Source organism: Variovorax sp. P2_H12, from assembly GCF_056403395.1.
The window spans coordinates 142,501-200,171 of sequence record NZ_JBFUFO010000022.1; the positions used below are offsets into that span (position 1 = coordinate 142,501).

General features: G+C 67.3%; 45 protein-coding genes and 2 rRNA genes (1 of these 47 running past the window's edge). 20 read left to right on the forward strand and 27 right to left on the reverse strand.

What is annotated here, in order from left to right; genetic code table 11:
• Positions 1-305: 305 nt before the first annotated feature.
• The 3 genes from AC1DYK_RS17410 (at position 306) to AC1DYK_RS17420 (ending at position 4,443) form a co-directional block, all read left to right on the forward strand.
• Positions 306-3,180: ribosomal RNA gene (locus tag AC1DYK_RS17410) — 23S ribosomal RNA — on the forward strand.
• Positions 3,181-3,311: 131 nt separating this feature from the next.
• Positions 3,312-3,424 (forward strand): 5S ribosomal RNA (gene rrf, locus AC1DYK_RS17415).
• 71 nt (positions 3,425-3,495) lie between these two features.
• Entirely contained in the window at positions 3,496-4,443 is a 948-nt protein-coding gene (locus AC1DYK_RS17420; protein ID WP_478167454.1) for a purine-nucleoside phosphorylase, read from the forward strand.
• Here the strand turns inward: AC1DYK_RS17420 and AC1DYK_RS17425 are convergent.
• Positions 4,440-5,729, reverse strand: coding sequence for a Y-family DNA polymerase (locus AC1DYK_RS17425; RefSeq protein ID WP_478167455.1), 1,290 nt, complete (start codon positions 5,727-5,729; stop codon positions 4,440-4,442). The genes AC1DYK_RS17420 and AC1DYK_RS17425 overlap by 4 nt on opposite strands.
• A 75-nt stretch (positions 5,730-5,804) precedes the next feature.
• On the opposite strand from AC1DYK_RS17425, the gene AC1DYK_RS17430 reads away from it, so the two are divergent.
• Positions 5,805-6,365 carry a putative glycolipid-binding domain-containing protein gene (locus tag AC1DYK_RS17430; RefSeq protein ID WP_478091105.1) on the forward strand — a complete coding sequence of 187 codons (561 nt, stop codon included), beginning with the start codon at positions 5,805-5,807 and terminating at the stop codon, positions 6,363-6,365.
• A gap of 27 nt (positions 6,366-6,392) precedes the next feature.
• Here AC1DYK_RS17430 and AC1DYK_RS17435 read toward each other — a convergent pair whose 3' ends face one another.
• The 9 genes from AC1DYK_RS17435 to AC1DYK_RS17475 all read right to left on the reverse strand — a co-directional run bounded on the left by AC1DYK_RS17435 (position 6,393) and on the right by AC1DYK_RS17475 (position 18,709).
• The gene (locus tag AC1DYK_RS17435; RefSeq protein WP_478167456.1) at positions 6,393-7,550 is read right to left on the reverse strand and encodes an alpha-hydroxy acid oxidase; all 1,158 of its coding nucleotides are present in this window, start codon (positions 7,548-7,550) and stop codon (positions 6,393-6,395) included.
• Between the two features lie 464 nt (positions 7,551-8,014).
• Positions 8,015-10,165: a penicillin-binding protein 1C gene (pbpC, locus tag AC1DYK_RS17440; protein ID WP_478167457.1), complete on the reverse strand. Its 2,151-nt coding sequence runs from the start codon at positions 10,163-10,165 to the stop codon at positions 8,015-8,017.
• A 38-nt stretch (positions 10,166-10,203) separates the two neighbouring features.
• On the reverse strand, positions 10,204-10,830 hold the full coding sequence (locus AC1DYK_RS17445; protein ID WP_478167458.1) for a LysE family translocator: 627 nt from the start codon (positions 10,828-10,830) through the stop codon (positions 10,204-10,206).
• A gap of 50 nt (positions 10,831-10,880) precedes the next feature.
• Positions 10,881-11,030, reverse strand: coding sequence for a hypothetical protein (locus AC1DYK_RS17450; protein ID WP_478167459.1), 150 nt, complete (start codon positions 11,028-11,030; stop codon positions 10,881-10,883).
• Positions 11,014-11,610, reverse strand: a complete 597-nt coding sequence (locus AC1DYK_RS17455; protein ID WP_478167460.1) for a class I SAM-dependent methyltransferase — start codon at positions 11,608-11,610, stop codon at positions 11,014-11,016. The genes AC1DYK_RS17450 and AC1DYK_RS17455 overlap by 17 nt, the downstream gene beginning before the upstream one ends.
• A complete protein-coding gene (locus tag AC1DYK_RS17460) occupies positions 11,607-11,972 on the reverse strand; it encodes a TfoX/Sxy family protein (protein WP_478167461.1) in 366 nt (121 codons plus the stop codon). Before AC1DYK_RS17460 ends, AC1DYK_RS17455 begins: the two co-directional genes overlap by 4 nt.
• Positions 11,965-12,369 (reverse strand): PaaI family thioesterase, encoded by a 405-nt coding sequence (locus tag AC1DYK_RS17465; protein WP_478167462.1) that lies wholly within the window; start codon positions 12,367-12,369, stop codon positions 11,965-11,967. The genes AC1DYK_RS17460 and AC1DYK_RS17465 overlap by 8 nt, the downstream gene beginning before the upstream one ends.
• 18 nt (positions 12,370-12,387) lie before the next feature.
• Positions 12,388-12,663: a DUF2277 domain-containing protein gene (locus AC1DYK_RS17470; protein ID WP_478167463.1), complete on the reverse strand. Its 276-nt coding sequence runs from the start codon at positions 12,661-12,663 to the stop codon at positions 12,388-12,390.
• Positions 12,664-12,733: 70 nt separating this feature from the next.
• On the reverse strand, positions 12,734-18,709 hold the full coding sequence (locus AC1DYK_RS17475) for an alpha-2-macroglobulin family protein (protein WP_478167464.1): 5,976 nt from the start codon (positions 18,707-18,709) through the stop codon (positions 12,734-12,736).
• 134 nt (positions 18,710-18,843) lie between these two features.
• Between AC1DYK_RS17475 and opgC the strand changes: the two genes are divergently transcribed.
• A complete protein-coding gene (gene opgC, locus AC1DYK_RS17480; protein WP_478167465.1) occupies positions 18,844-19,992 on the forward strand; it encodes an OpgC domain-containing protein in 1,149 nt (382 codons plus the stop codon).
• Here opgC and AC1DYK_RS17485 read toward each other — a convergent pair.
• The 5 genes from AC1DYK_RS17485 to argH form a co-directional block, all read right to left on the reverse strand.
• Positions 19,969-20,739 carry an SGNH/GDSL hydrolase family protein gene (locus AC1DYK_RS17485; RefSeq protein ID WP_478167466.1) on the reverse strand — a complete coding sequence of 257 codons (771 nt, stop codon included), beginning with the start codon at positions 20,737-20,739 and terminating at the stop codon, positions 19,969-19,971. The genes opgC and AC1DYK_RS17485 overlap by 24 nt on opposite strands.
• A 231-nt stretch (positions 20,740-20,970) precedes the next feature.
• A complete protein-coding gene (locus tag AC1DYK_RS17490; protein ID WP_478167467.1) occupies positions 20,971-22,341 on the reverse strand; it encodes a UDP-glucose dehydrogenase family protein in 1,371 nt (456 codons plus the stop codon).
• A 4-nt stretch (positions 22,342-22,345) separates the two neighbouring features.
• Positions 22,346-23,320: a UDP-glucuronic acid decarboxylase family protein gene (locus AC1DYK_RS17495; protein ID WP_478167468.1), complete on the reverse strand. Its 975-nt coding sequence runs from the start codon at positions 23,318-23,320 to the stop codon at positions 22,346-22,348.
• Between the two features lie 21 nt (positions 23,321-23,341).
• Positions 23,342-24,184 (reverse strand): glycosyltransferase family 2 protein, encoded by an 843-nt coding sequence (locus AC1DYK_RS17500; RefSeq protein WP_478167469.1) that lies wholly within the window; start codon positions 24,182-24,184, stop codon positions 23,342-23,344.
• 189 nt (positions 24,185-24,373) lie between these two features.
• Positions 24,374-25,771 carry an argininosuccinate lyase gene (gene argH / locus AC1DYK_RS17505; protein WP_478157344.1) on the reverse strand — a complete coding sequence of 466 codons (1,398 nt, stop codon included), beginning with the start codon at positions 25,769-25,771 and terminating at the stop codon, positions 24,374-24,376.
• A gap of 24 nt (positions 25,772-25,795) precedes the next feature.
• Between argH and AC1DYK_RS17510 the strand changes: the two genes are divergently transcribed.
• The 3 genes from AC1DYK_RS17510 to AC1DYK_RS17520 are packed head-to-tail and all read left to right on the forward strand — an operon-like array spanning position 25,796 to position 28,823.
• Positions 25,796-26,911, forward strand: a complete 1,116-nt coding sequence (locus AC1DYK_RS17510) for a sensor histidine kinase (protein WP_478167470.1) — start codon at positions 25,796-25,798, stop codon at positions 26,909-26,911.
• Between the two features lie 2 nt (positions 26,912-26,913).
• The gene (locus tag AC1DYK_RS17515) at positions 26,914-27,660 is read left to right on the forward strand and encodes a LytR/AlgR family response regulator transcription factor (protein ID WP_478167471.1); all 747 of its coding nucleotides are present in this window, start codon (positions 26,914-26,916) and stop codon (positions 27,658-27,660) included.
• On the forward strand, positions 27,657-28,823 hold the full coding sequence (locus tag AC1DYK_RS17520) for an AI-2E family transporter (RefSeq protein WP_478167472.1): 1,167 nt from the start codon (positions 27,657-27,659) through the stop codon (positions 28,821-28,823). The genes AC1DYK_RS17515 and AC1DYK_RS17520 overlap by 4 nt, the downstream gene beginning before the upstream one ends.
• Positions 28,824-28,864: 41 nt before the next feature.
• Here AC1DYK_RS17520 and ppc read toward each other — a convergent pair whose 3' ends face one another.
• Positions 28,865-31,711, reverse strand: a complete 2,847-nt coding sequence (ppc, locus tag AC1DYK_RS17525; protein ID WP_478167473.1) for a phosphoenolpyruvate carboxylase — start codon at positions 31,709-31,711, stop codon at positions 28,865-28,867.
• 95 nt (positions 31,712-31,806) lie between these two features.
• On the opposite strand from ppc, the gene hemC reads away from it, so the two are divergent.
• From hemC to AC1DYK_RS17560, 7 genes are all read left to right on the forward strand, one after another.
• Positions 31,807-32,700, forward strand: coding sequence for a hydroxymethylbilane synthase (gene hemC / locus AC1DYK_RS17530; protein WP_478091718.1), 894 nt, complete (start codon positions 31,807-31,809; stop codon positions 32,698-32,700).
• A gap of 19 nt (positions 32,701-32,719) precedes the next feature.
• Positions 32,720-33,478 carry a uroporphyrinogen-III synthase gene (locus AC1DYK_RS17535; protein WP_478167474.1) on the forward strand — a complete coding sequence of 253 codons (759 nt, stop codon included), beginning with the start codon at positions 32,720-32,722 and terminating at the stop codon, positions 33,476-33,478.
• Positions 33,475-34,554, forward strand: a complete 1,080-nt coding sequence (locus AC1DYK_RS17540) for a uroporphyrinogen-III C-methyltransferase (protein ID WP_478167475.1) — start codon at positions 33,475-33,477, stop codon at positions 34,552-34,554. The genes AC1DYK_RS17535 and AC1DYK_RS17540 overlap by 4 nt, the downstream gene beginning before the upstream one ends.
• Before the next feature lie 17 nt (positions 34,555-34,571).
• The gene (locus AC1DYK_RS17545; protein ID WP_478167476.1) at positions 34,572-35,855 is read left to right on the forward strand and encodes a heme biosynthesis HemY N-terminal domain-containing protein; all 1,284 of its coding nucleotides are present in this window, start codon (positions 34,572-34,574) and stop codon (positions 35,853-35,855) included.
• 203 nt (positions 35,856-36,058) lie between these two features.
• Positions 36,059-37,252, forward strand: a complete 1,194-nt coding sequence (locus tag AC1DYK_RS17550) for a polysaccharide biosynthesis/export family protein (RefSeq protein ID WP_478167477.1) — start codon at positions 36,059-36,061, stop codon at positions 37,250-37,252.
• Positions 37,253-37,269: 17 nt separating this feature from the next.
• Positions 37,270-37,710, forward strand: a complete 441-nt coding sequence (locus tag AC1DYK_RS17555; protein ID WP_478167532.1) for a low molecular weight protein-tyrosine-phosphatase — start codon at positions 37,270-37,272, stop codon at positions 37,708-37,710.
• Positions 37,707-39,959 (forward strand): polysaccharide biosynthesis tyrosine autokinase, encoded by a 2,253-nt coding sequence (locus AC1DYK_RS17560; RefSeq protein WP_478167478.1) that lies wholly within the window; start codon positions 37,707-37,709, stop codon positions 39,957-39,959. Before AC1DYK_RS17555 ends, AC1DYK_RS17560 begins: the two co-directional genes overlap by 4 nt.
• Positions 39,960-40,088: 129 nt before the next feature.
• Here AC1DYK_RS17560 and AC1DYK_RS17565 read toward each other — a convergent pair whose 3' ends face one another.
• From AC1DYK_RS17565 to AC1DYK_RS17610, 10 genes are all read right to left on the reverse strand, one after another.
• On the reverse strand, positions 40,089-41,312 hold the full coding sequence (locus AC1DYK_RS17565) for a WcaI family glycosyltransferase (RefSeq protein ID WP_478167479.1): 1,224 nt from the start codon (positions 41,310-41,312) through the stop codon (positions 40,089-40,091).
• On the reverse strand, positions 41,309-42,532 hold the full coding sequence (locus AC1DYK_RS17570; RefSeq protein ID WP_478167480.1) for a glycosyltransferase: 1,224 nt from the start codon (positions 42,530-42,532) through the stop codon (positions 41,309-41,311). The genes AC1DYK_RS17565 and AC1DYK_RS17570 overlap by 4 nt, the downstream gene beginning before the upstream one ends.
• A complete protein-coding gene (locus tag AC1DYK_RS17575) occupies positions 42,529-43,872 on the reverse strand; it encodes a hypothetical protein (RefSeq protein ID WP_478167481.1) in 1,344 nt (447 codons plus the stop codon). Before AC1DYK_RS17575 ends, AC1DYK_RS17570 begins: the two co-directional genes overlap by 4 nt.
• Positions 43,869-45,053, reverse strand: a complete 1,185-nt coding sequence (locus AC1DYK_RS17580; protein WP_478167482.1) for a glycosyltransferase — start codon at positions 45,051-45,053, stop codon at positions 43,869-43,871. Before AC1DYK_RS17580 ends, AC1DYK_RS17575 begins: the two co-directional genes overlap by 4 nt.
• The gene (locus AC1DYK_RS17585) at positions 45,050-45,703 is read right to left on the reverse strand and encodes an acyltransferase (RefSeq protein ID WP_478167483.1); all 654 of its coding nucleotides are present in this window, start codon (positions 45,701-45,703) and stop codon (positions 45,050-45,052) included. Before AC1DYK_RS17585 ends, AC1DYK_RS17580 begins: the two co-directional genes overlap by 4 nt.
• Positions 45,700-46,668, reverse strand: a complete 969-nt coding sequence (locus AC1DYK_RS17590; RefSeq protein WP_478167484.1) for a hypothetical protein — start codon at positions 46,666-46,668, stop codon at positions 45,700-45,702. Before AC1DYK_RS17590 ends, AC1DYK_RS17585 begins: the two co-directional genes overlap by 4 nt.
• A gap of 25 nt (positions 46,669-46,693) precedes the next feature.
• Positions 46,694-47,659 carry a GDP-L-fucose synthase gene (fcl, locus tag AC1DYK_RS17595; RefSeq protein WP_478167485.1) on the reverse strand — a complete coding sequence of 322 codons (966 nt, stop codon included), beginning with the start codon at positions 47,657-47,659 and terminating at the stop codon, positions 46,694-46,696.
• Between the two features lie 31 nt (positions 47,660-47,690).
• Positions 47,691-49,127, reverse strand: a complete 1,437-nt coding sequence (locus tag AC1DYK_RS17600; protein WP_478167486.1) for a mannose-1-phosphate guanylyltransferase/mannose-6-phosphate isomerase — start codon at positions 49,125-49,127, stop codon at positions 47,691-47,693.
• Complete coding sequence (locus AC1DYK_RS17605) at positions 49,124-49,846, reverse strand: sugar transferase (protein ID WP_478167487.1); 723 nt, start codon at positions 49,844-49,846, stop codon at positions 49,124-49,126. Before AC1DYK_RS17605 ends, AC1DYK_RS17600 begins: the two co-directional genes overlap by 4 nt.
• Before the next feature lie 529 nt (positions 49,847-50,375).
• Positions 50,376-53,435, reverse strand: a complete 3,060-nt coding sequence (locus tag AC1DYK_RS17610; RefSeq protein ID WP_478167488.1) for an Rne/Rng family ribonuclease — start codon at positions 53,433-53,435, stop codon at positions 50,376-50,378.
• A 201-nt stretch (positions 53,436-53,636) separates the two neighbouring features.
• Between AC1DYK_RS17610 and AC1DYK_RS17615 the strand changes: the two genes are divergently transcribed.
• The 5 genes from AC1DYK_RS17615 to AC1DYK_RS17635 are packed head-to-tail and all read left to right on the forward strand — an operon-like array spanning position 53,637 to position 57,091.
• On the forward strand, positions 53,637-53,978 hold the full coding sequence (locus AC1DYK_RS17615) for a hypothetical protein (RefSeq protein ID WP_478157322.1): 342 nt from the start codon (positions 53,637-53,639) through the stop codon (positions 53,976-53,978).
• Entirely contained in the window at positions 53,975-55,024 is a 1,050-nt protein-coding gene (locus AC1DYK_RS17620; RefSeq protein ID WP_478167489.1) for an RluA family pseudouridine synthase, read from the forward strand. Before AC1DYK_RS17615 ends, AC1DYK_RS17620 begins: the two co-directional genes overlap by 4 nt.
• Complete coding sequence (locus tag AC1DYK_RS17625; protein ID WP_478167490.1) at positions 55,017-55,685, forward strand: HAD-IA family hydrolase; 669 nt, start codon at positions 55,017-55,019, stop codon at positions 55,683-55,685. The genes AC1DYK_RS17620 and AC1DYK_RS17625 overlap by 8 nt, the downstream gene beginning before the upstream one ends.
• Positions 55,686-55,695: 10 nt before the next feature.
• Positions 55,696-56,061 carry a Rieske (2Fe-2S) protein gene (locus AC1DYK_RS17630; protein ID WP_478167491.1) on the forward strand — a complete coding sequence of 122 codons (366 nt, stop codon included), beginning with the start codon at positions 55,696-55,698 and terminating at the stop codon, positions 56,059-56,061.
• 1 nt (position 56,062) lies between these two features.
• On the forward strand, positions 56,063-57,091 hold the full coding sequence (locus tag AC1DYK_RS17635; RefSeq protein WP_478167492.1) for a S49 family peptidase: 1,029 nt from the start codon (positions 56,063-56,065) through the stop codon (positions 57,089-57,091).
• 9 nt (positions 57,092-57,100) lie between these two features.
• On the opposite strand, the gene AC1DYK_RS17640 is transcribed toward AC1DYK_RS17635, so the two are convergent.
• Positions 57,101-57,671 carry the 3' portion of an MFS transporter gene (locus AC1DYK_RS17640; protein WP_478167493.1) on the reverse strand. It continues 566 nt past the right edge of the window, so the window shows 571 of its 1,137 coding nt (coding positions 567-1,137); its start codon lies off the right edge, out of view — the gene reads right to left on this strand; its stop codon occupies positions 57,101-57,103.

Genomic DNA, 57,671 nt, shown 5'->3' on the forward strand with positions numbered 1-57,671 from the left:
GAAAAAACATTCAACACCAAAGCTGCTTCGCAAGAGGCATCTTTGTTGTTGATCAAGATCTCTTGATCAATCGGCTGTTCTTTAAAAATTCATAGAGTCGAATTAGCGTCGCTGATGGAAACTGCACATTCGTAAAGGTTTAGTGCAGACCGTGCCATCAGCGACATGAATTTTTGATTGCGTCAATTATGAACTTCAATTTCGAATCAAATCGAAAGTATGAAGTACGGCATAACGCGCCAGGTGAAAGACCTGGCAATTCCTTGATTAATTTTGGTTTCTGTGAAGAAACGTCAAAGTTATAGGGTCAAGTGAATAAGAGCACGTGGTGGATGCCTTGGCGATGATAGGCGACGAAGGACGTGATAGCCTGCGATAAGCTTCGGGGAGCTGGCAAATTAGCTTTGATCCGGAGATTTCCGAATGGGGAAACCCACCTGAAAGGGTATCGCATGATGAATACATAGTCATGCGAGGCGAACCGGGTGAACTGAAACATCTCAGTAGCTCGAGGAAAAGACATCAACCGAGATTCCGAAAGTAGTGGCGAGCGAAATCGGAAGAGCCTGTTAGTGATAGCACAAGACTTAACGGAACAGTTTGGAAAGACTGGCCATAGCGGGTGATAGCCCCGTACGTGAAAAGACCTGTGTGGTACTGAGCTAACGAAAAGTAGGGCGGGACACGAGAAATCCTGTCTGAATATGGGGGGACCATCCTCCAAGGCTAAATACTCATCATCGACCGATAGTGAACTAGTACCGTGAGGGAAAGGCGAAAAGAACCCCGGGAGGGGAGTGAAATAGATCCTGAAACCGCGTGCTTACAAAAAGTAGGAGCCTCGTAAGGGGTGACTGCGTACCTTTTGTATAATGGGTCAGCGACTTACATTCAGTGGCAAGGTTAACCGAATAGGGAAGCCGTAGAGAAATCGAGTCCGAATAGGGCGATCAGTCGCTGGGTGTAGACCCGAAACCAAGTGATCTATCCATGGCCAGGATGAAGGTGCCGTAACAGGTACTGGAGGTCCGAACCGACTAGTGTTGCAAAACTAGCGGATGAGCTGTGGATAGGGGTGAAAGGCTAAACAAACTTGGAAATAGCTGGTTCTCTCCGAAAACTATTTAGGTAGTGCCTCAAGTATTACCGTCGGGGGTAGAGCACTGTTTTGGCTAGGGGGTCATGGCGACTTACCAAACCAAGGCAAACTCCGAATACCGACGAGTACAGCTTGGGAGACAGAGCACCGGGTGCTAACGTCCGGACTCAAGAGGGAAACAACCCAGACCGCCAGCTAAGGTCCCTAAAATTGGCTAAGTGGGAAACGAAGTGGGAAGGCTAAAACAGTCAGGATGTTGGCTTAGAAGCAGCCATCATTTAAAGAAAGCGTAATAGCTCACTGATCGAGTCGTCCTGCGCGGAAGATGTAACGGGGCTAAGCCAGTTACCGAAGCTGCGGATTTGCAATTTATTGCAAGTGGTAGGAGAGCGTTCTGTAAGCCTGTGAAGGTGCGTTGTAAAGCGTGCTGGAGGTATCAGAAGTGCGAATGCTGACATGAGTAGCGTTAAAGGGGGTGAAAAGCCCCCTCGCCGTAAGCGCAAGGTTTTCTACGCAACGTTCATCGGCGTAGAGTGAGTCGGCCCCTAAGGCGAGGCAGAGATGCGTAGCTGATGGGAAACAGGTCAATATTCCTGTACCGATGTGTAGTGCGATGTGGGGACGGATCTTAATAGGTCATCCGGGTGTTGGATATCCCGGTTTAGTGGGAAGTAGGCGATGGGTAGGCAAATCCGCCCGTCATATACCGAGGCCCATGATCGAGCCAGCTTGCTGGTGAAGTGACTGAACGAGGTTCCAGGAAAAGCCACTAAGCTTCAGCTACACACGACCGTACCGCAAACCGACACTGGTGCGCGAGATGAGTATTCTAAGGCGCTTGAGAGAACTCAGGAGAAGGAACTCGGCAAATTGACACCGTAACTTCGGAAGAAGGTGTGCCCTATTAGTGTGAAGTGAACAACGGAGCATGAATGGGTTGCAAAAAATCGGTGGCTGCGACTGTTTATTAAAAACACAGCACTCTGCAAACACGAAAGTGGACGTATAGGGTGTGACGCCTGCCCGGTGCTGGAAGATTAAATGATGGGGTGCAAGCTCTTGATTGAAGTCCCAGTAAACGGCGGCCGTAACTATAACGGTCCTAAGGTAGCGAAATTCCTTGTCGGGTAAGTTCCGACCTGCACGAATGGCGTAACGATGGCCACACTGTCTCCTCCTGAGACTCAGCGAAGTTGAAATGTTTGTGATGATGCAATCTCCCCGCGGAAAGACGGAAAGACCCCATGAACCTTTACTGTAGCTTTGTATTGGACTTTGAACAGATCTGTGTAGGATAGGTGGGAGGCTTTGAAGCAGGGTCGCTAGATCTTGTGGAGCCAACGTTGAAATACCACCCTGGTGTGTTTGAGGTTCTAACCTAGGTCCATTATCTGGATCGGGGACAGTGCATGGTAGGCAGTTTGACTGGGGCGGTCTCCTCCCAAAGCGTAACGGAGGAGTTCGAAGGTACGCTAGTTACGGTCGGACATCGTGACGATAGTGCAATGGCATAAGCGTGCTTAACTGCGAGACTGACAAGTCGAGCAGATGCGAAAGCAGGACATAGTGATCCGGTGGTTCTGTATGGAAGGGCCATCGCTCAACGGATAAAAGGTACTCTGGGGATAACAGGCTGATACCGCCCAAGAGTTCATATCGACGGCGGTGTTTGGCACCTCGATGTCGGCTCATCTCATCCTGGGGCTGTAGCCGGTCCCAAGGGTATGGCTGTTCGCCATTTAAAGAGGTACGTGAGCTGGGTTTAAAACGTCGTGAGACAGTTTGGTCCCTATCTTCCGTGGGCGCTGCAGATTTGAGGAAGCCTGCTCCTAGTACGAGAGGACCGGAGTGGACACACCTCTGGTGTATCGGTTGTCACGCCAGTGGCATTGCCGAGTAGCTAAGTGTGGAAGAGATAACCGCTGAAAGCATCTAAGCGGGAAACTCGTTTCAAGATGAGATCTGCCGGGGCCTTGAGCCCCCTAAAGAGTCGTTCAAGACCAGGACGTTGATAGGTCAGGTGTGGAAGCGCAGTAATGCGTTAAGCTAACTGATACTAATTGCTCGTGCGGCTTGACCCTATAACTTTGATCTATACGATCAAGGCTGTTATGCCAAGTTGACGCATTCAAAATAATTCTAGCCAAAAGCTAATTCCAGACTCTATGAATTCGTTGTGCTGACTTCAAAACCAGCACGACAACCCTTTATGCCTGATGACCATAGCGAGGTGGTCCCACTCCTTCCCATCCCGAACAGGACAGTGAAACGCCTCAGCGCCGATGATAGTGCGGGTTCCCGTGTGAAAGTAGGTCATCGTCAGGCTCTTACAGCCCCAAATAGCCCAGCCCCTCAAAAGGCTGGGCTTTTTGCGTTTTTCGACACCCCAGCCGCCCGTGGCCGAGCCCGTGAAGGTCAAGGTGTTTGTCGGCACCATGTTCGAGATCGGCAAGAACACGGGCGACCGCGCCGGTGAATTCCAGCACTGGTACGAGCGCTACTGGAAGAGTGCGACGCCGGTCACGGTGCCCGGTGCGCTGCAACCCGTGTATTGCAACGCCGACGGCGTCTGCGGTTCGGTGCTCGGCATGGGCAAGGTCAATTCGTCGTCGTCGATGCAGGCCATCCTGACCAGTCCGAAGTTCGATTTTTCCAAAGCCTACTACGTGATTTCGGGGGTGGCCGGCACGCCGCCTTCGCGCGGGACCATCGGTGAGGTCAGTTGGGCCACCTGGCTGGTCGACTACGACCTCGGCCATCGCTGGGCACCCGAGGAGAACAAGTCCGGCGAGCCGACCTTCATGCCGCGCAAGGGCTACGAGGAGTACCGCCGCTTCAAGCTCAATCCAGAACTGGTCGCCTGGGCGATGAAGCTCTCGGCCGACACGCCGCTGAAGGACTCCGATTCGGCCAAGGCCTACCGCCTGCGCTATCCGCAGGCGGCTGCGCGCCGCGCGCCTTTCGTCGGCACCGGCACCCACATGACCGGCGACACCTTCTTCCACGGCCCGGGCATGTCGAACCAGGCGCAGTACATCGCGAAGCTGTATGGCGCCGACGACTACGTGATCACCGAGATGGAAGCCGCCGCGATCACGCTGGTGATCAAGCGCCAGCACGGCACCGATCGCGTGATGAGCCTGCGCGGTGCGGTCAATTTCGACCAGGGCAATCCACGCGAGACCACCTTGCAGCATTTGGACCCGGCGCCCGGCGAAACCGCGGGCGGCTTTGCCGAAACGGTCGAGAACATCGAGCGGGTCGGCAGCCGCGTGGTCGATCACATCGTCGTCCACTGGCCGCAGTGGCAGGCCGGCGTGCCGGCGCTGGCCCCGCAGCGCTAGAACAGCGAGGCGGTCCGGGCTGCGGCACCGTCGGACGATGATCTGCCGCGGCGTGCCGGGCCGCTTTGGGGGGGCGCCTCCACCTGGACCTCACCGGCTTTGGCGAGCGCGCCCACGCGCACCCCGAGCAGGCGCAGCGGGCGTTCCAGCGGCACCCGCTTGAGGCACTGGCCCGCGATCCGGCGGATCGCCTTTGGATCGGCCGTGAAGCCCTCGATGGTCTGGTCGCGGGTTGCGATCTTGAAGTCGCCGTAGCGCAGCTTGATGCCGATGGTCTTGCCGACGTAGCCCTTGCGCTGCAGGTCCTCGGCCAGCTTCTCGCACAAGTGGGTGAAGATGGCGCCGAGTTCGGCGCGGTCGCGCACCGCGTGCAGGTCGCGGTCGAAGGTGGTCTCGCGACTCATCGAGACCGGCTCGCTTTCGGTGACCACGGGCCGGTCGTCGCGGCCCCAGGCGACTTCATGCATCCAGGCGCCGCTGGCTTTCCCGAAGTTCGCGACCAGCCAGTCGCGGTCCTTCGAGGCCAGTTCGCCGATGGTGCGGATGCCGGCCCGCTGCAGCTTCTCGTCGGCCTTCGGGCCGATCCCGTTGACCTTGCGGCAGGGCAGCGGCCAGATGCGCGCCTGCAGGTCGCTCTCGAACACGATCGAGATGCCGTTGGGTTTGTCGAATTCACTCGCCATCTTGGCGAGCAGCTTGTTCGGCGCCACGCCGACCGAGCAGGTCAGCCCGGTGGCGTCGAGGATCGACTTCTGGATCAGCCGCGCCAGCACCCGCCCGCCCTCGCGCTGGCCGCCCGGCACCTCGGTGAAATCGATGTAGACCTCGTCGACGCCGCGGTCTTCCATGACCGGCGCGATCTCGGTGATGACCTGCTTGAAGCGGCGCGAGTACTTGCGGTACTCGTCGAAGTCCACCGGCAGGATCAGCGCCTGCGGACACAGCTTGGCAGCCTTCATGAGCCCCATCGCGGAGCCGATGCCGAACTGCCGCGCCGCATAGGTCGCGGTGGTGATCACGCCGCGCCCCGCGTAGTCCTTGAGCAGCGGAAAGGCGGCCACCGGGATGTCGGCCAGCGTGCCGCCTGCGGGCATCGCGCGCAGGGCCTCGTCGACCTTGCGGCGACCGCCGCCGATCACCATCGGCAGGCCCTTGAGCTGCGGGTAGCGCAGCAGTTCGACCGAGGCGTAGAACGCGTCCATGTCGAGGTGGGCGATGCGGCGGATCGGTGCGGTCGTCACGCCTGCAATTGTCGCTGCTGCGGCTGCGCCCGACTGGCACTGCATGGACGGCCCGATGGGCGTGTCGGTGTGCCGATCGACGCTTGCGCTGCGCGGCCTGCCGGTGCCATGATCCGGCTCATGCAGACCCTCGCTTCGATCCTCTGGCGCCGGCTCGGCCAGCCGGGGCATGACGTCTGCCGGCTCGAGCGCCAGGGCGACAACTGGCAGATCGACGGCGGGGCGGCATTTCGCCATGAGGACGGAAGGGTCGCGCAGCTGCACTACCGCGTGCGCTGCGATCGCGCGTGGCACACGCAGTGGGGCACGGTGCGCGGCTGGCTCGGAGGCGAGGGGATCGACCTGTCGATCGTGCGCGATGCGCACGGCGGGTGGAAGCTCAACGATGCGCCGGCGATGGAGCTCGGCCATTGCGTCGACCTGGACCTGGGGTTCACGCCGGCGACCAATCTGCTGCAGCTTCGAAGGCTGCATCTCGCGCCCGGCGAGGCTGCGGATGCCCCGGTGGCCTGGCTGGACCTGGACGGCGGCGGCCTGAGCGAACTGCAGCAGCGCTACGAGCGGCGCAGCGAGCGCGATTACTGGTACAGCGCGCCGCGCTTCGACTACGAGGCGATGCTGGAAGTCACGCCGGACGGCTTCGTGCGTCGCTACCCGGCGATCTGGGAAGCCGAGGACTGAAGCGCCGCCGTCGGCCTCTGCGCACCTTCAGAAGGTGCCGGGCAGCAGGATGCTCGAGTCGACGTCGTCGATCTGCGTCCGGCCGCAGAAGGCCATGGTCAGGTCGAGTTCGCGCTGGATGATCTGCAGCGCGCGCGTCACGCCGGCCTGACCGAAGGCGCCCAGGCCGTAGAGGAAGCTGCGGCCGATCAGGGTGCCATGGGCGCCCAGTGCGCGCGCCTTGAGCACGTCCTGGCCGCTGCGGATGCCGCCGTCCATCCAGACCTCGATCTCTGTGCCGACCGCCTCGGCGATCGCCGGCAGCGCGGCGATCGAGGAAGGCGCACCGTCGAGCTGGCGGCCCCCGTGGTTCGAGACGATCAGCGCATCGGCGCCGCTGGCCGCCGCGAGGCGCGCGTCTTCCACGTCCATGATGCCCTTCAGGATCAGCTTGCCGCCCCAGAGCTTCTTGATCCACTCGACGTCGGCCCAGCTCAGCGTCGGGTCGAACTGCTCGGCGGTCCAGGAGGACAGCGAGGAGAGATCCTTCACGCCCTTGGCGTGGCCCGCGATGTTGCCGAACGTGCGGCGCTTGGTGCCCAGCATGCCCATGCACCAGCGCGGCTTGGTGGCCAGGTTCATCAGGTTCTTGAACGTGGGCTTGGGCGGCGCGGTGAGGCCGTTCTTGATGTCCTTGTGGCGCTGGCCGAGGATCTGCAGGTCGAGCGTGAGCTGCAGCGCCGAGACGTTGGCGGCGCGGGCGCGTTCGATCAGGCGCTCGATGAAGTCGCGGTCGCGCATCACGTAGAGCTGGAACCAGAACGGATGGCGATCGGTCTTCTCGGCGATGTCCTCGAGCGAGCAGATGCTCATGGTCGAGAGCGTGAACGGAATGCCGAAGGCCTTGGCCGCGAGCGCGCCGAGGATCTCGCCGTCGGCATGCTGCATGCCGGTCAGGCCGGTCGGGGCGATCGCCACGGGCATCGCGACCTCCTGGCCGATCATCGTGGTGCGGGTCGAGCGGCCCTCCATGTTGACCGCGACGCGCTGGCGCAGCAGGATCTTCTGGAAGTCGCTTTCGTTGGCGCGGTAGGTGCCTTCGGTCCATGCGCCGGAATCGGCGTAGTCGTAAAACATGCGTGGCACGCGACTTTTGGCGATGATTCGCAGGTCTTCGATGGTCGTGATCTTGGACAGGTCTGGCACGGGAAAGGGCTCCTGGGTTCTGTAGCTGCGCAATGCCTATTATCTGCGGCGCTCGAGCGCCCTTTTCCGGACGCCCCGCCGACAGCGTTGCGGACCACGACGCAGAATCCCTCGTTCCTCCCCGGGCGCGCCAGAGCTTCCTACCGCAGCCTGCAATACGGCCAGCCTTCGACGCCGGCCCAGATGCAGGCACGGATCCAGGCGACCACGACATGGGGGTCTTGTCCCTGCGGCACGGTTGTCATCTTGATCAGCATCACGGCCTCCGTGGAAGTGGTGGAGCGAACTCCCATGAATGAAGGTATGGACCCGGCGGGCTCGACCGGACAGCAGCCTGTACCCTGCGATGCCGTGGGCCGTGGCGCGGGATGCCTGTACGCCGTTTGCCGATGAGCGGCCATCGGTTCCGGCTGACAGATGTCGGACGCTTTCCGGGCGACGTCGCGCGGCGCTTCGCGCCGGCCTCAGCGCTTCGCGCTCGCCACCACTCCGGCGCCGCGCACCTCGAGCCTGACCTGGTCGGCCACCTGGCCGCGCGCATCGAGCAGCTCCACCACGTGCCGCCCCGGCCACGGCAGCCATTGCGCGCTGGCGCCGCGCGCGAAGGGCCTGCCGTCGATGCGCCATTGCACGCCGCGGCCTTCGGCCTCGAAGCGCACGCGCTGGCGGCTGGGCGGAATATCGGGGTCGAGCGCGATGATGGTGCCGTCGGACGGCGCCCTGATGCGCGGCGCCGCTTCGGCCGCCGATGCATCGGGCGCGATCGCGAACACCGGCTGCTCGGTGCCGGCGATGAACCACTCGCCGCGTGCTGCCTCGAGGTCGTCGCCGAAGCGCACGCGCGCCTGTACCACGCCTGCGGGCGGCGCCGGCGCCCGGCTCGGCTCGTGGCGATGCAGGAAGCCCATGAGCTGGGCCCAGACCGGCGCTGCGCCGCTGGTGCCGCTGACCTCCCACATCGGCGCGCCGCTGGCGTTGCCGACCCAGACGCCGACGGTGTAGCGCCCGGACCAGCCGATCGCCCAGTTGTCGCGCATGTCCTTGCTGGTGCCGGTCTTCACGGCGCTCCAGAAGCGGGTGCCGAGCACGCTGTCGAGGCCGAAGGTGCGGGCGCGGGCGTTGGGGTCGGCCAGGATGTCGCCGACGATGAATGCTGCGCGCGCATCGATGGCGCTGTGGTTGGCTCCCGCTGCGGACGAGGGGCCGGGCAGATAGCGCGTGTCGCCGAAGCGCCCGCCGTTGGCCAGCGTCCGGTATGCGTTGGTGAGTGTGAGCAGCGAAACCTCGGCGCTGCCCAGCGCCAGGCTGTAGCCGTAGTAGTCGCCGTTCTGCGCCAGCGGCAGCCCGGCTGCGCGCAGCTGCCGCGCGAAGGCTTCGGGCGACACCATCACCAGGGTGCGCACTGCCGGCACGTTCAGCGAGGCCGCCAGCGCGGTGCGTACCGAGACGTAGCCCTTGAACTGGCGGTCGTAGTTCTGCGGGATGTAGAGCCCGCCGGCGGTGTTGATCTGCGCCGACGAGTCGTCCAGCAGCGAGGCCGCCGTGAGCCGGCGCTCGGCGATCGCCTGTGCGTACAGGAAGGGCTTGAGGGTCGAGCCCGGCTGTCGCTGTGCGAGCACGCCGTCGACCTCGGCCGCGCGGCTCAGCGCGCCCGAGGAGCCGACCCAGGCCAGCACCTCGCCGCTGGCGTTGTCGAGCACCACCAGCGCGCCGTCCTCGACGTTGCGCCCGCGCAGTTCGCGCAGCTGACGCTGCAGCGCGTCGAGCGCGAAGCGCTGCAGCGGAGCCCGTAGCGTAGTACGAACGGGCTGGGCCGTGCCGGCGTCCTTCAAGGCGCGTCGCGCCAGGTGCGGTGCGATCCCTTCGCTCGGATCGAAGGCGCGCCGCTGCAGCGCCGCACTGGCGAACATGTCGAGCGCATCGCAGTCCGGCTTGCCGGTGGGTTCCATCGCGCGCATCAACTCGCAGGCCCGCTGCGCTACCAGCGCGGGCTTGGCGTTGGGTGCCCGCACCAGTGCCGCGGCGACCGCCGCCTCGCGCGCGTCGAGCCCGTGCGGCGCCTTGCCGAACAGCGTGCGCGACAGGGCGTCGATGCCGACGATCTCGCCGCGGAAGGGCACGGTGTTCAGGTAGGCCTCGAGGATCTGGTCCTTGCGCCAGCCGCGCTCCAGCTGTTGGGCCGCCACCGACTGGCCGAGCTTCTGCGTCAGGCTGCGGCCGCCGCCGGCGCGCCGCAGATCGTCGTCGAGCAGGCCGGCGAGCTGCATCGTGATCGTCGAGGCGCCGCGGGTGCGGGTGTTCCAGACATTGCCCCAGGCCGCGGCGGACACCGCGCGCCAGTCGACGCCGCTGTGTTCGTAGAAGCGCTTGTCCTCGCTCAGCAGCATGGCGCTGCGCAAGGCGGGCGAAATGTCCGCGAGGGCGATCCAGTCGCCGCGCCGCACGCGGGCGTCGGTGCGCACGCGCTGCAGCAGGGCGCCGTCGCGGTCCAGCACCGCGGTGTCGGATGGATGGAAGTCGCGCCGGACCTCGTCGAAGCTGGCAAGCGCCCAGGCCGGCGCCGCGAGCACCGCGGCCAGCGCCAGCGCGAGCGACGGACAACGAAGGGAGGTCATGCCATCTCGAGCGCCGCGCCGCGCAGGTCCGCAGACTTTCAAGCCGGCCGCCGGGCGAGCAATGCCCAGATTCCCGCGGCCGACAGGAGCGAGCCGCCGGTGAGGTTGAAGCGCCGCTGCGCGCGCGGCGATGCCAGCAGCCGGCGCGCCGATCCCGCGAACACCGCATAGAGCGTGGCGTTGAGTGCGGCCATCGTCACGAAGGTCAGGGCCAGCACCCACATCTGCGGCGTCACGCTGGTGCGTGGATCGATGAACTGCGGCAGGAAGGCGACGAAGAACACGATGCCCTTGGGATTGAGCGCCGTCACCAGGTAGGTGTTGGCGAACAGTCGCCAGCGTGAGCCGGGGGCCGCGGGGGCGGCAAGAACGGCGGGCGAAATGCCGGCGCGCAGCAGCTTGATGCCGAGATAGAGCAGGTACAGCCCGCCCGCCCACTTGATCGCGGTGAACCAGAAGGCCGAGGTCGCGAGCAGCGCGCCGAGGCCGAGCAGCGACACCACCAGCGCCGTCGAATCGCCGAGCGCGACCGCGGCCACCAGCGGCGCGTTGGCACGCCGGCCGTGGGCCACGGAGTAGCTGATGACCATGAGGATGGTCGGCCCGGGGATGATCAGGAGCACCGCCGATGCGGCGACGAAGGCGAGCCAGAGCTGGATGGACATGACGGTTGTTCTTTGTGTGAACGGGGTCGAGCGTGATTCGAATGGTGTCTTCAGTTGCCCAGGCCTGCAAGCACGCGCTGGACGAACGGGGTCTTGGCCTCCGTGTAGGCCTGCAGCAATCGGCGCTCGACCTCGAAGCGCGCGGGCCAGGCGGTGTCGTAGCCGACGACCTCGATCGCCGCGTCAGTGCCGCCGCTCAAGAACGACCTCCCAGAGTGCCTTCGATTGCGCATAGCGCTCGACCACCTGCTCCTCCATGCCGAGCGTCCGCCAGCCGGTGGCGAACAGGCGGTCGACCGCGGCGCGATCGAAGAAGCGCTTGGGCACGCCGTCCACCAGATAGAAGTTGTCCGCGAGGTCAGGATCGCGCCTGGCGCCATGTTGGAAGTCGTGGGTCGAATTGAGGCGGCACAGCAGCACGCCGCCGGGCCGCAACTGCCTCCGGATGCGCTCGACGAGTTCGACCGTCTCGGGCCAGTCGAAGTAGTGCAGGCAGAGGCTTGCGAGCACCACGCCGCTGGTGCCTGCGGCCAGCGGAAAGGGCTCGCGGATGTCCTGGCCATGCAACTGTGCGGAGGGCGCCCGGGTGCGGGCCGCTTCGATGGCTTCCTCGCTGAGCTCGATGCCCACCACCGCCAGCCCGGCGCTGGCCAGCGTTCCGGTGTCGCGCCCGCTGCCGCAGCCGAGCTCCAGGATCGGCTGGCCGCCGGCGCGCTCGGCCACCAGGGGCAGCCAGCGTTCGAGCCAGGGGTCGGTGGGCGAGGGGGCTGGCTGCCTCATGCCCTGGCCTTCCTCGGCCTGGCGGCAATCTCCAGCGATTCCCTCGCCAGGGCCATCAGCCGCTCGCGATCTTCGAGCAGCTCGGCCGGCAGCGCGAAGTAGCGCCGGACCTCGACGCGCCGCACCCGCGTGGCGTAGGAGAAGCACTGGCTGCCCATGGCTTCATAGGCCGGGCGCGTCGTGTCGTCGACCACGAAATAGAGCACGTTGCCGATGATCATCGCGAACTGCACGCCATGCGCCGACAGCCCGACGCCACCGAACAGGCGGGCGCTTCGCAGGTCGCGAAAGGCGTCCAGCTGATCCTTCACGAAGTCGATGAAATCCTGCGAGTTCTTCACGGTGCCTTGGGGACTACGCATCCATGACCAGTTGCGTCTGCGTGACGACTGCGCACAGCTTGCCTTCCGTCGACCTGATCGTGGTCTGCCACACCATCGTGGTCCGCCCGCGGTGCAGCGCCAGGCATTCGCCGACGACCGTGGTGTCCCTGCGCGCGCCGCCGATGAACTTGGTGCTGGAATCGGTGGTCGTGGTGCGCTTGCCTTGCGGGAGATTGATGATCGTGCCCACCGCGCCGAGCGTGTCGGCGAAAGCCATGTAGGCACCGCCGTGCAGGATGCCGCCGGCGGTGCAGAGCTCGGGTCGCACCTCGAGTTCGGCGACCACGCGCTCGGGCTCCAGCGTGACGAGGCGCACGCCCATCAAGCCGGGAAAGAGCGGTTCCAGGATCTGCTGGATCTGTTCGATGGTTGGCATCGGTGTTTCCTGTCGCGGTCAGCCCGGTGCGCCGAAGCGAACCGCCGACCGCGCGCGGGCCCGCGCGGCCTCGATCTCGCGATCGCGCGGATCGGCGGTGGTGACCAGCGATTCGATCAGCGCGCGGGCCGCGGTCGTGACGTCCTCCACGGCCCGCTCGAAGGCCGCCTCGTTGGCCTTGGAAGGCTGATGGAAGCCGCTGAGCTTGCGCACGAACTGCAGCGATGCGGCGCGCATCTCTTCTTCGGTCGCCGGCGGGTCGAAATTGAACAAGGTCTTGATACTTCTACACATCATGACTCCATGTGAGGGGCGAGGCCGCAGTGTGCGCAAGATCGAGCGCGATCTCAAGCCTGCGGCCGCGCTACTTCGCCGCCTCCACCTTCACCCTGGCATTAGGCATCTCGCCGAACATCTCGGGCGCATACAGCGCCTCGACGCGGCTCGGCGGCAGCGCGAAGTCGCCGACGTTGTTGAGGCGCAGCGTGTATTCCATCTTGACGACGCCCTTGGGCAGGTACTCGTAGTAGCTGCGGAAGGCCTCGAAGCTGCGTTCCTCGAAGGCCGGCCAGCCGCCGCCCGAGCGCTTCTCGCCCTGGGTCGCGATCTGCGAGTCGCGGCCCAGGCCGCCGCCCAGGATGGTCGCGCCGCCGGGGATCGGATCGGTGATCGCGACCCAGGTCATGTCGGCGCTGGCGTTGATTTCCAGGCTCACGCGCAGCACGTCGCCGCGCGTGTAGACGCCGCTCACCGCCTGCTCGACCGGGGTGACGGTCTTCTTGATCGCATAGCCGGCGGCGAACGGCGCCTTGAGCTGCACCGCAGCGAGCGATTGCAGCGTGAGCCAGGGCTTGCCGCTGCCGCTTTGCGTGACCAGCAGCGTGTCGCGGCCCGTGGCAGCCGGCCAGGGGACGAACAGGGTGTTGTTGCGCAACATGCCCGGCGACGCCGGCGCACCGAAGGCGCTGGCTTGGTTCGGAGCGCCGCCCGTGTCGCTCGCCTTGACCCGCTCGACCTTGCTCCAGTCCACCTGCGCCTTGGCCGTGCCCAGGCTGGCCGCGGTGACGCCACTGACCGGCGCGTGCTCGAAGCGCCTGGAGAAGGTCTCGAGCGCCAGGCCGCCCCAGAGGTTGGCCGTGGTGGTGCGCCAGGCGCCGTTCTGCTGGCGGCCGATGAAGCCGCTGGCGAGGCGGCCGATGTCGTCCTTCCACGCCGGGTCGTCCATCACGGCGAGCAGCAGCCGGGCGGTGTTGACGTCCCCGTTGGCCATCAGCCACCACCAGTTGTCGTCCTGCTCGGTGCTGAACACCAGCCGGGTGCCCTGGTAGCTCAGGCGCGCCTTGAGCACGTTGTCGGCTTCGTCCAGGCGCTGCTGGCGCTGCGGCACGTCCTGCACCCGTCGCAGGATCTGGAGCCAGTCGATCACCGCGCTGGTCGGCCATTGGTTGGGCGCGATCGTGATGCTGCCGGTCATGCGGCCCTGGGCCTTGCCATAGCGCGACAGCGCTTCGAGCGCCGCCAGCTTGCGGACGTCGAGATCCTTGCGCGGGCTCCAGAAATCGCGCTGGATGCGGCCTTCGACGAAGGCTGCGAGGCCCTGCAGCATCGGCGCGCTGGCCGCTTCGGGCAGCGCGAAGACGGGGTCGAGCGAAGCCGCCTCGTGCGTCGATGCGAGCAGGTAGGCGGTCAGGATGTCGCTGCCGCGGTTGGCCTCGCCATCGCGCGGCGGGAAGTAGTTGGCGAGGCCGTCGCCATCGAGGTAGCTCGGCAGCTGAGCCACCAACGCCTGCCAGCCCTTGCCGTCGCGCAGGCCGATCGACTTGCTGGCCTTCTGCTCCAGGCAGGCATAGGGGTAGGCCGCGAACCAGTCGCGCACGCCGCCCAGGCCTTCGGCCAGCCGTGGCTGCAGCGACATCCGCAGGCCGCCGCGGCCGGGCAGGGCGTCGGCCGGCGGGCCGACGTCGAGCGTGAAGGGGCCATCGAGCTGCACCAGGGTCGCCTGCTGCACGGTCAGCGGCACGGCCGGAAGGATGCGCTGGCGCACCTTGAGCGCATCGCGCGCACCGCCCAGCGTGTCGCGGGCCTCGATCTCCCACAGGATCGCCTCGGCGCGGGTCTGCGCGAGTTGCGCGGGGGCGGTCACGGGCCAGGCCAGTTCACGCGCTTCGCCGGGCGGAATATCGATCGTCTGCGGCTCGAGCGTGAGCAGCGTGGCACGCGGCGTCGCCTCGACCTTCATCGGTTGCTGCGTCGTGTTGCGCAGCGTGATCTGGGCCCGGAACTGGTCGTCCTCGCGCACCAGCGGCGGCAGGCCGCTGATGATCTGCAGGTCCTGCGTCGCGCGGATCGAGGCCTGGCCGGTGCCGAACAGGCCGGTGCCGGCATCGGCCACCGCGACGATCCGGAAGGTGGTCAGCGCGTCGTTGAGCGGCACGCTCAGCGTGGCCTGGCCGTTGGCGTCGAGCACCACTGCGGGCTTCCACAGCAGGAGGGTGTCGAGCAGCTCGCGCGTGGGGCTCTTGCCGCCGCCGCCGCCCGCGGGCACCGCCTTGCGGCCGTAGTGCCGGCGGCCGACGATCTCCATCTGCGCGGTCGAGGTGGCGACGCCCCAGCTGCGCCGCTGCAGCATGGCTTCGAGCAGGTTCCAGCTGTCGTTGGGCAGCAGCTCGAGCAGCGCTTCGTCGACCGCGGCGACGGCGACCTCGGCCCCGGCCGCGGGCTTGCCGTCGGGCAGCCGGCCGGTGATGGTGATCTGCGCCTGGCTGCGCACCGCGTAGGCGGGCTTGTCGCTCGCGACCTTGAGCTCGATGCGATGGGACTGCGTGCCGACCCGGATCTCGGCCAGGCCGAGCCGGTAGGCCGGCTTGCTGAGGTCGACCAGCGCGGTCGGCGCCACGTACTCCTTGCCCTCGTACCAGAAGGCGGTCCACCATTCGCGCGGCGCCTTGAAGCCCCAGGTGAAGAAGCTGTACCACGGCACCTCGCGCAGCCGGCCGCGCAGCGCCAGCACGCTCACGTAGGCGTTCGGCCCCCACTCGGGCTTGACCTGCAGGCTCACGGTCGGGTCCTGCCCGTTGAGCTGCACCACGTGGGTCTCGATCACGCCCTCGCGTTCCACCGACACCAGGGCGGTGGCGAAGCGGAACGGACTGCGGACCTGGAACCTGGCGACCTCGCCGGGCTGGTAGCTCTTCTTCTCGGGCAGCACGTCGATGCGGTCGTGGTCCTCGCCGCCGAACCAGAGCTCGCCCTGCCGCGTCACGTAGACCGAGCTCGCCGCGCGGCTGTCGCGGCCTTCCTTGTCGGTGGCGCTGGCGATCAGTTCGACCTGGCCCGGCTCCTTGAGCTCGATCTCGCACAGCAGCAGGCCGCGGTTGTCGCTCTTGCCGCTGCAGACGGTCCCGATCTCCTTCACCTCGGTCTTGTTGTCGTAGGTGTAGAAGCCGCCAACCATGCGCTTGCGGCTGGTGGTGGTGATGCGGGCGACGGCGCGCACGTTGAGCGTCACGCCTTCCTGCGGCTTGCCCGCGAGGTCGAGCGCCAGCGCCTGGAACCTGAGCTTCTGGCTGGCCGACACCCAGCCCTCGGTCTTGATGCCGGCGACCACCGCGGCCGGCCACAGCGTGTGGGTGCTGCGCAAGGTCTGGACTTCACCGTTAGGGTCGGCGTAGCTGGCTTCGAGCAGCAGCTCGCGCGGCGTGGCCTTGGCGACCGGGATCTTGTCGATCGTGACCTTGCCGGCACCTTCCCGGTTGAGCGTGAGGGGGAGCTTGTCGGCGATCACGCGGGCGTCTTCCTCGTTCGCCGAGTCGTTGTCGCCGTCCTTGCTGGGGGCGGCAAAGCTGAAGGCGTCGAAGTCGGCGAAGGAGGGCTGCTTGCCGCGCACCAGCGCCGACACGCGCACCGGCAGCGCCGCGGCGCCGCCGCCGGCGACGTAGTTGATCTGGACCTCGACCGGCAGCGAGCCGACCGCGACCAGGGGCTTGCCGTCGGCCGGCGCGATCCGGCCCGCGAGCACCGGCAGGCGGAACTCCTCGACGCGGAACTGCCCGGTGGCGTAGCTGCCCGGGCCGCCTTCCCCGGCGCTCGCGCTGCCCTCCTTGCCGCTTCTCAGCTCGACCTGGTAGACGCCGAGCTTGGCCGCGGGCGGGATCGCGAAACTGCTCTCGCCGCTGAGCCCGCCGGTGGCGGTCTTGCGCCATTTCAGCGGCTGCTCGAACTGCTGGCCGCTGCCCACATGGGTGACGACCAGCGTGTCGGGCCTCACCTCGGGCAGGCCGAAGCCCTTCTGCGTCTGCGTGCGCAGCAGGTGCTTCATCGATACGGTCTCTCCGGCGCGCAGCAGCGTGCGATCGAACACGGTGTGGGCGATGCGGTCGGGCTGGGCTTCGAGACTGGTGGGCACGTTGAAGCGCCAGGGCTCGATGCCGCGCTGCCAGTCGCTCCAGGTGAAGGCGAGATCCTCGACGCCCTGCGTGTCCTTCGCGCGGGCGCTGACGAAGTAGGCCCCCGTGCTGTAGTCGTCCTCGGTGGCGCAGGACGGCGCGTCCGGGGAAATGCCGGACAGCCTGACCAGCCCATTCGCGTCGGTGGTGCCGGTCGCCACTTCACGGCCGTCGCAGCGGGACACGCGCACCGCGGCGTTGGCGACCACGCGGCCCTTGTCCAGCGTCGTGACCCAGGCCACCGCGTTCTCGCGGCCCAGCTTGAAATGCACCGCGAGGTTGGTGGCGAGCGCGGTAGTGCGCACATACATCGTGCGGCCGCTGCCGTAGCGCTCGTCGAGCAATGCGTCGCCGAGCTTCTGCGACGCGATCTCCAGCACGTGGAAGCCGGGTGTCAACGGAATGCCGACGACCTCGAAAGGCCGCGGGTCGCCGTTCTCGGCCTTGGGCATGTCCAGCGTGCGCACGCCGGCCTGGCCGCCGAGCAGCGACACCATGCGGGTCTGGATGCTGTCGCGGTCGTCCTTGTCGATCACCTTCGGCAGCGCGCCCTTGACGTCGCGCGCCGCGCGTTTGCGCGACATCGTGTCGTTGCCGTCGTAGCGGCGCACCTTGCGGAACCAGGCGATGATCTCGGCGTCGCTTTTCGGGTTCAGGTCGCTGACCTGGCCGGGCGTCGATCCCAGGGTCAGCGCCTGCACCTGGAGGGCCGGCTCGACGCGGCGCACCGTGACCGGCATCAGCGCCACCCCGCCGGGCTCGGCCAGGCGCTCGACCACGCCGAAAGGCGAGGCGGCGAACTTGGCCAGCGGCGGCATCGCGCCGGTCGCGACCTTGAGCGGAAAGCTGTCGGGCGATGCCAGCGCGCGGCCCGAGGCATCCTCGAACTTCGGCGGCAGCGCGATCGTGAACGGGGTCTGCTCTGCGAACGGGGCCGGGAAGTTCAGCGACTCGACCACGCCATCGTCGTCCCTGGCGGCGTTGTCGTCGAACACAGGGTTGAAGGTCTTGCCCGCGCCCTTGAGCGTGATGGCGGCGGCCAGCTTGCGCGCCACCGGGGCGTTGAACCGCAGCACCATGGGCTTGAGCGGCAGGCAGCCCGATTGCGCGTTCTCGCGCTCGCAGCTGAACGAGACCGCGAAGGGTTCGCGCACTTCGAAGTTGAGCCGCCGCTCGACGTTGTTGACCACGCCCGAGGGCGTCGCGACGCCCTTGCCATAGATCAGCTGCACCCGGCTGGCCGGCGGCAGCGTGCGATTGCACTGCAGCGCGAGGAAGCGCAGCGGCGCCTTCTCGGCCTCCTTGTCGCGCCCCAGCGCCTTCAGCAGCGCGGCGCGCTGTTCGCCGTCGATCAGCCTGACCGGGATGCGCTCGCCGATGCCGGCGGCCGCGCACCAGACGTTCTCCTGCACGCTCTCGGGCGTGGCCGGGCCGTTGAGCTCGAGCATGAAGATCTGCTGCTCGTCGATCTTGCCGTAGCTGGGCTGCCAGTTGCGCACGAAGGGGCCGCCGCTGTTGAAGCGGTAGCTTTCCGGACCGGTCAGCTCCGAACCCGCGGCGGACTTGAAGCCGGCCACGCGCGTCACGCTGCAGCGCACGCCCGGCGGCAGGTCGTTCTCGAAGTCGAAGACCCATTGCTTCTCTCCGGTCCAGCGGCCCGTGCCCTTGCCGGCTTCGGCGTCGGCGCAGCTGACGGCGAGCGGCGCCGGGGCCTTGGGGTCGCCGAAGCGGACTGCGGGCTGGTCGAACTTGGCGACCACCTGGCGCACGCGCGAGACTTCGCCCTGGGGCGTCAGGCTGGTGATTTGCAGCGCCTGGGCCGCGCACGGGGCGAGCAAGGCGCTGGCGGCCAGCAGGAAGGCGGGTATCGATCGGCTCAAGCTTGGGTTCTCCATCCATCCAGATTCTTCTTAGCGCGTCGAGCGTAGCCCATTTGCTCCCCCGGATCGGCTCGTTGTCGGCCCCCTCCGTACAATTCCGCACTCGTCGTGCGTGTCTCGCGCGGACCGCTCACAGAACACGTCGACCGATGAAGCGCTACTGGGAAATCGATGCATTGCGCGGGCTCATGCTCGTGCTGATGACCGTCACCCACCTGCCGACGCGGCTGACCGATCCGCTGGGACAGCCGTTCGGCTTCGTCTCGGCGGCCGAGGGCTTCGTGCTGCTGTCGGCCTTCGTCTCGGGGCTGGTCTACAGCCGCATCGCGCGCACCCGGGGCGTCGACTCGATGCGCCGGGCCTTCTGGCGCCGTGCGCTCAAGGTCTACCTGAGCCAGGCGGCGACGCTGCTGTTCCTGTTCACGATCATCTCGGCGGTGGGCCTGCGCATCGACCAGCCGGCGGTGAAGAACCTGCTGTCCTTCTACCTGGCCAATCCGCGCGAGGGCTTCCTCTACTCGCTGCTGCTGGTCTACGAGCCGGCGCTGCTCGACATCCTGCCGATGTACATCTTCTTCATGCTCCTGAGCCCCTGGGTGCTGGCCTTCGCGCTGCGTCACGGCTGGACCGGCGTGATGGTGGCCAGCGCAAGCCTGTGGGCGCTGGCGCAGTTCGGGCTCAGCGAATGGCTCTACGCACTGGCCGTGCGTTACCTGGGCCTCGCGGTGCCCTTCCACGAGATGGGCGCTTTCAATGCCTTCGCCTGGCAGTTCCTGTGGTTCGCGGGACTGTGGATGGGCGCCAGCCGCAACGCGCCCGACGCCAGGCCTTTGAGCGTCCCGTCCTGGCTGGTCGTGCTCGCCGGTGCGGCAGCGCTCTACGGCTTCTGGTGGCGGCACCACGGCATCCATGGCCAGGCGCCCTTCGGCGGTGACGTCGAGCTCAACCTGCTGTTCGACAAGTGGCAGCTCGGGCCGTTGCGCCTGGTCAACCTGGCGGTGCTCGGCATCGTGGCGGTGCGCTTCGGGCCGGCCGTCATGCGGCGCATCCCGCGCCTGCACGGGCTGGAGGATCTGGGCCGCGCCTCGCTGCCTGTCTTTTGCGCCCACCTGGTGGCTGTGCTGTCGGTGCTCGCGATCTACGGCGACAGCCAGACGGCCCGCCCCTGGTGGGGCGACGGGCTGTTGCTGGGCGTCGTGTTCGGCTGGCTCTACGGTGTCGCCCGCCTCGCGCTGTGGTGGGACGACCGGCCCAGGCCGCCGCAGCCCAGGCAGCTATGGCGTGCCCTGAGCGACTGACGGCCCCCACGCGCCGCCGGCCTGAGCCGCGCCCTGTGCCGGTTGCTCCTGCAGGTGCGGGGCGATGGCCGACTGCCACAGCCGGTAGCCCTCGTCGTTGAGGTGCAGCTGGTCGCCCCGGAACAGCCCCGGCCGGGGCCGGCCATCGGCGCCCAGCATCGGCGTGAAGATGTCGATGTAGGCGCTGTTGGGCAGCCGTTGGAGGTAGGCGCCGATCACGTTGTTGGTTTCGCGGATGCCCGGCAGCAGCTTCTCGCGCGAAGGGCTGGGCTTGACCGAGATGTAGGCGATGCGGGTGCCGGGCAGCTCGGTGCGCACCGTGTTGGCGAATTGGGCGAAGCTCTCCAGCACCTGCAGGGGCGTCCGTCCCTCGGCCAGGTCGTTGTCGCCGGCGTACACGAGCACCAGGCGCGGCTTGTAGCGCACCACGAGCTCGCGCGCGAACAGGCCGCAGTCGGCCATGGTCGAGCCACCGAAGCCGCGGTTGATGACCACCGGCTGCTGCCGGAAGTCCTGTGCCAGCCGGGGCCACATGCGGATCGTGGAACTGCCGACGAAGAGCACGCCGCCGGGGTCGGGCAGGCGCTCGGCGTCGGCGGCGTCGAAGGCATTCAGTTCGCGTTGCCAGCGTGCGTGGGCCGCAGCGTAGGCGGCCGACTCGGCCGCCTTCGAATCCGGCTCGGCCTGCGAGGCCAGCGGGCTCAGACATGCGAGCCAAACCAGGGCGACGCGGACAGCAGCTTTCATCGACGTGATGTTAACGGCCCGCGAAGCGAGGCCCGTTGGTGAAACACCGCGGAACCGGCTTTGCCGGGCCGCTGGTGTTGCCCCCGGTAGGGGGTGGGCGGGCTACACGAAGTGAGCCCAACCTGGGGGCGAGCAACAGTGCTACCGCGGAACCGGCTTTGCCGGGCCGCTGGTGTTGCCCCCGGTAGGGGGTGGGCGCCCGACACGAAGTGCGGGCAACCTGGGGGCGAGCTAAGCGCTATTTCGCCCGATGCCCTGGTAGATGACGCCGGCATCCTTCATGGTGCCTGGTTCATAGAGATTGCGGCCATCGAAGATCACCGGCGTCTTCATCAGCGCCTTGAGCCGTTCGAGGTTCGGGCTGCGGTAGGCCTTCCACTCGGTCACGATGATCAGCGCGTCGGCGCCGGCCAGGGCCTCCATGGGGTCCTTGGCGCTGAACGTGATGCGTTCGAGCAGCGCCGGCGCGTCCGCGAAGTCCAGCTTCAGTACCCGCCGCGTCTCGTCGACCGCGATCGGGTCGTGCGCCACCACGCGGGCGCCGGCGCGCAACAGCACGTCGAGCACGACCCGGCTCGGCGCTTCCCGCATGTCGTCCGTGTTGGGCTTGAAGGCCAGTCCCCACAGTGCGAAAGTGCGATCGCTCAGGTCCGGGCCGAAGCGGGCCAGCACCTTGTTGGTCAGCACACGCTTCTGCTCGTCATTGACTGCCTCGACCGATTCGAGCACGCGCAGCGCCTGCCCGTTGTCGCGCGCGATGCGGGTCAGCGCCTGGATGTCCTTCGGGAAGCAGCTGCCGCCGTAGCCGGTGCCGGCATACAGGAAGCTGTAGCCGATGCGCGGATCGGATCCGATGCCCTGGCGCACCGACTCGATGTCGGCGCCGACGCGGTCGGCCAAGTTGGCCAGTTCGTTCATGAAGCTGATGCGGGTGGCGAGCATCGCGTTGGCCGCGTATTTGGTGAACTCGGCCGAACGCACGTCCATCACGCGCGTGCGCTCGTGGTTGCGGTTGAAGGGCGCATAGAGCCTGCGCATCCAGCCCAGCGCCTCACGGCCATCCTCGTCGTCGGTGTGGCCGATCACGATCCGGTCGGGCCGCATGAAGTCCTCGACCGCCGCGCCTTCCTTCAGGAACTCGGGGTTGCTCACCACCGAGAAGCGCAGGTCGGAGCGCCCGCGCTTGTCGAGCTCTTCCTGGATCACCGCCTTGACGCGGTCGGCCGTGCCCACGGGCACGGTCGACTTGTCGACCACGATCTTGAAGCCGTTCATGTAGCGCCCGATGTTGCGGGCCGCGGCCAGCACGTACTGCAGGTCCGCGCTGCCGTCCTCGTCGGGCGGTGTGCCCACCGCGATGAACTGGATGTCGCCGTACGCGACCGAGGCCTCGATGTCGGTCGAGAACGACAGCCGCCCGGCGGCCACGTTCGACTCCACCACGGCCTCGAGGCCGGGTTCGTAGATGGTGATGCCGCCGGCGTTGAGCGTTGCGATCTTGCGCGGGTCGAGGTCGAGGCAGAACACGTGGTTGCCGATGTCCGCCAGGCAGGCGCCGGTGACCAGTCCGACGTAGCCGGTGCCGATGATCGAGATGTTCATGAGTTCAGGCCGCCGCGGGGGGTTCCGAAAGAACCCGGTCGAAATAGGCGATGGTCTTCTGCAGGCCTTCGTCGAGCTGGGTGCGCGGCGTCCAGCCGTCGAGTTCCTTCTGCGCCAGCGAGATGTCGGGCCGGCGCTGCTTGGGATCGTCGGCGGGCAGCGGCTGCTTGATCAGCTTGCTCTTCGAGCCGGTGAGCTCGATCACCTTGTGGGCCAGCTCGAGCATCGAGAACTCGCCGGGGTTGCCGATGTTGATCGGACCCGGGACTTCGTCGCCGGTGGCCATCATGCGCAGCATCGCCTCCACCAGGTCGTCCACGTAGCAGAAGCTGCGGGTCTGCTGGCCATCGCCGTAGATCGTGATGTCCCCGCCCCGGAGCGCCTGGACGATGAAGTTCGACACCACGCGGCCGTCGTTCATGTGCATGCGCGGGCCGTAGGTGTTGAAGATGCGCACCACCTTGATGCGCAGCTGGTGCTGACGGTGGTAGTCGAAGAACAGCGTTTCGGCGCAGCGCTTGCCCTCGTCGTAGCAGCTGCGGATGCCGATCGGATTCACGCGGCCCCAGTAGGCCTCGATCTGCGGGTGGATCTCCGGGTCGCCGTAGACCTCGCTGGTGGAGGCTTGCAGGATCTTGGCGCGCACGCGCTTGGCCAGGCCGAGCATGTTGATGGCGCCGTGCACGCTGGTCTTGGTGGTCTGGACCGGGTCGTGCTGGTAGTGGATCGGCGAAGCCGGGCAGGCGAGGTTGAAGATCTCGTCCACTTCGATGTAGAGCGGAAAGGTCACGTCGTGCCGCATCAGCTCGAAGCGCGGGTGGTGGAGCAGATGCTCGACATTGCGCTTGCTGCCGGTGAAGAAGTTGTCGACGCACAGCACGTCGTGGCCCTGCTCGATGAGGCGGTCGCACAGGTGGCTGCCGAGGAAGCCGGCGCCGCCGGTGACCAGGATTCGCTTGGAAGCGTTGTATTTGCGCATGCGCGTGATCACTCCGTAAAGTCAGTTCGAAGGCTGCTGGTTGCGTTGCTCGTACATTTTCGCGTCGACCAGCATGCGGAACCAGAGCGCCTGGAAAAAGGCGAAATAGAAGCCGGTCCTGCCGTCCAGGAAGCCGAGGCGAAAGACATAGCGATAGACGAAATAGCCGAGCGAGCGGATGCCGATCGGGAGCTTGTAGTAGAGCTCCTTGATGAAGCGTGTGCGCTCCCGGGCATCGCCCATGAGGCGGGGTTTCAGCACGTCGTCGGCGGCGCCGCGCGGGCCGAGCTTCTCTTTCGCCTCGGCGTCGCTCCAGCGGTTGTGGCTGGCGATCCAGTCGCTGAGCCGGGCCGAGTTCTTGTCGTGCATGAAGCCGCCGAGGCGCCCGGGCGTCGCGGGGCTGATGAAGTGCTGGTCGTAGAGCCGCGATTCGCAGCGTCCCTGGCCCGAACGGAACAGGCGCAGGTGCCAGGGGTTGAGGCCGCTGAAGCGCAGCATCTTGCCCATGAAATAGTCGCGGCGGCGGATCAGGTAGGCGTCCGACCCGGGCGTGCCGGACAGCAGCGCATTGATGTCGGCCACCGCACGGGCGTCGAGCACCTCGTCGGCATCGAGGTGCAGCTGCCACTCATAGGCCTGCTCGACCTGCGCGATCGCCCAGTTGCGCTGGTCGCTGTAGTTGGAAAACGGGCGCTGCACCACCGTGCAGCCCAGTTCCGCGAGGATCGCGGGGGTGCCGTCCGACGAATGGGAGTCGACCGCGAAGACATGCGGGCTGACTTTCTTCGCTTCGGACACGGTTTCCCGGATGATGGAAGCGGAATTGAAGGTCAGGATGACGACGACGCAGCGGGGTTTTTCCATGGAGTTCGGCGCTCGGTAACGGCTTCGGTTCAGGGTTCACCCTGATCCGTAAGCGCAAAGCATGCCAAACTTTAGCACTACATTCTTACATTTAGGAACACAACGGACGGTCGATGCCTTTCGTCCATGGGCCTATTGCCGCAGAACTTCACATTTCTCGGCCGTGAAGTCGACCAAGCACCGTGAGTTTCAGGCCAGCCTGGCCTGGTGCCGGGCGATCTGCCGGCGCACCTGCGCCGGCGCGGTGCCGCCGAGGATGTCGCGGGCGTTCAGCGAGCCGCGCAGGCTCAGCACGCCATAGACGTCCTTCTCGATCTTCGGGTTGAAGGTCTGCAGCACGGCCAGCGGCAGCTCCGACAGGTCGACCTGGTGCGAGATCGCCGCCTTGACCGCGTGGGCCACGGTTTCGTGCGCGTCGCGAAAGGGCAGGCCCTTCTTGACCAGGTAGTCGGCCAGGTCGGTGGCGGTGGCATAGCCGCGCAGGGCGGCGCGCTCCATCGCCTCCGGCTTCACCGTGATGCCGCCGACCATCTCGGCGAAGATCCGCAGCGTGTCCTTGAGCGTGTCGACGGTGTCGAACAGCGGCTCCTTGTCTTCCTGGTTGTCCTTGTTGTAGGCCAGCGGCTGGCCCTTCATCAGCGTGATCAGGGCCATCAGGTGGCCGACCACGCGGCCGGTCTTGCCGCGGGCGAGCTCGGGCACATCCGGGTTCTTCTTCTGCGGCATGATCGAGCTGCCCGTGCAGAAGCGGTCGGCGATGTCGATGAAGCCGAACGATTGGCTCATCCACAGCACCAGCTCCTCGCTCAGGCGGCTGATGTGCACCATGGCGAGCGAGGCGGCGGCCGTGAATTCGATCGCGAAATCGCGGTCGCTGACTGCGTCCAGGCTGTTCTGGCAGACCTCGTCCATCCCCAGCGCGCGGGCGACGGCCTCGCGGTCCAGCGGGTAGCTGGTGCCGGCCAGCGCCGCGGCGCCCAGCGGCAGCCGGTTCACCCGGCGGCGCACGTCGGCCATGCGCTCGCCGTCGCGCGCGAACATCTCCACGTAAGCCAGCATGTGGTGGCCGAAGCTCACCGGCTGGGCCACCTGCAGGTGGGTGAAGCCCGGCAGGATCACCTCGACGTTCTTCTCGGCCAGCGCCAGCAGCGACTTCTGCAGGTCGGTCAGCAGGCCGCCGATCAGGTCGATCTCGCCGCGCAGCCACAGGCGCACGTCGGTGGCCACCTGGTCGTTGCGGCTGCGGCCGGTGTGCAGCCGCTTGCCGGCATCGCCCACCAGCTGCGTGAGCCGGGCCTCGATGTTCAGGTGCACGTCCTCGAGGTCGAGCTTCCAGTCGAAGGCGCCCGATTCGATTTCCTCGCGAATCTGCTTCATCCCACCCTGGATGGCGGCGTGGTCCTGCGCGCCGATGATCCCCTGGGCTGCGAGCATCCCGGCATGCGCCAGCGAACCTTCGATGTCAGCCTGCCACAGCCGCTTGTCGAAGAACACGCTGGCCGTGTAGCGTTTCACGAGGTCGCTCATCGGTTCGGAGAACAGGGCGGACCAGGCTTCGGATTTCTTGTCGAGTTGGTTTTGGGTCATGGGAACCGATCAGGGGAGGCAATAATGGGTTTGACACCCATTGTTTCTGCGATGCGCAACCCGTCGATTTTATCGGCCCCCCTTTCGGCGKCGCCGGCGACGCCTTCAACTTCGCCCTTGCAGCGCAGGGGGCGGGTGTCGGCGCGTCCCGGCAGGCCGCTGTTCGACGCCTGCCAGATCGGTGTCGTGCTGCGCGCCGTGCTGTTCGTCGAAGTGGTGGTCGCGGTGGCCACGATGTTCCTGGCGCCGACGCTGTCCGAATGGCTGCTGCTGGCCGCAACCGTCACCGGCGGGGCCTTGCCCGCCACGCTGGTCTGGCTGCTGGCCACCTGTGGGCTGAAGCGGCTGCTGGCACGGCTGCCGGACCCGGCGCAGTACGCAACGGGGGCCCTGCTCGGTGCGCTGTCGGCCCTTTATGGCTGCGGCCTGCTGCGGCTGACCGGCGTGGTCGGCGCGGCGCCCTGGCTGGCCAGCGCCCTGGCTGGCGTCCTGTTTTCGGGGCTGATGATGGCGGCGCTGGTGCTGCGGGCGCGCGGCCAGACCCCGGCGGCCACCACGGCGCGGCTCGAGGAACTGCAGTCGCGCATCCGGCCGCACTTCCTGTTCAACACCCTCAACAGCGCGATCGCCCTGGTGCGCCAGGAGCCGGCCAAGGCCGAGGCCATGCTGGAAGACCTGAGCGAGCTGTTCCGCCAGGCGCTGGCCGATCCGGGCGAATCGGTCACGTTGGCGGACGAGATCGCGCTGGCCGAGCGCTATCTGGCGATCGAGCAGGTGCGCTTCGGCGACCGGCTGCGGATTCGCTGGGACATCGATCCGGCCGCCGACGACGCCCGATTGCCACCCCTCCTGCTGCAGCCGCTGGTGGAGAATGCGGTCAAGCACGGCGTGGAGCCGAGCCCGGACGGCGCCCGCCTGCGTATCCGAACCGAGCGTCGCGGTGGCATGGTGTTGATCGAGGTGGTCAACAGCCTGCCGCCGCTGCGCTGGGCCGATGCGCCGCTGCCCCGCGGCCATGGCATCGCGCTGGCGAATGTGCGCGACCGCCTGCGGCTGCTGCACGACATGCAGGCGCAGTTCAGCGCCGGCATGGACGAGAAGAGCTACCGCGTACGCATCGCCATTCCTGCCGAGTCATGAGCATGAATCCTCTTCGCACCCTGATCGTCGACGATGAAGCGCTGGCGCGTTCGCGCCTGCGCGCCCTGCTGGCCGACTGCCGTTCGCCGGCCGCGGAGGTGGTGGCCGAGGCGGCGCACGGCGAGGGCGCCCTCAAGCAGCTCGCCAACGCGCGCTACGACCTGGTGCTGCTGGACGTCCACATGCCCGGCCTCGACGGCCTCGAACTGGCCCGCAGGCTGCGCCATCACGAGGCTGCGCCGGCCGTGGTGTTCGTCACCGCCTATGCGGCCCACGCGGTCACGGCCTTCGAACTCGAGGCGGTCGACTACCTGACCAAGCCGGTGCGGGCCGAACGGCTTCAGCAGGCCCTGCAGAAGGCGGAGCGCTATCTGAGGGAGCGGCGCGTGCCGGTCCCGGAACCGCAGGACGCGCTGCTGATCCAGGACCGCGGCCGCACCGAGAGGGTCCCGCTGTCGGAGGTCCTCTATCTGAAGTCCGAGCTCAAGTACCTCACGGTGCGCACCGCATCGCGCAGCCACATCTTCGACGGCTCCCTGGCCGAGCTGGAGGAACGTTATCCGGCGAAGTTCGTCCGGGTGCACCGCAACGCGCTGGTGGCGCGCTCGGCCATTCGCGCCCTCGAGAAATACGACGACGGCGAGGACGCCGAAGGCTGGGCGCTGCGGCTCGACGGCATCCCCGAGCCGGTGGTGGTGTCGCGCCGCCAGCTGTCGACCGTGCGCGAAGCGCTCAAGGACGCACGGTGAACGATGTGGTCGAGCCGGGGGCAGATGCCGCGGTCGAGCCGCCGCAGGAGCCCGAGCGCATGCTGCTGCACATGCCGGTCGACGTCCGCAGCGCGTCGCTGCTGGTGTTGGCGGTGCTGGCCAGCGTGTTCGCGCTGCGCTGGGCGGCGGCGGTCTTCATCCCGCTCATGGTGAGCCTGATGCTGACCTATGCGCTGGCGCCGCTGGTCGATCGTCTCGAACGCTGGAAGATCTCGCGCTGGGTCGGCGCGGCCGTGATCCTGCTCGGCATCGGCGGTGCCTTCGGCTGGACCGGCTATTCGCTCGCCGGCAGCGCCTCCGAGCTGGTCGATTCGCTGCCGGTGGCGGCGCAGAAGCTGCGCCTTGCGATGCGCACCAGCAGCCGCACCGCCGACACCAACACCCTCGACACGGTGCAGAAGGCTGCGGCGCAGCTCGAGCAGGCGGCCGAGGAGAATTCGGCCAAGGTGGCGGCGCGCAAGGGCGTGGCGCGGGTGATGATCGAGCGGCCCCCGTTCAACGTCCGCGACTACCTGTGGAGCGGTACGGTGGGGCTGATCGCCGCCGCTGGCCAGCTCACGCTGGTGGCCTTCCTGACCTTCTTCGCGCTGGGCTCGGGCGACACCTTTCGCCGCAAGCTGGTCAAGATCACGGGGCCCAGCTTGGAGAAGAAAAAGATCACGGTGCATGTGCTCGACGACATCACGGTGCATATCGAGCGCTACCTGCTGGTGCAGATTCTCACCAGCGCGCTGGTCGGCATCGCGACCGGCCTCGCGTTCTGGGGCATCGGGCTCGAGAACGCGGCCGTGTGGGGCATCGTGGCGGCGGTGACCAACCTGATCCCGTACATCGGCTCGCTGATCGTGATGGCGGCCGCGGCGCTGGTGGCCTTCCTGCAATTCAACGGCGTCGAGATGGCCCTGCTGGTGGGCGGTACTTCACTGCTGATCCATACCCTGGTCGGCAGCCTGCTGGTGCCCGTCCTCACGAGCAAGAGCAGCCGCATGAATCCGGTCGCGGTCTTCGTCGGCGTGATCTTCTGGGGCTGGCTGTGGGGAATCTGGGGCCTGCTGCTGGGCATTCCGATCACGATGGTCGTGAAGGCGGTCTGCGACCACGTGGAAGACCTGCAGTCGATCGGGGAGTTGCTGGGGGACTGATCCGATGGGCCGGCCCCCCGCGCCGCGGCCCCATCGGGCCGCTAGCCGGTGTTGCGCAACCCAGCCGCCACCCCGTTGATCGACATGTGGATGCCCTTTTGCAGCCGCTCGTCGACCTGCCCCGCACGGTAGCGGCGCATCAGTTCGACCTGCAGGTGGTGCAGCGGGTCGATGTAGGGGAAGCGATGCCGGATCGAACGCTGCATGTCGGCGTTGCCCTCCAGGCGCTGCTTCGCGCCGGTGATCAGCGTCAACGCCTCGGAGGTGCGGTGCCATTCCGCTTCGATCATCGAGAACACCTTCTGCCGCAGCTTCTTCTCGGCCACCAGCTCCGAGTAGCGCGAGGCCAGCGCCAGGTCGCTCTTGGCCAGCACCATGTCCATGTTCGACAGCAGTGTGCGGAAGAACGGCCACTGGGCGTACATGCGCTGCAGCAGCGCCTGGCGCTCCTTGCGTGCGGCCGGGTTGGCGGCTTGCGCGAGGAAACGCTCGATCGCCGAGCCGAAGCCGTACCAGCCCGGCAGCGTCAGGCGGCACTGGCCCCAGCTGAAGCTCCAGGGCACGGCGCGCAGGTCCTCGATGCTGCGGCTCGGGTTGCGCGAAGCCGGGCGCGAGCCGATGTTGAGTTCGGCGATCTCCCGGATCGGCGTGGCGCTGAAGAAGTAGTCGCCGAAGCCCGGCGTCTCGTAGACCAGCGCGCGGTAGGCCGCCATGCTGGCCTCGGACAACTCGGCCGCTGCGGCGACGAAGGTGGCGGGTGCCGCCTTGGCGGTCGGCAGCAGCGTGGCCTCGAGCGTCGCGGCCACCAGCGTCTCGAGGTTGCGCCGGCCGATCTCGCTGTTGGCATACTTGGAGCCGATCACCTCGCCCTGCTCGGTCAGGCGGATCTGGCCGCGCACGGTGCCCGGCGGCTGCGCCAGGATCGCCTGGTAGCTCGGACCGCCGCCGCGGCCCACGGTGCCGCCGCGGCCATGGAACATGCGCAGCCGGATCGGCGCTCCGCCGTCGGCATTGAGGTCGTCGAACAGCGCCACCAGCGCCAGCCCGGCGCGGTACAGCTCCCAGTTGCTGGTGAAGATGCCGCCGTCCTTGTTGCTGTCGCTGTAGCCCAGCATCACGTCCTGCTCGGCGCCAGAGCGCTGCACCAGCGCGTGGATGCCGGGCAGCGCATAGAAGGCGCGCACGATCGGCGCCGCGTTGCGCAAGTCCTCGATGGTCTCGAACAGCGGCACCACGATCAGGTCGCAGGTCGCGTTGTTGGCCAAGGTGCCGCGCAGCAGTCCCACTTCCTTCTGCAGCAGCAGCGCTTCGAGCAAGTCGCTCACGGTTTCGGTGTGGCTGATGATGTAGTGGCGGATCGCAGCCGCGCCGAAGCGCGCGCGGGCGGTGCGTGCCGCCGCGAAGATCGCGAGCTCGCTGCGGGCGAGCGCCGAGTAGTCGGCGTCAGGCACGCGCAGGGGCCGGGCGTCGTCGAGCAGGCGCAGCAGCAGTGCCTGCTTGTCCTCTTCCGTCAGCGCCGCGTAGCCGGGCTCGATGCGCGCGGTGGCCAGCAGCTCGGCCACCACCGCCTCGTGCTTGTCGGAGCTCTGGCGCAGGTCGACGGTCGCCAGGTGGAAGCCGAACACTTCCACGGCACGGATCAGCGGATGCAGGCGCGGCGCGGCGAGCACGGTGCCGTGTTCGTCGGCCAGCGACTCCTCGATGGTGTGCAGGTCGGCCAGGAATTCCTCGGCCGTCGCATACGGGTTCTGCGGCGGCACCGCATGGCGCGCGGCCTCGCCGCCGGTCAACTCGCGCAGGGTGGCGGCCAGCCGCGAATAGATCCCGGCCAGGGCCCGGCGATAGGGCTCGTCGACCCGGTGCTCGTTCCTGTCGGGCGAGCGCTCGGCCAGCGCCTGCATCTCGACCGACACGTCCACCAGCGTGGCCGACAGCGACAGCTCGCCGCCCAGGTAGTGGACTTCGGTGAGGTAATGGCGCAGCGCCAGTTCGCTCTGCCGGCGCAGCGCGTACTCCAGCGTTTCGGCGGTCACGTTCGGGTTGCCGTCGCGGTCGCCGCCGATCCACTGGCCCATGCGCAGGAAGGGCGCCACCGAGGGCACGCTGGCGCCGTGGGCCAGCGCCTTCTCGAGATCGGCATAGACCCGCGGGATTTCGCGCAGGAAGGTCGCCTCGTAATAGCTCAGCGCGTTCTCGATCTCGTCGGCCACCGTGAGCTTGGAGAAGCGCAGCAGGCGGGTCTGCCAGAGCTGCGTGACGCGCGTGCGCATCTGGCGCTCGTTGTCCGCGTACTCGAGCGGCGTCAGCGCATCCTTGCCACCGGCGAAGGCGCGCTGCCGCAGCGCGATCTCGTCGCGGGTGGCGAGCAACTGCGCGATGGCCCGCTCGGCGTCCAGGATGCTCTTGCGCTGGACCTCGGTCGGGTGCGCGGTGAGCACCGGCGAGACGTAGCTGTGGGCCAGCGACTCGACCACCGCCTCGGGCTTGATGCCGGCCTTGCGGATGCGCGCCAGCGCGGTCTCCAGGCTGCCCTCGGCGCTGTCGCCGGCGCGGTCGGCCTCGGTGCGGCGGCGGATCTGGTGCCGGTCCTCGGCCAGGTTGGCCAGGTGGCTGAAGTAGGTGAAGGCGCGGATCACGCTCACCGTCTCGGCCGCGCTCAGTCCCTTCAGCAGGTTCTTCAACGCCCGGTCCGCCGCATGGTCGGCATCGCGCCGGAAGGCCACCGACAGGGTGCGGATCTTCTCCACCAGCGCGTAGCTGTCGTCCCCCTCCTGTTCGCGGATCACGTCGCCGAGGATGCGGCCCAGGAGCCGGATGTCGGCGACCAGGGGCAGGTCTTCGTCACGGGTCCGGCGCTTCGCGGCAACCGGTGCGGGGCTCGTCTTCATTCGAAACTTCTCCTCGTGGACTGGGGATATGCCGACGTTGCTGCGGCGCAACATGCTAGCATCCCACGGGTCTCTCTTTCATACGGAAAACGGTCTTGAGCAACATCGTGATCGCCACGCGCGAAAGCCGCCTGGCCATGTGGCAGGCCGAACACGTCCAGGCGCTGCTGCAAGAACAGGGCCACGCGGTGGAACTGCTCGGCATGACCACCCGCGGCGACCAGATCCTCGACCGCTCGCTCAGCAAAGTCGGCGGCAAGGGCCTGTTCGTCAAGGAACTCGAACTCGCGCTCGAGGAAGGGCGCGCCGACATCGCGGTGCATTCGCTCAAGGATGTGCCGATGGACCTGCCCGAGGGTTTCGCGCTGGCCTGCGTACTCGAGCGCGAAGACCCGCGCGACGCGCTGGTGTCGCCGCGCCATGCCTCGCTGGCCGCGCTGCCGCAGGGAGCGGTGGTCGGCACTTCCAGCCTGCGCCGCGTCGTTCTGCTGCGCGCGTTGCGGCCCGATCTGCGCATCGAGCCCCTGCGCGGCAATCTCGACACCCGGCTGCGCAAGCTCGACGAGGGTCAGTACGACGCCATCGTGCTCGCCGCCGCCGGGCTCAAGCGGCTCGGTCTCGAGAGCCGCATCCGCGAGTGCTTCGAGCCCGACACGATGCTGCCCGCCGCCGGGCAGGGTGCGCTCGGCATCGAGGTCCGGTCCGACCGCGCCGACCTGTTCGCGTTGCTCGCGCCCCTGGCGAGCCGCGGCGACGGCCTCGCGACTGCCGCCGAACGGGCCGTCAGCCGCGCCCTCGGCGGCAGCTGTTCGATGCCGCTGGCCGCGCACGCGCGCTGGCAGGCCGACGGCCGCCTGCGCATCGACGCCGCCCTCGGCGATCCCGAAGGCGTGACGCCGCTGGTGCGCGTGCATCGGGTGGCCGATGCGGCCGATGCCGCACAAGCGGCGGCGCTGGGCGAAGCGGTGGCGCGCCTGCTCCGGACATGAAGCGTCGCCAGGCCTGCCCATGCTGTTGATCACACGGCCGGCCAGAGAGGCTGCGCGCTGGGTGGACGACCTGCGTGCGGCGGGGCTGGAGGCGGTTGCGCTGCCATTGATCGCGATCGAGCCGCTCGAAGACCCGACGCAGCTCCACGCCGCCTGGCAGCGCCTTGCTGACTACCACGCGCTGATGTTCGTGAGCGCTGCCGCGGCCGAGCATTTCTTTCGCGGCATCGATGTCCGCGTGCCCGCGCAGCTGCGTTTCTGGGCCACCGGCCCCGGCACCACCCGCGGGCTGCGTGAGGCCGGGGTGCCGGCATCGGCGATCGACGCGCCGTCCGCCGATGCGGCGCAGTTCGATTCCGAAAACCTGTGGGCTCTGGCCCGGACGCAGGTGGGTCCGGGCGTGCGGATCCTGATCGTGCGGGGCGGCGACGCCGCGGGACGGGCCACGGGGCGCGACTGGCTGGCCCGCGAAATCGCGGCCGCCGGCGGCGCCTGCGATGCGGTGGCGGCCTATCGGCGGCTGCCGCCGCCCTTCGGCGAGGCCGAGCGCAGGCTGGCCCTCGATGGCGCCAGCGGTGCCGCGACCTGGCTCTTCAGCAGCTCGGAGGCGATCGCCAACCTGCGCCGGCTCCTGCCCGCTGTCGGCTGGCGGTCGGCACGCGCGCTCGTCACGCACGAGCGCATTGCGGACGCCGCGCGCGACGCGGGCTTCGGCCGCGTGCAGGTGTCGCGGCCTTCGCTGCCGGCGCTGGTGGCGTCGATAGAATCCTTCGCATGAGCGACGCTCCCGTCTTCAACGAGCCCGTGCCGGAACCCGCGCTGCGCGCGCCGATGCCGACCCCTTTGCAGGCCGGCCATCCGGCCGCGGTGGCGCTGCTTTCGCGGCTGGCGTTCGGCCTGTTCGCGATCGTCGCCGTGGTCGCGCTGCTGATCGCGCTGGCGCTCTGGCAGAAGGTCAGCGGCATGCAGGAACAACTCGCCCGCCAGAGCGCCGACGCCTTGGCCCAGTCGCTGGAGGCGCGGACCCTGGCGCGCCAGGCGCAAGAAGTCGTGCGCGACACCGCGGCCCGGCTGGCACTGGCCGAAACCCGGGTCGGCGAGGTCGCACTGCAACGCTCCCAGCTCGAAGAACTGATGCAGAGCCTGTCGCGCTCGCGCGACGAGAACCTGGTGATCGACATCGAGGCCGCCGTGCGGCTGGCGCTGCAGCAGGCGCAAGTCACCGGCAATGTGCAGCCGCTGCTGGCCGCGCTCAAGGCCGGCGATCTGCGCATTGCGCGCGCGGCGCAGCCGCGCCTGGCGCCGCTGCAGCGCGCCATGCAGCACGACGCCGACCGCCTTCGCAGCAGCGCCAGCATCGACAACAGCGATGCACTGCAGAAGCTCGACGAACTCATGCGCGGCGTGGACGACCTGCCGGCGCTCAACGCCGTGGCGCTGCGTCGCGGCGGGTCGGACGCCTTGCAGGCCGAACCGCTGCCGGCCGATGCGCCCTGGTGGCAGCGTTTCCTGCTGATGGTGCGCACCGAGGCCCGCTCGCTGCTGCGCGTCGGGCGCATCGAGCGGCCCGAGGCGGTGCTGCTGACACCCGAGCAGACCTTCTTCTTGCGCGAAAACCTCAAGCTCAAGCTGCTCAATGCCCGATTGGCCCTGCTGTCGAGGCAGGTCGATACGGCGCGCGGCGAGATGGCGACCGTCTCGGCGGCGATCAACCGCTATTTCGATCCGGCCTCGCGTCGGGTCCAGGCCGCGGCCACGCTGGTGCAGCAGGTGCAGGCTCAAATCCGCACCAGCGAGCCGCCACGCGTCGACGAAACCCTGGCCGCGCTCGCCACGGCCGCCGCCGGGCGTTAAGGCAGGCTCGAAAAGCCATGCGCGCCGTCCTCTGGTTCCTCGCCCTGTTCGGCATCGCCGCCGCGGTGGCGCTGTTCGCCGGCAACAACCAGGGCACGATCACCGTCTTCTGGCCGCCCTGGCGGGTCGACCTCTCGCTGAACCTCGTGCTGCTGCTGCTGTTCGCCGCCTTCGTGCTGCTGCACCTCGCACTGCGCGGCCTGGCGGCGCTGTTTTCGCTGCCCAAGCAGGCGCGCCAATGGCGGCTGCAGCAGAAGGAGCGTGCGCTGCATACGGCACTGCTCGATGCCGCGGCGCAACTGCTGGCCGGCCGTTTCTCGCGCGCGCGCAAGGCGGCCCAGGCGGCGCTGGCGCAGGAAAGAACGCTGGCCGCGCTCGATGCCCGCCTGCCGCAGGCTTTGCAGGTGCGGGTGCTGGCGCATCTGCTGGCGGCCGAGAGCGCGCAATCGCTGCAGGACCGCCCGGCACGCGACGCCCACCTGCAGCAGGCGCTCAACGAGAGTGCCGAGCGCGGCGTGCTGGTCACGCCCGAGACGCGCGAAGGCGTTCAGCTGCGCGCCGCCCGCTGGGCGCTCGACGATCGAGACGCGCCGGCGGCCCTGGCGCGGCTCGAGGAACTGCCGCAGGGCGCCCAGCGGCGTACGCTGGCACTGCGGCTGCGCTTGAAGGCGGCAAGGCAGGATCGGCGCACGCTCGAGGCTCTAGAGACTGCCCGGCTGCTGGCCAAGCACAGGGCTTTCTCGGATGCCGCGGCGCAGAGCATCGTGCGCGGGCTGGCCAGCGAGCTGCTGTCGGGTGCCCACGATCCTTCCCAGCTGCTGCGCGCCTGGGGCGAACTCGAGACCTGGGAGCGCGAGATGCCCGAGGTCGCGATCCATGCGGCCCAGCGCATGGTGGCGCTGCGCGGCGATCTTGCTTTGGCGCGCGCCTGGCTGCTGCCGGCCTGGGAGCGCATGGTCGAGCATCCGCAAAGCCTGGGTGAAGCCTTGCGCGTGAAGCTGGTCCGTGCGCTGGAAGCGGGTCTCGATTCGGTCGATGCCGACTGGCTGTCGCGGATCGAGGCGGCGCAGCGGAACAATCCACGCGATGCCAATCTGCAGTACCTGGCGGGCATGGCCTGCATGAAGCGCCAGCTGTGGGGCAAGGCGCAACAGTTGCTCACACAAGCTGGCCTGGGGTTACAGGATGCGAACCTGCACCGGCGGGCCTGGCAAGCGCTGGCGCAGCTGGCCGAGGCGCGCGATGACGCTGACCAGGCGTCGGCTGCCTGGAAGCGCGCAGCACAGACGGAAAATCCGTAGCCTGCACCGCTGCGTGCGGCTTTGATGCTATTGAATCAATAGCGCGGGCAGCGAAAAACCTGCCGCTTCGGGCCTCATTCGAGTCGGAAAATTCCTGGAATCGTGCGATTTCCACGCCGGATCAGAAAAATTTCCTCTGACTAAAGTTCTACGCCAAGAAAGCATTTGAGTCGTCCCCGCTCCTGATGTACAGTCGTAACTGTTTGCAAAAGTATTCATTTCGGGGTCACCATGCGGAGCTGCACTTGAAGCATTTTTTACTACATGCCGTGCTGCTGGTTTCGGCGGGCGTGCTGGTACAGGGCTGCGCGCCACTGGCGCCGGGCTTCCGTTCTGCCAGCAACGATGCCGAGCGAGCTGTGTCGCCGGCCGGTTTTTCGACCTCAGAGATCGATCCGCCGCCGGCGGGCGCGTTGACCGAGATCACTCCTGCCCTGATTGGGGCGCATCGCGCGGCCACCCGTCAGACCAAGCTCAGCGCCGAAGTGATGGGTTTGCTGGGCCCGACGGAGCCCTACCGGATCGGTCCCGGCGATGTGGTGGGCATCGTGGTGTTCGACCATCCCGAGATGGTGTTCAGCTCCGTTCCCGCGACCACGGTGGCCGACCCCGCCAGCGTTTCTCCCGCGCCCGGCTACATCGTCTCGAACACTGGCCAGTTGAGTTTTCCGTACATCGGGGCGCTCAAGGTGGCGGGGATGACCATTCAGGAAATGGAGCAGGCGGTGGTGAAGCGCCTGGCGCGCGTGTTCAAGGACCCGCAGATCAGCGTCCGGGTCGAGGCCTTCCGCAGCAAGCGCGCCTACATGGACGGCGAGATCCGTTCACCCGGACTGATCTTGTTCACGGACATTCCGATGACCTTGGCGGAAGCGATCAACCGCGCGGGCGGCTTGACGCCGAACGGCGACCGTTCTTCGCTCGAGTTGACGCGCGACGGCAAGACGATCCCCATCGACCTGATGGCGATGGCCGATGCCGGGATCAATCCCAGCCGCCTCCCGCTGCGCCCGGGCGACATGATCTATGTGCGCGGCCGCGAGGAGCGCAAGGTCACGGTGATGGGTGAGGTGACGCAGCAGACCGGGGTGCTGATGCGCAATGGCCGGCTGAGCCTGAACGACGCCCTGACCGAAGTGGGCGGCGTCAACCTGACGACCGCCAATCCGCGCCAGATCTACGTGATCCGCAACGAGGCCCAAGGCCAGTCGATCTTCCATCTGGACGGCCGCACGCCCACCGCGATTGCGATGGCGAATGGCTTCGCGCTGCAGCCCAAGGACGTGGTGTATGTCGACCCGGTGCCGCTGGTGCAGTGGAACCGTGTGCTGAACCTGATCTTGCCGACGGCCACGACGGCGAGTTCCTACCAGACGCTCACCGTCACCGGCCGCTGACCGAGCCGACCGTGACTATCCAGAACATCCTCGTCGTGTGCATCGGAAACATCTGCCGCAGCCCGATGGCCGAAGGCTTGCTCGCCGCGGCCTTGCCGGAGGCGCAGGTCGCGTCCGTCGGCCTCGGCGCCCTGGTGGGTGAGCCCGCGGATGCCATGGCCCGCGAACTGATGCAGGAGCGCGGCATCCCCATCGAGGGCCACCGCGCGCGGCAGATCAACTCCGAGGTGTGCCAGCGCGCCGACCTGATCCTCGTGATGGACGGCGAGCAGCGCCGCGAGATCGAGGAGCGCTATCTATTTGCCTCCGGCAAGGTATTTCGTCTCTGTGAGTTCAGCGATCAGGACGTGCCGGACCCCTACCGGGCCGGGCGCGCCTCTTTCGAGCGGTCGCTGACGCTCATTGAAGACGGCACCCAGCAATGGGTCAAACGCATTTCAAGAGTATCCAGCCGATGAATTCCTCTCTCATTCCCAAACCCACTCCAAGTTCCTTCGGCACGGCGGACGAGGAGGACTTCGACGTCGGGCACTACCTCGAGGTGCTCGTTGCGAACAAGTGGCTGATCGCCTTCGTGACCTTGGTCGTGTTCCTTGGCGGCGTGGTGTATGCGTTCCTCGAACGGCCGGTCTACGAGTCCAACCTGGTGATCCAGGTGGAGAGCCCGGACACCGGCGGCAAGGGCGTTCTCAGCGACGTCGGCGGACTGTTCGACGCCAAGACGCCGGGCAGCGCCGAAATGGAAATCATCCGCTCGCGCATGATCGCCGGCAAGGTCGTGGATGCGATCAAGCTCGACGTCGTGGCCGGCCCGCGCTATGTGCCCTATATCGGGGGCTGGCTGGCGCGCAGGGCGAGCGATCTGTCGGAGCCGGGCTTCCTGGGTTTCGGCGGCTATGTGTCGGGCACGGAGAAGATCGACGTGACGCAGTTCGATGTGCCGAAGTCGATGGAGGGGACGTCCTTCGAGGTGACGGCCAAGGGCGACGGTCAGTACACGCTGTCGGCCTCCTCGCTGCCTGAGCCTCTGACCGGCACGGTCGGCACCCTCTTGAAGGCGCAGACCCCCGCCGGGCCACTCGCGCTCATGGTGGGCACGCTGTCCGGCAAGCCGGGCGCCGAGTTCAACCTGCGGCGTCTGCCCAAGCTGCCGACCACCCTCGCGCTTCAGTCCGGCCTCATCCTGAGCGAACGGGGCAAGTTGTCGGGCATCATCAATGTCGCGTTGCAGGACATCGATCCCAACCGGGTGCAACGGGTGCTGAACGCCGTGGGTGATCAGTACGTCCAGCAGAACGTCGAGCGCAAGGCGGCGGAAGCGCAGAAGACGCTGGCGTTCCTCGACGTCCAGTTGCCGCTGTTCAAGCGTCAGATGGAGGCCGCCGAAGAGGTCTACAACCGCTATCGCAACCAGAAGGGAACGGTGGCGTTCTCCGAAGAGGCGACGCTGATCCTGGGTCAGGCTGTCGACCGCCAGAGCAAGCTGCTGGAGGCCCAACAGCGCCGGCGCGAACTCGAAGCGCGCTTCACCGCCAATCATCCGCTGGTCCAGACGCTGGATTCCCAGATCGCGGCGTTGAAGACCGACATGGTCGCGATCCAGGCGCGGATCAAGGGGCTGCCCGCGATCCAGCAGGAAGCGGTGCGCATGGAGCGCGATGTCAAGGTGAACACCGAGCTCTACCAGTCGCTGCTCAACAATGCGCTGCAGCTTCGCCTGGTGAAGGAAGGCAAGGTCGGCAACGTCCGTGTGCTCGACGACGCCGTGCTGCCCATGTTCCCCATCAAGCCGAACCGGACGGTCATCATGGCTGCGGCCCTGGCCCTGGGCCTGTTCCTCGGCATCTGCGCGGCGTTCCTGCGCAATGCCTTCGTGGAGCAGCGCATCCGCGATCCGCACGAGGTCGAGGCCGACATCGGCCTGCCGGTGTTCTCGACCATTCCGCTGAGTCCGGCACAGGATGCCATCGCGAAGCGGCGCTTGAGCGGCGCCACCGGCGTGCGTCTGCTGACGATCGAGAAGACCGACGACCCCGCCGTCGAGAGCTTGCGCAGCCTGCGCACCGCGATGCAGTTCGCCATGCTGGAGTCGCCGAACAACCGCGTGTTGATCACCGGGCCCACGCCGGGCGTCGGCAAGAGCTTCGTGGCCGCCAATTTCGCCGCGCTGATGGCAGCCGCCGGCAAGCGGACCCTGTTGATCGATGCCGATCTGCGGCGCGGCCACACGCACCAGTATTTCGGCCTGCAGCGTCACGGCGGCCTGTCGGAATTGATCGCCGGCAGCTTGACGGTGCAGCAGACCGTGCACCGCCAGGTGGTTCCCAGCCTGGACTTCCTGGCCACCGGGCAGTTGCCGCCGAATCCGGCCGAACTGCTGATCTCGGACTCGTTCAAGTCGATCCTCGAACGTTTGTCCGACCAGTACGACCTGGTGGTCGTCGACGCGCCCCCGGTGCTGGTCGCCGCCGACACGAGCACGGTGGCCGCGCACGTGGGCACCGTGCTGCTGGTGGCACGCGCCGAGCAGTCCACGATGGGTGAGCTGAAGGAAAGCACACGGCGTCTCGCGATGGGCGGCAAGGCGGCCACCGGCGTCCTGCTCAACGGCATGAACGTGCGCCGCAGGGGCTATGCGCCCTACAAGTACGGCCGCTACCGCTACACCAACTACAACTACGAGAGCATCCTGCCCGAAGAGCAGTAGCTGTTGCTCGCCCCCAGGTTGCCCGGCACTGCGTGTCCGGGCGCCCACCCCCTACCGGGGGCAACACCGGCGGACTGGTGAAGCCAGATCCGCGGTGTTTTGCGAACAAGGCCGGGCTTCGCCGGCCTTTCAGCTTTTCAGGCAGGACTGGAGGTCGCGTTCGAACTGGGCGAGGACGGCGTCGCGGTCGAAGTGGGCTTCGGCGAAGGCGCGGGCGCGCAGGCCGAGTTCCGCGCGCAAAGCGGGTTGCGAGGCCAGCTGGAGCACCGCATCGGCGAAGGCGCGGGCGTTGTCCGGGGGGACGGCCAGGCCGCACTGGGCGGTCACCTTGCCGAGCTCCGTTTCGGCTCTCGCGCCGGCGACCACGGGCCGGCCGCTGCTGAGCATGCCGGTGAGCTTGGAAGGCATCACGAGGTCGGCGGCGTCCGCGCGCTGCGGCAGCAGATGGATGTCGGCGAGGCCGAGCAGATCGCCCAGGCGCTCGACCGGCTGCAGGTCGAGGAAGCGCACGTTCTGGAGCTTCTCGCAGCGCTGCATCAACTCGGCGCGGCCGGCGCCGTTGCCGCAGAACACGAACTCGAGGTCGGGCTGGTGCTGCAGCATGTCGGCCATCTCGGCCAGCAGTTCCAGACCCTGCTTGGCGCCCATGTTGCCCGAGTAGAGTGCCACGACGGCATCGGGCCGGATGCCCAGTTCCGCCCGATAGGGACTCGCCGTCCGCAGGGGCTGCACGGCCGACACGTCGGCCCAGTTCGGCAGCGAGATCAGCCGTGCGTCTTCCGTGCCTTTGCGGGTCGCCCGCTCCAGCATGCGCAGGGAGATCGTCGAGATGCGGTCGAACCGGCGCATCAGGCCGCGCTCGACCGAGGCAACGAACGATCGCACGCCGGCGCCCTTGAGCAGGCCGAGCTCGAAGGCGGCATCCACCTCGTAGTCCTGGATGTGCAGCCATGCCTTCGCCGAACGCAGGCGCGCGAAGGCCAGCGCCGCCGGGGAACAGAACAGCGGCGGTTCGGTCACCCACACGACGTCGGGTTTCCAGCGCCATTGGGCGAGCAGCGTGGGAATACTCGAAAGCGCGAAGCTGGCCAGGTGAACCAGCCGCTTCAGTCCCGTCACTTTGCGAGGTACCCACAGCGGCGCGCGAAAGACGGTGGCGCCATGCCACTCCTCGCGGGCGTAGCGTGAGCCCTTGTAGCCGGGCCAGACCGCCCAATCCGGGTAGTAGGGCGGCGCCGTCACCACCCGCACTTCATGCCCCCTGGCCGTGAGCCAGGCGACCATCTCTCCCGTGTATTTGCCGATGCCGGTCAGTTCCGGCGCGAAATTGATTCCGTAGACAAGAAGTTTCATTGACCCTCGGGCAGCGTTCCGGCGCCGGTGCGGCGCGGTCTGGGCGGTGTCGAGGCGGCGCCCGGCCCGGGAGAATGTTCGCCGATGATCCGGACCAGCGTTTGCGCGACCTGCCCGACCTGGAAACGATGCCGGAACGAGCGCCGCGCCGCGACGCGCATGGCCGTCACCTGCGCCGGCGTCAGCGCCAGCCAGCGTTGCAGGGTGTCGATCGTGCCGGCCAGCGTGTCCGGGGCCACCAGGCCTGCGCCGTCCTGCTCGATCTCGCGCCAGATGTTCACCTTGTTGCTGATCAGCACGGGCTTGCTGCAGGCCAGCGCCTCCACCACCGCGATGCCGAAGTTCTCCTGGTGCGATGGGAGGCAGAACACATCCGCCGCGTGGAAGGCACCCCATTTGAGGTCGCCCAGCAGCATCCCGGTCCAGGTGATGCGCCCCGAAATGCCGTGCTCCGCGGCACGTTTCTTGAGCTGCTGCACCAGCCCCTCGTCGCCGGGCCCGGCCATGACCAGATGCAGCTCGGGTGCATCGGCGGCGACGCGGGCGAATGCGTCGACCAGGAGGTCGCCGCCTTTCTTCTCGTGGATGCGTCCGAGATAGAGCAGCGATCGCTTGCCCCGAAGCTCGGGAAAGCGGGTCAGGAAGCCCTCGGTGAGGGCCGCCGCATCCGCAGGCGGCTCGGAGGTGCCGTACGAGCCGACGACTTCCCGGGCGCGGTAGAGCCAGAAGGATTGGCGCGCCAACAGGCGCTCTTCCTCGCAGGTGAAGATCACTGCAGCGGCGTCACGCAGCACGCGGTACTCGGCCCAGGGCCAATACAGCCATTTCTTCAGGTGCTTGAGCGGATAGCGCCGCTTGAACCACGGGTCGAGCATGCCGTGGGTGTAGACGAAATAGGGCGTGGTCGACGCACGCAACGCACGCCAGGCGGCGAAGCCGGCGTATTGCCAAAGACCGTTCACGATCACCGCGTCGTAGCCGGCCGCGTGCTCGCGCAGCCACGTCGCGGCGTTCGCGTTGTACATGTAGCTGGTGCGCGACGGCCCCACCGCGTGGAGCGGCGCCGGGCATTCGCGAACCCAGGCCGAAGCCGGATCGTCCAGCGACAGCAGTTCGCTCTCGTGGCCGAGCGCGACCAGGGCCTCATGGATTCGAAGCACGCCTTCGATCGGTCCGCCTCCGCGAGGATCGACCGAGGGAATCAGATGGAGCAGTCTCACGCCGATGGATTGCGAGGGGGAAAGAACTCGGCCGTGGGATGCCGGAATACGAGCAGGCCGAACGCCAGCATGATGCCCAGCAGGCCGTGGGCCGAGAGTTGGCCGATCGCCGACCAGGTGAGGATGGCGAGCGAGACGACCAACCACAGCAGGATCGGATAGACCGAGTGCAGCCGAAAGGACAGCTTCAAGCTCTTGCTGATGCCGGCGACGACGACAGCCAATTTGAAAGCGGAGAACACGTAGCCGATCAGGCCGCCTTCGAGCAGGATCCGGCTGGCCTCGACTTCGGCCAGCGCGAAGACGTCGGTGCCGCCGCTGCGCGTATAGGTCGCGAGGTTGGAGCCCAGGCCGATGCCGGAGCCGAGCCAGGTGAACTGGTCGAAGGCGAAGGGCTGGCCGATGAAGATGATCAGCACGCGGCCCCAGAAGCCCTCGACCTCGGAGGCCTCCTGGAAGCGCTGCTCGGTGATCTGGATCGCACCGCTGAAGGCAAAGAGCAGCACCGCGAGCAGCACGAGTCCGGCGACGACGCCCACGGCGGCCCGGACCTTGGCCTTGCCCCGCGCCAGCCAGAACCGGCCGACGAAGTAGCCTGCAACCATCAAGCCAGACAGGGTGACGGCGGTGCGCGAGCCGCTCACCATGCTCGAGACGACGAAGGCGCCGAACAGCGCCATTGCGAACAGAGTCTGCCACCTGGCCCGCTTGCGCGCCCCGGCAAACGCGAACACCAGCGGCGTCATGAGCGCCAGGTAGGTGGTGTAGCCGGCGGTGAAACTGAAAGTTCCGGTGGTCCGGACGACATCGGCGATCACCAGGAAAACGCCGGTCTCGTCGCCATCGACCTGGCTGTTGATGCGCGCGCCCGGCGGCGAATAGTGCTGCAGCACGACCAGCGGTGTCATCAGCAGCAAGGTCCAGGCGGCCACCCGCGCCGCGGTCCGATAGTCGGCTTCGTTCATGGCGGCGGCAGCGGCCACGCCGAACCATATGTACAACAGCCAGAAGCGCAGCCCGATCAGCAGCACGGTGGGCGAACTCTCTCCGGCGACCAGTTGCAGCAGGCCCCAGGCCACGACCAGGCAGGACCACACAAGCAGTGTCTGGGTGATGCCCTTGTGCCGTTGCAGCGCGCCATTGCGCAGGGCATAGGCGACCACATAGATCGCCAGCAGGTCGCGCACCAGGAGCAGCGGCAGCGTGGCCGCCGAGCTCACCCATTTCCGCACGGCGCCTTCCAGCACGATGATCAGGAACACCGCGATGAAGGTTTTGCCGGCACGGGTCAGCGTCGACTTGCGCGCCGGTGCATGGGAATGGGAGGCCACCGTACTCATTGAACAAATTCCTCGAACAACTCTCCGGCGCGGCTTCGGTAGCTCGCCCACGAGAACGCATCTCCCGACCGGCGCGCCATGGCCCGCGCGGCATGCAGCTGCTCCGGGCTGCGAGCCAGTTGCCGCAGCAGCGAATGCAGCGGCTCCAACTCCGGCTCCACGATCCAGCCGCTGCCTGGAAAGGCCTCGATCATCGCCTTGGCGCCGGTATTCGTCGAGACCACGGCCGGCGTTCCGCAAGCCATCGCCTCGGCGACCACCATCCCGAACGAATCGAAGCGCGAGGGCAGCAGCAGGCAGTCGGCACGCGCGAGGATCGAGAACAACTTGCCTTGCGGCACGCTCGGGGTGTGGCGGGTATGGGGCGTGGCAAGCACGGCGCGCAGCAACTCGGCGTCGGCGACGCCGCCGACGAACTCCAGCTCGTAGTCGATGCCCTCGGCATGCAGCCGTCGGAAGGCGGCGACGATGCTGTCGATCGACTTGAGCCGGCTCAGCGCGCCGGCGAAGACGAAGCGCGGCGGACCGTCGTGGGCCTGCCACGCCGGCACGTCGGGCGGCAACTCGGCACCGAGCATCATGGACCGGATCCTGTCGGCCGGCACGCCGTTGTCCGTGTAGCTTTCCGCAGCCAGCGGAGAGCATGTCAGGATCAGGTCGGCCAACCGGATCTCCTCGTCCTTGCGGCGATTGATCTCGGGCGTGTAAGGCGTATCGACGGCGTCCAGCAGCCGGGCGGCCGTCCGGTGGTGGAAGGCGGCGGCGTCCAGCACGCAGCGCGCCCCGACCGCCTTGGCTGCCTGGAACGTGTGATAGGCCGCGTTTTCGTAGGCGACGACGACTTTCGGCCTGAACTGTCGTATCTGCTGCGCGGCCCAGTGGTCGTACCAGTGGAAAACACGGTGCACGATGTCCGAACCCGGAACGCCGAGCCTGACGATCGAGCCCGACATCCTCAAAGCGAGCTGGAAGCGGGCCGGATGGCGCCGCAGCGAGCGGGGGATCTCGACCTTGCGGACCTTCTCGCGATAGCCGGCGGGCAGCCACCACGGCGGCGCTTCGCCGTCGGCCACGACCGGCACGCCGGACCAGAACGACTTCAGCAGCGAACGCTCATGCAGCGCAAGGGCGAGCTGGTGCGAGTGCTGCAGCCCGGGGTGCGTGACCAGCACCATGTTCATGGCCGCGGCTCTAGGCCGTGCATGGGCGGATTCGCCGGACTCGCCGGATCGGCGCGACGGCCGATCCACGCCTCGAACGGCGGCAGCAGGGCCACCGGGTCGTAGCAGAGGTCGGCGGGACGCGCGTTCAGGCGAACGACGGCCGGATTGCCGGTGGCGACCGCCAGCGGCGGCACGTCCTTCGCGACCACCGCGCCCGCGCCCACGACCGCGCCGTAGCCGATCGTGACACCCGGCAGGATGGTCGCGCCGACCGCGATCCAGGCGTAGTCCTCGATGCGCACCGGCTTCTTGAAGGATCGCCAGCCCGGGTCCCCGACATGGTGACTCGCCGTGAGAATGCTGACCCGGTCGTTGATCACGACGCGTGAGCCGATGTGGACCTGGTCGAGCGCGACGATCTCCGAAGACCCCGAAATGAAGCTGTGCTCGCCGACGCTCAGGTTGGCGGCCGCGCCCTTGAGTTCGAATCGATCGAGGATCGACAGTTCGCCCACCTGCGCCCCGCGGACGCGAAAGCTGCGCCTCGCCAGAATGATCTTGAGCAGCGCGCGGGAATGCAGCGCCCGCTTGGCCCATACGACAAACCAGCGCCGGGACCCCGGCGCCGGCCGTTCGCGTGACATCCACAGGAAGCGGATGTCGCTCATCTGCGAACCTCGCTGCTCATCGTTCTCAAGGCGGCAACATGTGCTTGCACGCAATGCGGCTCATACCAGCTGTGCGCCTGGCGGCCGACAGTGCGCGCATCGATGTCTTCGAGCGCCGCGAAGCCGGCCACGTAGTTGACGTTGGCGACCAGCCCATCATGCGGCCGGTAGTCGTTCCAGAGCAGGATCGGGCAGACGCCGTGGGCGCTGTAGGCGGCGAGCACTCCGCTCTTCGACGCGTAGTCGGTGGGATAGGAGAGGGCGCCGTAGCTGGCACCGGACAGGGCCTGGCTCACCTCCTGCGCCGCCAGTTTCCCGTGCACCACGGCCTTTTCGCGGACCAGGCGCTGCGCGAGCGAAGCCTCCTGCAGCGGCGGACCGATGTCATGGATGACCAGGCCCCTTCGTCGCGCACAGTCGAACACCTCGCCGCCGGCCCATTGGTAGACGTTGGCACGCACGCCGGGGCCGCCGAAGACGACCAGATGCGGTGCCCGGTCGGTGTCGATCGACGCCGGCTCTCCCACATTCGAAAAAACGGGCAGCACGCGGTGCGGCGTGGCGTCGCGCCGAGCCAGGAGCCAGCGGCCGGACTCCTCCCGGTTGGTCAGCCAGAAATCCGAAAGGTCGAGCAGTTCCCGGGCGATCCGCTTCTGCCAGGCGCCGAGCCAGAACGCGGAGCCCCAGGGCGGGCTGGAGGCGAACAGTTCATGGAACACCACGCCGAACGCCTGGAAGCGTGTGCGCAGGCTGCGCATGTGCTCGACCAGCCAGAGTGGCACGCCGCGCTTCTGGAAGCCGTAGCCGCTGAAGTGCAGCAGCAGGCAGTCACCCGAAAGGGACGAAATGTCGGTCGTCTGGGTCATTTCCACGGGCGGCGACTGGAGGGCATTCCCGATCACGGTCGCATAGTCCCGAACGCCGCCGGAGCCCGGCGGAACGAGGGAAAGGAAGGATGCGCGCATGGTTGGAACTGCCCCTACAGCGCTCTCAGACCACCAGCACTTCGCCGCAGAAGTCTTCGTAGGCACTCGCAATACCGTCACGCAACGCCACATCCGGCTTCCATCCGAGCTGGCGGATACGCGAAATGTCGAGCAGCTTGCGCGGCGTGCCGTCGGGCTTGCTGGTGTCGTAGTGAATGCTGCCCCGGTAGCCGACCACCTCGCTCACCATCTGCGCGAGTTCGGCGATCGACAGGTCCTCGCCGGTGCCGACATTGATGTGGCTGGCCATGACGTCGGTCTGGGCGGCGTAGGCCTCCTGCGGCAGGTCCATGACATGGACGCAGGCGCGCGCCATGTCGTCGACGTAGAGGAATTCGCGCTTGGGCGAGCCGGTGCCCCAAATCACGACGGCCGGCGCATCGCAGGCCTTCGCCTCGTGGAAGCGCCGGATCATCGCCGGCAGCACATGGCTGTTCTCGGGATGGTAGTTGTCGCCCGGTCCATAGAGGTTGGTCGGCATCACGCTGCGGAAGTCGCAGCCGTACTGGCGGTTGTAGCTCTCGCACAGCTTGATGCCGGCAATCTTGGCGACCGCATAGGGCTCGTTGGTCGGTTCCAGCTTGCCGGTCAGCAGCGCGTCCTCCGACATCGGCTGGGCTGCCATGCGTGGATAGATGCAGCTCGAGCCGAGAAACAGCAGTCTCTCCACGCCGGTGCGCCAGGATTCGTGGATCAGGTTGGCCTCGACCATCAGGTTCGAATAGATGAACTCGGCCGGATAGCTGTTGTTGGCGTGGATGCCGCCCACCTTGGCGGCGGCGACGTAGACCTGCTGGGGCCTTTCCTCGGCGAAAAACTTGCGCACCTGGGCCTGGTCCGTCAGATCGAGCTCCGAATGGCTCCTGGTGATGATGTGGGTGTAGCCCCGCCCCGTCAGGCAACGCACGATGGCGCTTCCCACCATGCCGCGATGCCCGGCCACGAAGATCCGCTTCTGAAAATCGGTCATTGAAATATCGTCTGATCGCGCGGTTGAAGGTTCAAGCGAGCTTTTTTTCGCTGTCGATGGCCGGCGGCGCGACCTCGTCGAAGCGCACGATGTCGTCCTCGCCAAGGTATCCGCCGGTCTGGACTTCGATCACTTCGAGCGTGGTCTTGCCGGCGTTTTCCAGCCGGTAGATCGCACCTACCGGAATGTAGATCGATTCGTTTTCCTTGACGAGTTGCACCCTGTCGTCGCACACGACACGCGCCGTGCCCATCACCACCACCCAGTGCTCGGCGCGATGGTGGTGCATGCGCAGCGCCAGCCGCGCACCCGGCTTGACCGTCAGCCGCTTGACGGCAAAGCGCTCGCCATCGTCGATGCTGTCGTAGGCGCCCCAGGGCCGCGGAATGCGGCGGTGACGCGTGGCCTGGCTGTGGCCTTGCCGGGTCAGCAGGGCGACCACGTCCTTGACCTGCTCGACACAATCGTTCTGCACCACCAGAAGGGCGTCAGGGGTGTCCACCACCAGCAGGTCCTTGGTGCCCAGCGCCACGACGGGCCGATTGGGCGCGTAGACGAAGGTGTTGCTCGCATTCATCGCGAAACCCTGGCCGCTGATCCGGTTGCCGTTGGCGTCGATGTCATGAAGATCGGCCACCGCATTCCAGCTGCCGACATCGCTCCAGCGGCCCTGGAAGGGAACCACGGCGACGCGGTCGCATTTCTCGAGCACCGCGTAGTCGATGCTCTGGCTACGGCAATGACCGAAGGCCGTGCTGTCCATGCGCAGGAAATCGCCGTCCTCTTCGATGACCGCCGTGGCGAGCCTGCAGCACTCGAGGATATCGGGCGCATGCGCCTGCAGCGCCGCGGTCAGGACCTTGGCCTGAACCAGCAGAATCCCGGCATTCCAAAGATTGCCGCCTTCGAGCAGCAGTTGCTCGGCGCGGCTCGCCTCCGGTTTTTCGATGAAGGCCGCCACCGCATGGCCGGCGTCGTCGCCCCATGCCGCATCCAGCTTTTCGCCCTGGCGGATGTAGCCATAGGCGGTGCTGGGAAACGCGGGCTCGACGCCGTAAGTCACGAGGTATCCCGCGAGCGCGGCAGGAACGCCTTTGCGGATCGTCGCGACGAAAAGATCCGTATCCGGAATGTGGTGATCGGCGGGCGCGAACAGAAGCAGCTGCTCCGGATCGGCCAGCAGCGCCACCGCCGCCATCGCGGCCGCCGTGTTGCGCGCCATCGGCTCGAGCAATTGCTTGCCCTTGACCTTGGCCGCATCGATGCCTTCCTGGACCAGGAAGCGGTGCTCCTCCGAGGCGACGCAGGTCACCTCGGGGTTGAGCAGTCGAAGGCGCTCCAGAGTCAGCAGCAGCAGGCTCTTGCTGCCGATCAGCGGCACGAACTGTTTCGGCAGTGTCTTGCGCGACAACGGCCAGAGCCGGGTGCCGCTGCCACCGCACAGAACGACCGGCTGGATCTGTGTCACCTCGAACCCTCGCCGGTGATCACGGCGCGAACGGTCCTCAGCAGGATCTTGATGTCGAGCCACAAGGACCAGTTGCTGACGTACTCCACGTCGAGTTCGACCCGGCGGGCGTAGGAGAGTCGATTGCGCCCGCTGACCTGCCACAGGCCGGTGATCCCGGGGCGCATCGCGCAGTAGTGCTCCCAGCCCCTGCCGTACAGGCTGCGCTGGCGCTCCATGCAGGGGCGCGGGCCGACCAGGCTCATGTCGCCCTTGAGGACGTTCCAGAACTGCGGCAACTCGTCCAGACTGAGCTTGCGGATGAACTGGCCGATCGGCGTAATGCGGGGGTCCTTTTCCAGCTTCTGGAAGGTGTTCCATTCGGTGCGCGCCATGTCGCTGCGACTCAGGAACTCGTCCAGCACGTCGTCCGAGTTGCGCACCATCGAGCGGAACTTGTAGAAACGGAAGCGCCGGCCGCTCTCGCCGAGCCGGGTCTGCCAGAAATGAACCGGGCGTCCCATGCTGATGAGCACACCCAAGGCAACCAGCAGATAGAGCGGGCCGAAGACTGCGAAGAAGAAGAGGGCCCCGACGATGTCGAGGGAGCGTTTCACGATGCGCTCGAAGAGCGACAGGCGGCGCGGCCGCGCCTGAACGGGTGCTGCGGACGGGCCGCCGCCGTCCGGGGAAAAGCGTCGGACGACGTTGCCGCTGGCGGTCGAATCGGAACGAAACATCTGAAATCCCCCCGTGTCGGGTGCTGCCTCAAACTTTAAGCTTTAAGCGTGGCAGTGTAACGCTTTACTACTATCGGCAAGAATTTGAACATATGTCGCAGCCCGTGTCGTGTCAACAAAAGCCGTACATCGTCCGCCAAACGGCGTAGGCTGCCTCCCTCTGTCAGGGGCCCGACGAGCCGCCGTGGTGCACTGCAACATCTTGCGGAGAAGTGTAGTCCTTTTGTATGACAAAATGTTAATGCGAACGGGTGCCCAGGTGTTGTTTGCACACGCCGTTTATGATTTTGAGAACTAATACCGAAGTTTTCATCGGTTGGCGCTTTCAGCCCGGTCCCCGTCATCGGCGACTGCGTTGCGCTCAGGCTGGCGCCGGGCCGTGGAGGCCCTCGGAAACGAACGGTGTTGAAGTGAGGAGAGGCCGCGCGAGTGGCGGCCTCGAGGAACGGGCGGCGGGACCGCCGCGCGGGCGGGAGCCGCCCTGGGACCCCTGGGGGAGAGCGGGGAGGCCTTGCGCCTCCCCGTGGCCTCAATGCGAGGCGTTCGCGCCGCGCGCAGCCTCTTCGAAGGGCAGCGCCATCGATCCCAGGTCGCGGCGGGTTTCCACCAGCACCAGCGGGCTGTCGTCGATCACGATCGCCGGCGGGCGCTCGCGGGGCACGTGCACGGGCTTGGGCTCGGCGGCGATGGCGGCGCGGACCTCGGCGATGCGGTCGGCGTCCGAATTGACCCAGTGAAGGCCCGAGCCTTCGGCCACCTGGGCGAGCTCGTCGAGCGGCAGCTCGAAGGGCTGGACCTTCGGCAGCGCCCGTGCGGACGGGGCCTTGGCCTCGACCGCGATGGGCGGCGCCACCGGGGCTTGGACCGGACGCTCCGCGCGAACCGGCACCGACGGAATGTCCGCCTGGACGCTGCGCTCTGCGACCTCGACAGGTGCCGGGGTGGCGTCGGGACTGGCGAGGTTCGCTTCCCCGGCGTCTTCACGCGGACCACGCTCGCGCCGATCGCGTCCGTAGCGGTCGCGTGAGCGGCCGCGGCGTTCGTCGCCGTCGCGGCGCGGCGCGCCTTCGACACCCTGCTCGTCGCCGGTGGCGCCGGTCTCGACCGCGAGGGCGCCGACGGTGCCGGCCTCGAGCATCGAGGCGTCCGATGTGCCCGCCTCGACGGGTCGCGCCGGGCTGTCGTTACGCCGCTCGCGGCGGCCATCACCGCGTTCAGCACGCGGGGGGCGGTCTTCGCCGCGACCGCTGCGTGCGCCACGCTCGTTCGACGCGCCTTCCTGCGCGGCGTCGCCCTGGGCTTCGCGGACCGTGTCGGCGTTGCGTTCGCGCGCACCTTCGCCATTGCGCTCGCCGCGTTCACCGCGTTCACCGCGTTCCCGACGCTCGCCGCGTCCGCGCGGCGCGCGTTCCTGCGGGCTGGCTGCCTCGTCGTTCATCGCCGGGTTCGACGCCAGCGCCTGGCTGTCGAGCTGGAGGTCGGCGTTTTCGGCCGGCACCTGGCGGGCTTCGCCATCGCGGCGCTCGCCGCGTCCGCGACGCTCGCCATCGCGCGGTGCGCGGGCTTCGCGTGGCTCACGCGGCTCACGTGGTTCGCGCGCCTCGCGCACTTGGCTGTCGGTGCGGGCCTCCCCGCGGGCCTCGCGCCCTTCGCGGCGTTCGCCCGAGCGACCGCCGCGGCGCTCACCGCCACGGCCTTCGCCTCGGCCGCCACGGCGCTGCTCGCCGTCACGCGCCGTGCGGGCGCCTTCACCGTCGCGTCCCGCCCGGCCATCGCGGCCTTCGCGGCGCGGCTTCGGCGCTTCCACCGGAATCACCACCGGTGCCGGCGCAGGCACCGGCGTGGCGCCGAACAGGCTCTTGATCCAGCCGAAGAGGCCGGATTCGGCCGATTTGGCAGGGGCTGCCACGGGTGCGACCGGTGCCGGGGCGGGCGCTGCCACCGGCGGGCGCACCGCTTCCGGCTTCGGCACCGCCACCGGGGCCGGCGCGTCGGGCAGCACGCCCTTAATCACCGGGGTCTGCTTGTTGGTCGGCTCCTGCGAACGGCGCGTGACCGAAGTCGGATCCTCGATCTCGTCGGCCATCTTGTAGCTGGCCTCGATGTGGTCGAGGCGCGGGTCGTCGTGCTTCAGGCGTTCGAGCCGGTAGTTGGGCGTCTCGAGCGTCTTGTTCGGCACCATCAGCACCGTCACGCGCTGCTTGAGCTCGATCTTGGCGATTTCGGGGCGCTTCTCGTTCAGCAGGAACGACGCCACCTCGACCGGCACCTGGACATGCACGGCCGCCGTGTTGTCCTTCATCGACTCTTCCTGAATGATGCGCAGGATCTGCAGCGCGCTCGATTCGGTGTCACGGATGTGGCCCGAGCCGCCGCAACGCGGGCAGGGGATCGACGAACCTTCGCTGAGGGCCGGCTTCAGGCGCTGGCGGCTCATTTCCATCAGGCCGAACTTGCTGATCGAGCCGAACTGCACGCGGGCGCGGTCTTGCCGCAGCGCATCGCGCAGGCGGCTTTCGACCTCGCGCCGGTTCTTCGACTCGTCCATGTCGATGAAGTCGATCACGATCAGGCCGCCAAGGTCGCGCAGGCGCATCTGGCGCGCCACTTCGTCGGCGGCTTCGAGGTTGGTGCGGGTCGCGGTTTCCTCGATGTCGCCGCCCTTGATGGCGCGCGCCGAGTTGACGTCGACCGAGACCAGCGCCTCGGTGTGGTCGATCACGATCGCGCCGCCGCTCGGCAACTGCACCGTGCGGGCGTAGGCGGATTCGATCTGGTGCTCGATCTGGAAGCGGCTGAACAGCGCCGCGTCGTCGCGGTAGCGCTTCACGCGGGCTGCATGCTCGGGCATCACGTGCGCCATGAACTGCTGCGCCTGGTCGTAGATGTCGTCGGTGTCGATCAGGATGTCGCCGATGTCGTGATTGAAATAGTCACGGATCGCGCGGATCACCAGCGAGGACTCCTGGTAGATCAGGAAGGCGCCCTTGGCGCCCTTGGCGGCGCCGTCGATGGCGGTCCAGAGCTTGAGCAGGTAGTTCAGGTCCCACTGGAGTTCGGGCGCCGAGCGGCCGATGCCGGCGGTGCGCGCGATGATGCTCATGCCCTTCGGGTACTCGAGCTGGTCCATCGCCTCCTTGAGCTCGGCCCGGTCGTCGCCCTCGATGCGCCGGCTGACGCCGCCGCCGCGCGGGTTGTTCGGCATCAGCACGACATAGCGGCCGGCCAGCGAGATGAAGGTCGTGAGCGCCGCGCCCTTGTTGCCGCGCTCTTCCTTCTCGACCTGCACGACCAGTTCCTGGCCTTCACGGATCGCGTCCTGGATCCGGGCCTGGCTGGCCGAAACCCCTTCGGCAAAGTACTGCTTGGAGATTTCCTTGAACGGCAGAAAGCCGTGGCGGTCTTCGCCGTAGTCGACGAAGCAGGCTTCGAGCGAGGGCTCGACGCGCGTCACGACCGCCTTGTAGATATTGCCCTTGCGCTGTTCGCGCCCTTCGATCTCGATTTCATAGTCGAGGAGCTTTTGCCCGTCGACGATGGCCAGGCGGCGTTCTTCGGCCTGCGTGGCATTGATCAGCATCCGCTTCATGATGCGTTGTCCTTATGTCTTTACGATCGTTCTACCGGTCCATGACGGACCTAACGATGCACGGACGACGTCGCGCGAAACGAAGGAATTGCCGCTCGGCCCAGGCTGCTGGGGTCGCCGCGCGAGCGCGGATGACCGCATCGAGTGTCAGCTCGATGTCAGACGGGGTGGGGGCGCATGGATGGGGGCGAGCCCGAGAGGATGTCGATTCGCTATCTTTTTTATAGCGGTTGGCGCAGTGGTGGCACGCACTTCTGGCGATTCAATGCCTGTGCTCGCCGGCATCAGCCAGCGCAGGATCAGTTGAATCAGCAGCATCAACACAAGGTACTCGCTTCGATCCGCCGGCAGCTTGGAGCCTGCCGGCTGGGTATTCCGTATCGGTGTTTCGTGGGCATCGGCTTGACTCGGGAGCAGGGCCGCCGCCTTGCGCTCTTGCGCGTGGCCTGCGGACGCTGCCTCAAAGCGGCATCGACCTCACAGCGCTTCCTGCAGTGCTCTAAACTTCTGTTTAATCAAGCACTTACAAGACCGCGCTGGTGAAAAACATTATAGGTGCGAAGGCGCCCCCCGCGGCGGCAGAAGTTCGCTTTCTGACGGTCGACGAGGATTCCGCTGGCCAAAGGCTGGACAACTACCTGTTCCGCCATCTCAAGGGCGTGCCCAAGACCCACGTCTACCGGATCATCCGTTCGGGCGAGGTGCGCATCAACAAGGGGCGCGCCCAGGCCGAGTCGCGGCTGGCCGCGGGCGACGTGCTGCGGCTGCCGCCGGTCCGGGTCTCGGCCCGGTCGCAGGAGGGCGGGACGCCGGCCGCACCGGCGCGCGAATTCCCGCTGCTGCTCGAGGACGATGCCCTGCTGGCGATCGACAAGCCCGCCGGCGTTGCGGTGCACGGCGGCAGCGGCGTGAGCTTCGGCGTGATCGAGCAACTGCGAAGGGCGCGGCCGGCAGCGCGCTTTCTCGAACTGGTGCACCGGCTGGACCGCGAAACCTCCGGCATCCTGCTGGTGGCCAAGAAGCGCAGTGCATTGACTGCGCTGCAGGATCAGTTCCGCGAGCGCGAGACCGGCAAGACCTACCTGGCGCTGGTCGAGGGCCACTGGCCGGCCAACAAGAAGGTGCTCGACGCGCCGCTCGCCAAGTACCTGCTGCCGGGGGCCGCAGGGGCCGCCGAGGGGGAGCGCCGGGTTCGCGTGGTCGCCAAGGACCACCCGGACGCGATGCGCGCGGTCACGCTGGTGAAGGTGCTGGCGCGCTTCGCGCTCGCCGGCGATCGGGCGGAGTTCTCCCTGCTGGCGGTCACCATCAAGACGGGCCGGACCCACCAGATCCGCGTTCACCTCGCCTCGGCCGGCCACCCGATCGCCGGCGACGACAAGTACGGCGTCTTCGAGCGCAACCGCATCTTGCAGAAGCTCGGCCTCAAGCGCATGTTCCTGCACGCCTGGCGGCTCCAGTTCACCCACCCCGCGAGCGCCGAGCGCATCTCGCTGCAGGCCGACCTGCCACCCGAACTGCACGCGCTGATGCCCGCCGCTGCGCTCGAAGCACTCGCCACCCATCCTTTTGTCCAAGCCAATGACTGACATCCGACCCCGCCGTTTCGACCTGATCGCCTTCGATTGGGATGGCACCCTCTACGACTCCACGCGACTCATCGTGCGCTGCATCCAGGCCGCCGTGGTCGACGTCGGCGGCGCCAGGCCGAGCGAGAACGACGCCGCCTGGGTCATCGGGCTCGGCCTCGCCGAGGCGCTCGCGCGCGCCGCGCCCGATGTGCCGAAGGAGAAGTACGCCGAACTCGGCGCCCGCTACCGCCACCATTACTTGCAGCACCAGGATGACTTGGTGCTGTTCGACGGCGTGCTGCCGATGCTCGACGCGCTGCGCGTACGCGGCCACAAGCTGGCGGTCGCCACCGGCAAGTCGCGCCGCGGCCTGAACGAGGCGCTGGCCACGGTCGCGCTGCGCGATCGTTTCGACGCCTCGCGCACCGCCGACGAGACTTTCGGCAAGCCGCACCCGCGCATGCTGCTCGAACTGATGGATGAGCTCGAGGTGCCGGCCGAGCGGACGCTGATGATCGGCGACACCACGCACGATCTGCAACTCGCGATCAACGCCGGCTGCGCAAGCGTCGGGGTGAGCTATGGCGCCCACGAGCCGGGCGAATTCGATGCGCTGGCGCCGCTGCACGTCGCGCATTCGGTGGTCGGCCTGTCGCAGTGGCTGGTCGACAACGCCTGACAATCTCGTCATGAGCGAGTGCATCCCCCTGTGCAACGCCGCCGACCTGATCGAGGGCGGGCGGGCCGTGCCTTTCGACGTGATCCACGGCGGCGAGACCTGCCGGGCCTTCGCGGTGCGATTCGAGGGCGTGCCGCATGCCTACCTGAACCGCTGCAGCCACGTCGCGATGGAACTCGACTTCCAGCCCGACCGGTTCTTCGACGACAGCGGGCAGTGGTTGTTGTGCGCGACCCACGGCGCGGTGTACAGGCCGGACACCGGCGAGTGCGCCGGCGGCCCTTGTCGCGGGGGGCTCGTGAAGATCGCGCTCAGCGAGCATGACGGCGTGGTCCACTGGCATACTGCCTGGAACCTCCAGCCCCTGGCCTTTTGACATGACCGAATCCAACCGCACGGAACCCGAGGGTTTCGAGCCTTTCGAGCGCCCCGCGCCGACCCCAACGACAAACATGGCCAAGAACGACCCTGCACAGCAACCGGGCTGGGAGCGCGCGACGCTCGAAAAACTGGCTTTCGCGTCGCTGCGCGAGCAGCGGGCCACGCGCCGCTGGAAGACCTTCGTGCGCCTGAGCTGGCTGGCCTTCTTCATCTTCCTGGCCTGGTTCGCGATGTCGCGTGGCACCCCCGCGACCGCCAAGACCACGGCGCACACGGCCGTCATCGAGATCAAGGGCGAGATCGCCGCCGGCGCCGATGCCAGCGCCGAATTCGTGGTCGCGGCCATGAAGACCGCCTTCGAGGACGACGGCGCCAAGGGCATCGTGCTCTTGATCAACTCGCCCGGCGGCAGCCCGGTGCAGGCCGGCATCATCAATGACGAGATCAAGCGGTTGCGCGCCAAGCACAACAAGCCGGTCTACGCGGTGGTCGAGGAGACCTGCGCCTCGGCCGCCTACTACATTGCTGCGGGGACCGACAAGGTCTTCGTCGACAAGGCCAGCATCGTCGGCAGCATCGGCGTGCTGATGGACGGCTTCGGCTTCACCGGACTCATGGACAAGGTGGGCGTGGAGCGCCGGCTGCTGACGGCCGGCGACAACAAGGGCTTCATGGACCCGTTCAGTCCGATGAACGATGCCCAGAAGGCGCACGCGCAGCAGATGCTCGATCAGATCCACACCCAGTTCATCGATGTGGTCAAGAGCGGTCGCGGCGACCGGCTCAAGACCAGCACGCCCGGGCTTTTCAGCGGCCTGTTCTGGAGCGGCCAGCAATCGATCGAGCTGGGCCTGGCCGACCAGCTCGGCAACGTCGATTTCGTCGCCCGCGATGTGATCAAGGCCGAGGAAGTCATCGACTACACGCGCCGCGACAACGTGGCCGAGAAGCTGGCCAAGAAATTCGGCGCCGCCCTCGGCGACGCCTCGGTGCGCGCGCTGCGCACCGCCCCCGCGCTGCACTAGTCCAGGATCTCAGGAATCGCTGTAGCGCGCCGACACCGCGAGCGCCGCGGCGAAGGCCACCACCAGGTAGAGCGCGTGGGTCAGCGAGCTGACCTGAGCCAGAAAGCCGATCACCGGCGGACCGGCCATGAAGCCCAGATAGGCCGCGGCCGACACCGCCGCGATGCCGCGGGCCGGCTCCACGCCCGGGACCCGCGCCGAGGCCGCGAAGAGGATCGGCACCACGTTGGCGAATCCGACCCCGACGCCAGCGAATCCGATCAATGCGAGCCACGGCATGTCGGTCACGAGCACCACCGTCATGGATGCCGCGGCCAGCAGCGCGCTGCCGCGCAGCAGCACCGCCGGCGCGAAGCGGGCCCGCATGGCATCGCCGCCGAAACGGGCCAGCGCCATCGCCGCCGAAAAGCTCGCGTAGGCGAGCGCGGCCTGCTGCTGCGGGCTGCCGAGTTCCTGCTGCAGGTAGAGCACGCTCCAGTCGTAGATCGCACCTTCCGCGATCAGGCCGAGCGCCGCCAGCAGGCCGAGCAGGGCGAGGGTGCTGCGCGGCAGCCTGAAGCCGTTGCCGGCGCTCGTCGCG

Bases quoted from the DNA above. Each gene is read 5' to 3' on its own strand.
- AC1DYK_RS17425 (WP_478167455.1), bottom strand. From the start codon at position 5,729: ATGCAGTGCCAGTCGGGCGCAGCCGCAGCAGCGACAATTGCAGGCGTG.
- AC1DYK_RS17430 (WP_478091105.1), top strand. From the start codon at position 5,805: ATGCAGACCCTCGCTTCGATCCTCTGGCGCCGGCTCGGCCAGCCGGGG.
- pbpC (WP_478167457.1), bottom strand. From the start codon at position 10,165: ATGACCTCCCTTCGTTGTCCGTCGCTCGCGCTGGCGCTGGCCGCGGTG.
- AC1DYK_RS17445 (WP_478167458.1), bottom strand. From the start codon at position 10,830: ATGTCCATCCAGCTCTGGCTCGCCTTCGTCGCCGCATCGGCGGTGCTC.
- AC1DYK_RS17455 (WP_478167460.1), bottom strand. From the start codon at position 11,610: ATGAGGCAGCCAGCCCCCTCGCCCACCGACCCCTGGCTCGAACGCTGG.
- AC1DYK_RS17460 (WP_478167461.1), bottom strand. From the start codon at position 11,972: ATGCGTAGTCCCCAAGGCACCGTGAAGAACTCGCAGGATTTCATCGAC.
- AC1DYK_RS17465 (WP_478167462.1), bottom strand. From the start codon at position 12,369: ATGCCAACCATCGAACAGATCCAGCAGATCCTGGAACCGCTCTTTCCC.
- AC1DYK_RS17470 (WP_478167463.1), bottom strand. From the start codon at position 12,663: ATGTGTAGAAGTATCAAGACCTTGTTCAATTTCGACCCGCCGGCGACC.
- AC1DYK_RS17475 (WP_478167464.1), bottom strand. From the start codon at position 18,709: ATGGAGAACCCAAGCTTGAGCCGATCGATACCCGCCTTCCTGCTGGCC.
- opgC (WP_478167465.1), top strand. From the start codon at position 18,844: ATGAAGCGCTACTGGGAAATCGATGCATTGCGCGGGCTCATGCTCGTG.
- AC1DYK_RS17485 (WP_478167466.1), bottom strand. From the start codon at position 20,739: ATGAAAGCTGCTGTCCGCGTCGCCCTGGTTTGGCTCGCATGTCTGAGC.
- AC1DYK_RS17490 (WP_478167467.1), bottom strand. From the start codon at position 22,341: ATGAACATCTCGATCATCGGCACCGGCTACGTCGGACTGGTCACCGGC.
- AC1DYK_RS17495 (WP_478167468.1), bottom strand. From the start codon at position 23,320: ATGCGCAAATACAACGCTTCCAAGCGAATCCTGGTCACCGGCGGCGCC.
- AC1DYK_RS17500 (WP_478167469.1), bottom strand. From the start codon at position 24,184: ATGGAAAAACCCCGCTGCGTCGTCGTCATCCTGACCTTCAATTCCGCT.
- argH (WP_478157344.1), bottom strand. From the start codon at position 25,771: ATGACCCAAAACCAACTCGACAAGAAATCCGAAGCCTGGTCCGCCCTG.
- AC1DYK_RS17515 (WP_478167471.1), top strand. From the start codon at position 26,914: ATGAATCCTCTTCGCACCCTGATCGTCGACGATGAAGCGCTGGCGCGT.
- ppc (WP_478167473.1), bottom strand. From the start codon at position 31,711: ATGAAGACGAGCCCCGCACCGGTTGCCGCGAAGCGCCGGACCCGTGAC.
- AC1DYK_RS17535 (WP_478167474.1), top strand. From the start codon at position 32,720: ATGCTGTTGATCACACGGCCGGCCAGAGAGGCTGCGCGCTGGGTGGAC.
- AC1DYK_RS17540 (WP_478167475.1), top strand. From the start codon at position 33,475: ATGAGCGACGCTCCCGTCTTCAACGAGCCCGTGCCGGAACCCGCGCTG.
- AC1DYK_RS17545 (WP_478167476.1), top strand. From the start codon at position 34,572: ATGCGCGCCGTCCTCTGGTTCCTCGCCCTGTTCGGCATCGCCGCCGCG.
- AC1DYK_RS17560 (WP_478167478.1), top strand. From the start codon at position 37,707: ATGAATTCCTCTCTCATTCCCAAACCCACTCCAAGTTCCTTCGGCACG.
- AC1DYK_RS17565 (WP_478167479.1), bottom strand. From the start codon at position 41,312: ATGAAACTTCTTGTCTACGGAATCAATTTCGCGCCGGAACTGACCGGC.
- AC1DYK_RS17575 (WP_478167481.1), bottom strand. From the start codon at position 43,872: ATGAGTACGGTGGCCTCCCATTCCCATGCACCGGCGCGCAAGTCGACG.
- AC1DYK_RS17580 (WP_478167482.1), bottom strand. From the start codon at position 45,053: ATGAACATGGTGCTGGTCACGCACCCCGGGCTGCAGCACTCGCACCAG.
- AC1DYK_RS17585 (WP_478167483.1), bottom strand. From the start codon at position 45,703: ATGAGCGACATCCGCTTCCTGTGGATGTCACGCGAACGGCCGGCGCCG.
- AC1DYK_RS17590 (WP_478167484.1), bottom strand. From the start codon at position 46,668: ATGCGCGCATCCTTCCTTTCCCTCGTTCCGCCGGGCTCCGGCGGCGTT.
- fcl (WP_478167485.1), bottom strand. From the start codon at position 47,659: ATGACCGATTTTCAGAAGCGGATCTTCGTGGCCGGGCATCGCGGCATG.
- AC1DYK_RS17605 (WP_478167487.1), bottom strand. From the start codon at position 49,846: ATGTTTCGTTCCGATTCGACCGCCAGCGGCAACGTCGTCCGACGCTTT.
- AC1DYK_RS17610 (WP_478167488.1), bottom strand. From the start codon at position 53,435: ATGAAGCGGATGCTGATCAATGCCACGCAGGCCGAAGAACGCCGCCTG.
- AC1DYK_RS17615 (WP_478157322.1), top strand. From the start codon at position 53,637: ATGTCGATTCGCTATCTTTTTTATAGCGGTTGGCGCAGTGGTGGCACG.
- AC1DYK_RS17625 (WP_478167490.1), top strand. From the start codon at position 55,017: ATGACTGACATCCGACCCCGCCGTTTCGACCTGATCGCCTTCGATTGG.
- AC1DYK_RS17630 (WP_478167491.1), top strand. From the start codon at position 55,696: ATGAGCGAGTGCATCCCCCTGTGCAACGCCGCCGACCTGATCGAGGGC.
- AC1DYK_RS17635 (WP_478167492.1), top strand. From the start codon at position 56,063: ATGACCGAATCCAACCGCACGGAACCCGAGGGTTTCGAGCCTTTCGAG.